Raw genomic sequence first — 55,639 nt, forward strand, 5'->3', positions numbered from 1 at the left:
AAGCGTGCGACAGGAAAGCTGACAGCGGCGACATCACGGTTGCCAGCGGAGCGTCTGCATCAATGATCTCGACACCATCGGCCACCACCACTTGCGCGCCTGCTGCTGCAGAGGCCTGCGGACCGAGGTGCGCAGGCGCGCCCTGGCCGAAGCCTTCCTCCGAAACGAACTGCGTTGCCGCGCTGACCATCTGCTCCAGGTTCTCGACGCGGTCGGCGCCTTCCTTCTCGTTCTGGTAATGCTGCAGCAGGCCGGAAGAATCCAGCGTGATCTTCACCAGTTCCGGCAGCGCCAGTTGCTGCGTCTCGAAACGCACGCCCTCAATCAGCTTGGTGAAGGCGGCCAGCGAGCTGCCAGCTTTGCCGACCATGTATGGCACGGCTGCATACAGCGAACAGTTGTAAGTAGCCGCTGCATTCTGCAGTTGCTCGATCGAGCGCGCACCGATGCCGCGCGCCGGGAAGTTCACCACGCGCAGGAAAGCCGAATCGTTGTGCGGATTGTCCATTAACTGCAAGTAGGCGATGGCATGCTTGACCTCAGCGCGCTGGAAGTAGCGCAGGCCGCCGTACACGTGGTAAGGCATGCCGGCCGAGAACAGCGCATGTTCGATCACGCGCGATTGCGCATTCGAGCGGTACAGGATCGCGATTTCGCGGCGCAGGGCGCCTTCGGCAATCAGCGACTTGGCTTCCTCGATGATCCATTGCGCTTCCTGCAGGTCCGAGCTCGCCTCGTACACGCGAACTTGCTCGCCGTGGCCGGCGTCAGTGCGCAAGTTCTTGCCCAGGCGGCGGCTGTTGTTCGAGATCAGCAGGTTGGCGGAATCCAGGATGTGGCCGTGCGAGCGGTAGTTCTGTTCCAGCTTGATCAGGTTCTTGACCTGGAACTCGCTTTCGAAGGCCTGCATATTGCCCACGTTGGCGCCACGGAAGGCGTAGATGCTCTGGTCATCGTCGCCCACCGCGAACAGCGCGCCGCCGAACGGCGAGGCATGGCCGGCCATCAGCTTCAGCCAGGCGTACTGCAGGTTGTTCGTATCCTGGAACTCGTCGACCAGGATGTGGCGGAAGCGCTGCTGGTAATGCTGGCGCAGCGGCTCGTTGCGCGACAACAGTTCGTAGGTGCGCAGCAGCAGTTCGGCGAAATCCACCACGCCTTCGCGCTGGCACTGGTCGTCGTAGAGCTGGTAAAGCTCGACCAGCTTGCGCTCCAGCGCGTCGTAGGCCTCCACCTGCGAGGCGCGCAATCCCTGGTCTTTGTTGTTGTTGATGAAGTACATCACCTGCTTCGGCGGGAACTTCTCGTCGTCGATATTGTTCGCTTTCAGCAGGCGCTTGATCATCGACAGCTGGTCTTGCGAATCGAGGATCTGGAAGGTCTGCGGCAGCGCGGCATCCTTGTAGTGGGTGCGCAGCAAGCGGTTGCACAGGCCGTGGAAGGTGCCGATCCACATGCCGCGTGTATTGATCGGCAACATGGCGCTCAAACGGGTGAGCATTTCCTTGGCCGCTTTATTGGTAAAGGTCACCGCCAGCACGCCGGCCGGAGAGACCTGGCCAGTCTGGATCAGCCACGCGATACGGGTGGTCAGCACGCGCGTTTTGCCCGATCCGGCGCCGGCCAGGATCAGGGCGTTTTGCGGTGGCAGGGTGACTGCTGCGAGTTGTTCGGGATTGAGGTTGTGGAGGAGATTTTGCATGCCGCCATTATACCGGCGGTGCGCTTGGAAGGCCGTCTGGCCGCCGCCATAGCTAGTTGGTTATGGCTAGGAGATTGATTGCCAGAGTGTTAGGCGTCATAATGATGTTTGTTAAAACGTCAATATGACATCGAATCACGTTGGGAGGAGCGTTGAAAGCGAAATCGGCATATCTCGGCGCACTTTCGGCGCTGTTGGCGACTTGCGTGTTTGGCCGTATGTCGTTCCTCGCAAGCACCGGCGCCTTTGAAAATCCGGATCCGACGCAATTTCAGCAATTCGCTACGCTCTGGCGGTCTCTTTATTGGATCGTTCCGGCCATGGTACTTGGCATACTCATTCGGTATCGCTTGGTTCTTGTTGCTGCCGCAGTCCACTTAGCTGGCGGGCTTGTGCTCTTAGCTTTCGAGTATTCGCACTTTGTGCCAAAAGGACAGCTTTTTCCGCTACCGCGTGACCTCTTAGGCATGGGAGCGGAGCTCATTCTAGGTATTCCTGTTGCCATCCTTCTTGCGTGGCTAGTGCGAAAAACATCGGTCAAATTTTCTGGTCTGCGTTCGGCATGAGCTATTATCCCAACCATTTGTTCCAGCGGACGCCTAGCGGCGCCGCTGAACAGCGACGTTATGCCCAATGAGACTTGTAATCGACACTAGGTTCACCTTTATAGCTGGCGTACTTACCCTCCTGCTTTTCATGTTGGCGGGATCGCTGTCGGCTACTCCGGTTGGCTTAGTAGGTACTTGTCTTATCGGCGCAGCGCTGGGTGCGTTTCGGAGTCCTTCATTTGCGGCATATGCGGGCGGAATTATTTCTGCACTTGCTATCTGCAGCGCAGTTGGTTTGCTTTTCGGCGAGTCACTCTCGGCCGCGATCGTCATGGTTCCGTTCATACTCATGCTGGTGTTGCTTTATGCAGGCGCTGCCTTTTTTGTCGGTAGATTTGGCGTGATACTTTGGCATCGCATAACCAGTCATTCAACTCGGACGCGCTAAAGCGCGCCTGGACTTACGAGTTCGACACAATTTGGGGGGGAGTGATGCCTATTTTCTTGGTCCTGCCAATCCCACTTCGTGCACCGACTGGCAAGGAAAAAATCGAGTTCTTGCTGCAAGACGATCGTGTTATTCGTGCCACCGTGACGCAAGCTACTTACCAGTATGGCGGTGTTTTCCTCTTTTCCCCAGAGGGCCCATTTGTCAGGTCATTCCGTTGAATGGTAAGGGGTTCTAATGCCGATCTTTACAGAAGGACGGTTCACGTAGGTAATGAAAGGCCTCGGTCGTTTCTTGTTCAGCCCAGGCCCGATCGAACTCGCAGGAAGGAGGAAGAGAGATCTTGAGCGGGAACGGTCCACGCTCACTGCAAGTGCTAGTCCTGACGAACACGCTCAGCTCAGCGCGCTGATTGACTTTGAAGAGGAGTTCATCCGTTCTATGTCGGAGCGAGCGGCTGAAAAAAGGAAGCGGGACTATTCGGTCAGCGCAAAAGGCATTCTTCAACTCTTGGGGTTGTCCGTGCTCGTGCTTTTCGTCGTCGTTTGGCTAAGGTGATTGTCATCCACGTCAGGAGGCAGGCATCAAAACTTTCGTGATAATTCTATGCCTCGTCGCGTTGGCGCTCGCTGTTGTGCGACTCGACTCCTGGCGGCGGAAAAGAATGATTGAGCGTGCCTTCCAGGGGCGCGCATCGCTCACGCCTGAGAAGTTCTATGAAACGTATTTTCTGAAGAAGGGCTTTTCACTTTCTGTGGTGGCTGGCGTGCGAGACGTGCTCGAAACGCAGCTTTCTGCAGACTTGTCTCGGCTTGTAGATACCGATGATTTTTCTAAGAACCTGAGTTTCTTTTGGTCCTTTGACTCGATGGCGGACGTGGAAGTGGTGTGTGCGTTGGAAGAACGGTTTCACATTGAGATCTCGGACGACGAAGCCTTGAACACCCACACGGTTGAAGACATCGTAAGTCTTGTACATAAAAAAACTGGAGTACAGGGGCAACCGTGAGCCATGGTACATTCCGATCTCAAACTTTCTAACCAGCGCACGCTAGAGCCTCAGTTATGTCTTCCGAAAGATTATCGTTTTCCTGTGTCAACGACACATTGATGGTTGCACGCGTCAGCGGTCAACGTTGGGGAGAGATTAATTTTCAGGCTGCCGACCGTCAGTTGGATATCTACTTGATTTACGCTCCTTACGGGCGCGAACCTGTTCCTTTATCGGAGCGGGAAATGGAAATCGTGGAGTGGGTGCTTGAGAACTCCGAAGAAATTGGCCACTCGATTGTTGATGCGGTTCATAGCAACTGCGCAGAGTTGCTGGCCACCAGTTCATCTACGCGAAAACACGACAACCCATTGCCCAACATTCAGTCAAGGGAAGAGGTGCTACGTCATATTAGTCTCAATGCGATATATATCCATCACTTGCCAGATGTGCCAGGTACGATCATTGGTGCGGAACTGGGCTGCACGTGGGACCGCTGGGGCGTTGGTGTGTTGTTGTCGGGAAGTACTGTGCTCCGCGTTGGTTCTCTCGAAACGGCGTTCTCTGAGTCGCTGGCGCGGCAATATGCCAGCGAGCCATCTGGGACGAAGGCTTCGGATTGACCTGCGGCTGACTAGGGAAGCGTATGCGGATTAAGGAAATGGTTCATCCGGGCAGCGTAGTGCGCCAGTTCTCCGAGGCGGAGGCGAGCCAGCTTGCGGACGACTGGCTCGCGGTATTCGGCAATAACCGGCAGGGCGCCAACACGAAGGCATACCTCTGGCATGTTTTCAGCGGTGCGCGCTATCCGAGTATTGCCGGCGCCGAAGCAATTCAGCAATACGAGCAACAGGCGGGCATGGAGTTCGTCGTCCTGGCGAATGATCGCAAACTGGCCTTTGTCACCGATTTGCTCCCCACGTCATCTTCGCTCGCCGACTACTATGTGTTCCCGCCAAACTTCGCGTGGACCATGGCATTTACGCACGAAGACGGCTGGCTGGGCCCGTACTTTGCGCGCCATCCTGACTTTGTGAAACTGGATGCTGAAAATCAGTTCAAGCTGGAGAAGCGGCGCCAGGCCGAGGCCGCGCGTCGGAAAGGATGGGCCTAAGGGATTTATGATCGGGTGGAATGAGCGCATTCAAGGCTTGCCAGCAGCGGCGGCACGGGCGGGTCGGACCCTTGGGTCTGACCCTGGGTTACCGGGTTTGCACTTTTGGGATGAGACAATTGCGGTCGCGGCGATCATGCGGCCTGTGCGCCAGCCTGACTTTTGCACTCTTTCGATTTTCAAACCAGAACCGGTAAATCAGGGTCAGACCCAAGGGTCAGACCCGATACGCGACGGTCGCTGACTTCGGTATTCCCGATGAAATTGCAGATCTCCACCTTGCTGTTCTTAGCTCTCATGACGAATACTTTTGCCGCTGAAGTTGGGCGGCCTGGCGAGCTTCTCGGATGTTGGGGCGGTAGTGAGGGTGAGACTCGTTTCAGCGATGGCGTGGTGCAGCGAACTACTACGGAGTGCACGCGCTTCTACTCGGATTCGGAAATTTTCGTGACCTGCGCTGGGCCAAATCCAGGCCAAACCTCATGGCTCACACTCGAGTACCAGGTGGAATCTCCCTCAACGTACACGCAGCAGGCTCGAAGAGGCAGTCATTTGGCGCAGTCGGTTGGGTATTTGCGCCCGAACGAGTTCTCGATTGATGGAGACCTTCTCAGCGTTACCAGCTATCCGGACGCCACTGGCCGGAGCGGGCGATCAATCACGCAGATGACTGCCCGGTTCAAACGTATATCTGGCGTGAACGCTCCACGTGAATGTGTGCTGGAGAGGTTTATTGACCTGGCGCCGCTCCCGGCAGCTCCGGCTCGCCAAAAATAGCCTTGTAGGCGGCGTATACCGAGCATTGGATGACCATGACAAGTACCATCAGCGACGATTGCAGCACTGCCATGCCCAGCAGGGTCTTGCCGAGCAGGAGCAGCACCACATTAGTCAGCAGCATCACAATCGCCACCCAGCATACGAAATACAGCAGGAAGGCACGCAGCGCTCGCCAGACGGCAAAGAAGCTGTAGAACAGCGCTTTGCCGACCCGCATTTGCTGCCAGAAGATTAGCGGCGCGGCGAACAGCATCGCCATGCTGAGCGGCAGCGACAGCAGGAAGATCACAAACATGGCCCAGCCGAAGTTGCCGTTGGCAGCCGCGGCCGCTGCTGCTGCATCCGGCTTTGCCTGCTGCTCCGCCAGCTGGCGCATCGTGTCCATGCCGACCACGGACGCAAACAGCATGGCCAGCAGGGCCAGCACCAGGACGAACAGCGCCCCCAGTCCGGCCAGGCGCGGGAAAATCGGTTTCTGGAAGACCGGGCGCAGCATTTCCGGCGTCAGGCTTTGCTTGCGATCGGCGGCGGCGCAGGCCTGCACGAAGACTGCGGTGAATACCGGCGCCAGGATCATTGGCAGCCATTGCCCCAGCAGGGGAATAATTCCCAGCACCACACCCGCCACCAGGTAGGCCAGCATCAATAGCATCAGCCCGCCGGGCTGTTTGCGGAAGATGGCGAAGCCTTCGCGAATCCAGGCGACGCCTGCGCTGGCGGGGATGTTACTCATTTAATACAACTCCGGGGCCGGAACGGCAATGCGTGTGCGCAGGATGCGCTCAAAGTGGGTCGGGTCGTGCGGCGTCAGCATTTCGGCGGCGCGCGGCAAATAAAAATCGTACAGGCGCGACAGCCAGAAGCGCAAGGCGCCGGCGCGCAGCAGGGCCGGCCACAGCGAATGCTCGGTGGCGGTGAAAGGCCGCACCGCGTGGTAGGCGTCCAGCATGGCGCGCACGCGTGCTTCGTCGAGGGCGCCGGTCGCCAGGTCGATGCACCAGTCGTTGACGGTCACTGCGACGTCGAACAGCCAGCTATCGCAGCCGGCAAAGTAGAAGTCGAAGAAACCGGTCAGGCGCTCGCCGTCGAACATCACGTTGTCGCGGAACAGGTCGGCGTGCACCGGGCCGCGCTGCAGGGCGTGGTAGTCGTCGGAGGCGTGCAGCGCTTCCTGGAACTTCATTTCATCGTGCAGCAGGTGGGCTTGTTCCAGCGCCAGGTGCGGCAGCACGGCGGCGGTGGCTTCGCGCCACCATGGCAAGCCGCGCAGGTTGGGCTGCTGCAGGGCGAAGTCCTGGGCGGCCAGGTGCATGCGCGCCAGCATGGCGCCGACCGCAGCGCAGTGCACCGGTTGCGGCGCCATTTGCGGCTTGCCTTCCAGCTTGGAGACGATGGCGGCCGGCTTGCCGTGCAGCGGCACGCAAAGTTCGCCCTGGTCGTTGGGGACGGGCGCCGGCACCAGCACGCCGTGGTCGGCCAGGTGGCGCATCAGCTGCAGGTAGAACGGCAGCTGCTCGAACGTCAGGTTTTCAAAAATCGTGAGCACGAACTCGCCGCGCTCGGTAGTCAGGAAAAAATTGCTGTTCTCGATGCCGGACGCGATGCCTTTCAGCGCGAGGGCTTTGCCAAGGGGGAATTGCTTGATCCAATGGCCGACATCTTCCAGTGAGACCGGGGTAAAAACTGCCATGAGAAACCAGGTTAAGTGTTCGTACGGGGCGCGCGCTTACTTGGTCGGCGCGGCCGGCTGGGCTGGCGGTGGAGGTGGCGGCGGGCCGTCTTCCTTTTCCGCTTCCTCGGCAGAGCGTTTCTTCTTCTTGCTGAGGAGGTCGAACTCCAGCACAGTCCACTGCGGGCCACGGTTGGCCGAGCCGGCTGCATCGCCGGGCAGTGCGCTGCCAGCCGGGGTATTCGGCTTGACGGTATACGTGCTTCCGCCGCTCTTGACCTTGGCTTCGGTCACGCGGCCACCTTCGCGCTTTTCCACAATCTTGGTTTCCCGGCCCGGCTTGGCCGTGACGGTGACCGGATTGTCCACTTCCTCGATGCGTTCCAGTTGCTGCGGCTGGGGCGGGGCAGACTGCGCCAGGGCGCCGGAGGCCAGCAGGACTAGGGGGAGGGCAAGCCAGGAAGTGTGGGCGCGCATGATGGGATTTCGTTCAATTTATTGGTTTGACCATTGTATCAAATGCCCTCCTGTCCCGTTGTAAAACTCTGCGATAATGGAATATTGAGATTTACACCACTCCCCTGCTATGCAAAAGACCCTGTTGCTGGTCGATGGTTCCAGCTACCTGTACCGTGCCTTCCATGCCTTGCCTGACCTGCGCAGTGCCGAAGGCTATCCAACCGGCGCCATGCATGGCATGGTCAATATGCTGCGCCGCCTGCGCGCCGATTTCCCGGCTGCCTACATTGCCTGCGTCTTCGATGCCAAGGGCAAGACTTTCCGGGACGATATGTATCCCGACTATAAGGCGACCCGGGCGCCGATGCCGGACGACCTGCGCCTGCAGATCGAGCCTATCCACGAAGCGGTGCGCGCCATGGGCTGGCCGATCCTGATGGTGGAGGGGGTGGAAGCGGACGACGTGATCGGCACCCTGTCGGTGCAGGCTGAGCAGGCCGGCCTGGACGTGGTGATTTCCACCGGCGACAAGGACCTGGCCCAGCTGGTGACGCCGAAAGTCATGCTGATCAACACCATGACCAATGAAAAGCTGGACGAGGCGGGTGTGCTGGCCAAGTTCGGCGTGCCGCCGAACCGCATCATCGATTACCTGACCCTGATCGGCGATACCGTCGACAACGTGCCGGGCGTGGCCAAGTGCGGCCCGAAAACCGCGCTGAAGTGGCTGCAGGAGTACGACAGCCTGGCCGGCATCATGGAAAACGCCGACAAGATCGGCGGCGTGGTGGGCGGCAACCTGCGCGCGGCGCTGGAATGGCTGCCGAAGGGGCGCGAGCTGATTACCGTGAAGACCGATTGCGACCTGTCGGCGCACATGATGTCGATTTCCGAGTCGCTGGGCGCCAAGGATGAAGACCGCGAACAGCTGGTCGCCTTCTTCACCAAGTACGGCTTCAAGACCCTGCTGCGCGAGCTGTCCGGCCTGACCCCGGCCGCGCCGGCACCGGGCAGTGCTGCCGCTGCCGTGCCGGCACCGGGCGCCACGGCCGACCTGTTTGCCGCGCCGCCGGCGACCATCAGCTACGAAACCGTGCTGACCGAAGAGCAGTTGGAAGCATGGCTGGCGCGCATCGATGCCGCCGCGCTGACCGCGCTCGATACCGAAACCACTTCGCTGGAACCGATGTTGGCCGAAATGGTCGGCATTTCGCTGTCCACCGAGCCTGGCATTGCCTGCTACATTCCGCTGGCGCACCGTTACCCTGACGCGCCGCAGCAGCTGCAGCGCGACTGGGTGCTGTCGAAGCTGAAGCCCTGGCTGGAAGACGGCAGCAAGCCGAAACTGGGCCAGAACCTGAAGTACGACGCGCACGTCTTCGCCAACCACGGCGTGACCCTGCGCGGCATCGTGCACGACACGCTGCTGCAATCGTACGTGTTCGAGTCGCACCGCACCCACGACATGGACAGCCTGGCGCTGCGCCACCTGAACCACAAGGCCATCGCTTACGAAGAAGTGTGCGGCAAGGGCGCCAGCCAGATCGGCTTCGACCAGGTTGAAATCGGCCGCGCCACCGAGTACGCGGCGGAAGATGCCGACATCACGCTGCGCCTGCACCTGGCCATGCACGGCCAGGTCTCCGGCGACGAAGGCCTGACCCGCATCTACAACACCATCGAGCTGCCGACCGCCGTGGTGCTGCAGAAGATCGAGCGCAACGGCGTGTTGATTGATGCCGCCCTGCTGGCGACCCAGTCCAACGAACTGGGGGCGCGCATCCTGGAACTGGAGCAGAAAGCCTACGAGCTGGCAGGGCAGCCGTTCAACCTCGGCTCGCCCAAGCAGATCGGCGAGATCTTCTTCACCAAGCTGGAACTGCCGGTGGTGAAAAAGACCCCGAGCGGCGCGCCATCGACCGATGAGGAAGTGCTGCAAAAGCTGGCGGAAGATTATCCGCTGCCGAAAGTGCTGCTGGAATACCGCGGCATGGCCAAGCTCAAGTCGACCTATACCGACAAGCTGCCAAAGATGATCAACAGGCTGACCGGCCGCGTGCATACCAACTATGCCCAAGCGGTGGCGATCACAGGCCGCCTGGCGTCCAACGATCCCAACCTGCAGAACATTCCGGTGCGTACCGCCGAAGGCCGCCGCATCCGCGAAGCATTCATCGCGCCGCCTGGCGCGCACATCGTGTCGGCCGACTACTCGCAGATCGAGCTGCGCATCATGGCCCATATTTCAGGCGATGAAGCGATGCTGCGCGCCTTCCACGAAGGCGAAGACATCCACCGCGCCACCGCCGCCGAGATCTTCGGCGTGGCGCCAGCCGATGTGCAGCCGGAGCAGCGCCGTTATGCCAAGGTGATCAATTTCGGCCTGATCTACGGCATGAGCGCCTTCGGCCTGGCGGCAAACCTTGGCATCGACCGCACCGCCGCGCAGAACTACATTGACCGCTATTTCGCCCGCTTTGCCGGCGTCAAGCGCTACATGGACGAAACCCGCGCCGAAGCCAAGGCGCAAGGTTATGTGCAGACCGTGTTCGGCCGCCGCTTGTGGCTGCCGGAGATCAACTCGCCAAATGGCCCGCGCCGCCAGGGCGCCGAACGCGCGGCGATCAATGCGCCGATGCAGGGCACGGCGGCGGACCTGATCAAGCTGGCCATGATCGCGGTGCAGGACTGGATCGAGCGCGAAGGACTGGCGACCAAGATGATCATGCAGGTGCATGACGAGCTGGTGCTGGAAGTGCCGGACGCCGAACTGGCCTTGGTCAAGGACATGCTGCCGAAGCTGATGGCCGGCGTGGCCGAACTCAAGGTGCCGCTGGTGGCCGAAGTGGGCGTTGGCTGCAACTGGGAAGAAGCCCACTAAGCCGACTGGTAGCCCTCGAGCCGTTGTTTTGCCTGTGCCATTTCCTGTGGGGCTGACAGAATTTGGCAATCGGGTTGACAATTTTTGTCATATCAGGCTGCTGCAATTGTCATTCAATTAATATTCCCAACAATTAAACCGCATGCAGGATTTGCAAAACGACGCCAAAGCGCTGATTGGCCCAGCAGAAGGCATGGATCGCCGCGATTTCATCAAGGCTGCCTTGGGCACCGGTTTCGCCACCGCTGTGATGCCGGTGCAGGCGCAAACCGTGATCAGCACGGATACCACGGGCCTGACTGCCGGCACCATCCAGATCCAGGTCGGCGGGCAAACCGTCCCGGTCTACCGCGCCCAGCCGGAAGGCAAGACCAGGCTGCCCGTGATTCTTGTTGTTTCTGAAATTTTCGGCGTCCACCAGCACATTGCCGACGTGACGCGCCGCTTGGCCAAGGCGGGATACCTGGCGCTGGCGCCGGACCTGTTCGTGCGCCAGGGTGACGCAAGCCGCGAGCAATCCATCGCTGACCTGATGGCTAACATCGTCCGCAAGACCCCCGATGCTGACGTGATGGGCGATCTGGATGCCGTTGTGGAGTGGGCGCACACTAACGGCGGCGATGCCAGCCGGCTGGGTATCACCGGCTTTTGCTACGGCGGCCGCATCACCTGGCTGTACAGCCACCACAACCCGCAAGTCAAAGCCGGCGTCGCCTGGTATGGCCGCCTGGTGGGGGAACGCACTGCCGCCTGGCCCGCGCTGCCGGTCGACATTGCGCCAACCCTGAAAGTGCCGGTACTGGGGCTGTACGGCGGCAAGGACCAGGGCATCACGCTTGCTTCGGTGGAGCAGATGCGCGCCGCCCTGGCGCAAGGAAGCGGCAAATCCACCATCCACGTCTATCCCGATGCCCCGCACGGCTTCAACGCAGACTACCGTCCGGAATATCGCCCGGACGCGGCGCAGGATGGCTGGCAGCGCACGCTAGCGTGGTTCCAGGCCCACGGCGTGGCCTAAGTTAGCGAAAAATGCTGCAGGGCGGTAAAATGCCCGGTTTGCACGCGAAGGAAGCACCATCGACCCCGTCCTGACCTCCATCCTGCTGGCCACCACGATTGCCGGCGTTGCCAGTATCACGGCAGCGGCGGTGTTTTCGTTCGCCCTGCTGTCGAAGGTGGTCGAAAAGATGGTCAGCCTGTCGGTCGGCATCATGCTGTCGACCTCGCTGCTGCACGCGCTGCCGGAAGCGTTTGAATCGGGCACCGACCCGCGCCACCTGTTCGGTGCGCTGCTGGCCGGCCTGCTGGCCTTCTTCCTGCTTGAAAAGCTGGCAATCTTGCGCCATTCGCACCATCACGAGCATGACGGCCACCACCACCATCACGGCCACGACAAGGCGGAAGCCGGCCGTGCAGGCTGGATGATCCTGCTGGGCGACGGCATGCACAATTTCACCGATGGCATCCTGATCGCGGCGGCCTTCCTGGCCAACCCGCAGCTTGGCATCGTCACTGGGGTAGCCATCATCGCCCATGAAATCCCGCAGGAAATCGGCGATTTCATCGTGCTGCTCAATGCCGGCTTTTCACGCACCCGGGCCTATGTCTACAACCTGCTGTGCAGCCTGTTGTCCGTCGCCGGCGGGGTGCTTGGCTACTACACGCTGGACAAAGCTACCAACCTGATCCCCTTCGTGCTGGTGTTTGCCTCATCGGGTTTCATCTATATCGCGGTCAGCGACTTGATGCCGCAAATGCAACGCCGCGCCACCATGCGCGAAACCATCCCCCAAGTTGTCTTAATTGCACTTGGTGTTGTAATTGTGCTTTTCCTGACCGCCGGTGCGCACAATACGCACTGATTAGTTACGTGCGGGCATCATTTTTGCTACGCTACGGGGGATAGGAGATCCACATGCAAGAAACTTCGACCGAACACCACACTGCCGATGCCCTGATGGCTGCGTTCCAACGCGGCGCCGGGGTGCAACCGAACTGGCAACTCACGCCAGAATTCATGGAAATGCTGGGAAAACTGGTCGGTACCTCGATCAGCGGTGCGCATAGCCTGCTGCTGAATCGCGCTGAGCTCAAGCGCAATATCCACGCCGACGCAACGGTCGTCGTCGTACGCAACAACAATCCCCTGAAGTTCCTGCCTGACAGCCAGGCTGCCAAGACCCAGATGCTGCGCAAGAAAATGCCTGGCTTCATGGGCCCGGTGGAAGCGCTGGAAGATGCCTTTGCCGACCTCTCCGCCCACCAGGCCTGCGTCAAAGCCGGCATGGAGGGCGCCGTGGCGGAAGCGTTGACGCGCCTTTCGCCGAAAGCGGTCGAGGAGCAGCAGAAGCGCAGCGTGCTGGGCACGGTGCTGCCGCTGGCGCGCAAGGCCGCCCTGTGGGATAGCTACCGCGCCAGGCATGCAGACCTGGCCAAGGCCTGCGAGTCCAACTTCAACGGCACGCTGGGCGATGCTTTCCTGAGCGCCTATGAGCGCCGCCAGGACGAGATGGAATAAGGGAGTCAGCCATGGCCGATATGCCCCAGCGCATTGCGCTCAGCGTCGCGGAGGTTTCCTCCGTCGGCGGACGTGCATCCAACCAGGATGCCATTGGCCGTGCCGAGCGCGGTGAACTGGTGTGCTTCGTGGTCTCCGACGGCGCGGGCGGCCATGAGGGAGGCGAAATCGCCTCCCAGATCGTGGTGCAGGCGGTTTTGTCCAACTTTGGCGCGCGGCCCGACTTCAGCGCCGACGCCACGCCGGCCATGGTGGCCGAAGCGGCTATTGCGGTGGCCCGCAGCAAGAGGGAGCGCCCGGCGCTGCAGGGCATGAGCGCCACGGTGGCGCTGGCGCTGGTCGATCGTGCCGGCGCCCAGGCGACGTGGGCGCATATGGGCGACACCCGCATCTACCTGTTCCGCCGCGGGCGCCTGCTGCATGCCACGCGCGACCACAGCATGGTGCAGCAGATGATCGACGCCGGCCTGGCCGCCGGCGCCGACCCGCGCAGCCATCCCAAGCGCAATGTGCTGTATGCTGCCATTGGCACTGAGAACGAAGTGCAGCCGTCCGTGATGCCGCCGATGGCGCTGCGCGCGGGCGACGCGATCCTGATCTGCACCGACGGCCTGTGGGAATGGGTCGCCGAGCCGCAGATGGAGTTGTTGCTGGCGAAAGCGGGCAGCGCGCAGGAATGGCTGTCCGCCATCTGCACCCTGGCCGACGAGCGCGCGGGCCTGGTGCACAAGGCCCGCGATAATTTCAGCGCGCAGGCAATTTTTATCGGTGAAGCTCCATGAACAAAGCAGTCGAACTGCCTAACAGCCTGCCAATCGGCACCCGCGTCGCGGAATTCGAGATCCGCGAAGTGATCGGTGAAGGCGGTTTCGGCATCGTCTACCTCGCCTTCGACCACTCGCTGCAACGCACGGTGGCCATCAAGGAATACATGCCGTCGGCGTTGGCCGCGCGCGCCAACGATCACACGGTGACGGTGCGCTCCAAGCGCCATGCGGAAGCATTCGAGGCCGGCTTGCGCAGCTTCATCAACGAAGCGCGCTTGCTGGCGCAATTCGACCACCCGGCGCTGGTCAAGGTGTACCGCTTCTGGGAATCGAATGGCACGGCCTACATGGCCATGCGCTATTACGAAGGGAGCACTTTCAAGGCGGTGATTCGCGACAATCCGGAGCTGGTGAACGAAGCCTGGCTCAAGCGACTGCTGCAGCCGGTGCTGGGCGCGCTGGAAGCGCTGTATGCGGCCAAGATCCTGCACCGCGACGTTTCGCCGGAAAACATCATGATCCAGCCGGATGGCCAGCCGGTGCTGCTCGACTTCGGCGCGGCGCGCCAGATCGTGCAGGACATGGCACAGTCGCTGACCGTGATCCTGAAGCCGGGCTTTGCGCCGGTCGAACAGTATGCCGATGACGAATCGATGCGCCAGGGCCCGTGGACCGATATCTATTCTCTGTCGGCCGTAATGTACGCCGCCATCACCGGCAAGGCGCCGCCGGCAGCGGTGGCGCGCATGCTGAATGACCCGATCGAGCCGCTGGCGATCAGCGGGCGCGAAGGCTACAGCAACCAGTTCCTGGAAGCGATCGACCGCGGCATGGCCGTGCGTCCGGAGATCCGGCCGCAATCGATCGCCGAATTTTCCTCGCTGCTTGGTTTTGACGCTGCTGCGCCGGGCGCGGCGCCCGCCGCCGAGGGCAGCAATGCAGCAGCCGACGCCGCTGCCGACGGCGCAAATGCCAGCGCCGCCGGCGACGCCAGCGCAGCGCCAGAGAGTGCGCCGCGCCGCCATCGTTCGCGCTCGGCCCGCAATGCCGAGAAAGGCGGGCCGGCAGCAAGCGAAGCCAGCGCCAGTTCAAGCCCGAGCGCCAGTTCGCCGTTCGACTCCGGCTCGCGCTCGAGCCGCAACAAGACCAGCAGCAAATCGGGCAGCAAGTCGGGCCGGCAGGCAATGCCGGTCGCACGCAGCTCGCGCCCGTCAAACAATATGATCGCTGGCGGCCTTGTCGTGCTGGCTTTGCTCGTTGGCGGCATTTCGTGGCTGGCCGACGGCAGCCCGGTCAAGCCGGCCGCGCCGGAAGTAGCCAGCGCGCAGGTGCCGGCCGCTGGCAGTGCCGGCAGCGAAGCGCCGGCCAGCGCAGCATCGGCCGGCACAGAATCGGCCAGCGCGATTGCCGCAGCCAGCACGCCGCCTGCCGAGCCACAGCTTGCAGTTGCCGGCAGCAGCACTAATGCAGCGTCGACCTCCGGCGCCGCGCCGGTCGCGGCACAGGCGGCATCGGCCGGCGCAGCGCCAGGCGCCGCAGCCGCGAGCGCAGAAGCTGCCGCGCCGACTACCGGCACGCTCAGCATCGCTGTGCAGCCCTGGGCTACAATCTACGTCGACGGCGTCCAGAAAGGCATCACACCGCCTTTGAAGAAACTGACGCTGCCGCTGGGCGAGCACGAAGTGCGCCTCGAGAACCCCAACTTCCAAGCCTATGTCCAGAAAGTTAATGTGGACGCCAGGAAGCCGGTCACCATCAAGCATGACTTTGCACAATGAAGAATAAGATTTTCCTGATCGCGGCCGCGCTGGTGCTGGCCGGCTGCGAATCCTTCGGGCCACTGCACGACAAGCCGGCGCACCCACCTGCAACGGCCAAGGAAGCGGCGCCGGCGCCGGTCAAGAAGGCCAGCCCGCCCCCTCCGCCAGCGGAGCCTGAAGTGCCCGATGCGCGCAAGGCGCTCAACGCGGGCATCGAGATGTACAAGGCCGGCAATTTCAACGGCGCGATCAAGCAGCTCACCGGACCGGAACTGGCCAATGCGGAAAAGCCGCTGCAGGTGGAAGCGCTCAAGTACACCGCCTTCAGCTACTGCGTCACCAACCGCGCCACGCTGTGCCGCCAGCAGTTCGCCAAAGCCTTCAAGCTGGACAGGTCCTTCGACCTGAGCCCGGGCGAAAAAGGCCATCCTCTGTGGACGCCTTCTTTCGAACGCGCCCGTAAGGAAGCCGCAAAAAAAAAGTAGTTGCTAATGAACGACGCGCAATGACGGGGTGTGACGCAGCAAGTTCATGATCTCTTCATCCCGGAAGCCATTCTGCTTCAGGAAGATCCAGGCATGAATGCTGCCCGCCTCCACGTTGATGCGCATGGCAATCTGGACGATGTCCTGGGTCTCGAATTGCGCGGCCGCCAATTCTGTTCTGATTTTCATATTTTTGCTCTCGCAACAAGTTCGTTATCCCCGACGAACTCCCAAGAACATAGTCACACGTTCCCATGCAAATTTCCAACGAAAAGCGAGCTGTTGCGGCAAGCACGCCACGTTGTAATACAGTTGTCACAATCTTTCCATAGGCTGGCATCATGATTTGGACAATGTTGAATACCTGGTACGCCCAGCGTCTCATGCAGCGCTCGCGGCACGGCAAGGCCCTCAAGGAACTACCGCCCGGCCTGTACAATTACTGGAAAAGCAGCGCACGTCTCGAATACCACGGCATCCCGACGGATGCCGTTTTTTTTGCCCGATCCGCGATTGGCCTGCTCGACTTTTTCGAATGCGCCGCACAGGGCAGGACGCCATGCGCCTTGCCCTCGAAGGCCGCCGACTCGGTCTGGCATGCCTGGCTGCGCCTATCGCCGCTCAAGCTGGAAGCGTTCTGCCGCAAGCACTTTGGTCGCGTGGTGCCGCATGTGGAAGGTTCTGCCATGGGCGGCAACCTGGATGAAGCGCTGGCGGTCTGCCTGGTCAGGGCGCGCCATGCGGAAGGACTGAACCGCGAAGGACCGCGGCTGCCGTCGCTCTTCCTGTTGGACAAGAAGCTGAATATGCCGCTTGGCTATGGCTACTCGGTCAAGCACGGACAGCCGGGTTACAGCCAGCTCGACGCACGAGGCCGGTTCGACCCAAACATCAACTGCCCACCGCAGATGGCTGCCGCCGGCTTGCTGACAGCGGGCCTGATCACGACCGCACAGTTCAACGACTTCGAGCAACGCGCCCGGCAGCAGGCTGCGAGCAGTGACAGCAGCGGCAGCAGTTGCGGCTCCGGCTGCGGCAGTTCGGTCGACTGCAGCGATGCCTCAAGTTCCAGTTGCGACAGCGGAGGCAGCAGCTGCGGCGGAGGCGGCGACTAACGCTACGCTCGAGCCCGTGTCACACCCTGGGGTCACACCCCAAGTGTGACACGGGCTCGGCTGTTCACGCAGATGAGGCCGTGTCACTGTCGGGGTGTGACCCCATGGTGTGACACGGGCTGGGCCGTGGGATTTCAGGCGGGGCCGGTGGCGACGGGACGGGTGCTGTCGGCGCACCATTCGGACCAGGAGCCGGGGTACAGCGCGGCACCTGGCAGGCCGGCGATTTCCAGTGCGAGCAGGTTGTGGCAGGCGGTGACGCCGGAGCCGCATTGCATCACGGCGCTGGCCGGCGCGCCGACTATCTGCTGCAGTTCCTGTTTCAGCACTGCGGGCTCTTTGAAGCGGCCGTCGGCTTGCAGGTTGTCCTTGAAGAAGCGGTTGCGCGCGCCGGGGATATGGCCGCCTACCGGGTCGATCGTTTCGTTCTCGCCGCGGAAGCGGTCGTTGGCGCGGGCGTCGACGACTTGCAGGCGTTTCGTGTCGAGATTTTCAAGCAGCTCGCCGACCGTTGCCGTGCGCACCAGCGTTGCCTGGTCGGCGAGCTTGCCGCGCGGGCGCTCGGTGATCGTCGTCACCAGGGGCTGGCCGGCGGCGCTCCACGCTGCCAGGCCGCCGTCGAGCACCGCTACCGCGCCATGCCCGACCCAGCGCAGCAGCCACCACAGGCGCGCTGCGTACATGCCGCCGTGTGCATCGTAGGCGACGACTTGCGTGTCGTCGTTGATGCCCCAGCGGCGCAGGGTTTCCAGCAGCGCTGCGCGTTCCGGCAGCGGATGGCGGCCGCGGAACACGCCTTCGGCGTCCTTCTTGGGGCCCGACAGGTCGGTGTCGATATTGGCGAATTGGGCGTTCTGGATGTGGCCTTTGGCAAAGGCATCGCGGCCGAAAGCGGGATTCATCAGGTCGTGGCGGCAGTCGAGGATGATCCATTGCGGGTCGTCCAGGTGCTGCGCAAGGGTGTTGGCGTCAATCAGGGTGGTATGCATGCAGTTTCCTTCAGTGTCGCTGGCAATGCTGGCGACTATAGCAGCTTAGCTCCGCGCATGACAGCGCGTGGGGCCGCCTGCTCAGACTTCACTGGCAATCGGGTCGGTTTCGGAAATGGCCTTGCCGCGATCCGTGCTGCGTGTGTTGTAGAACGTCGCGGCCACGCCGGACAGCAGGATGATCGCCATGCCTACCCAGCTTAACCAGCCGAAGCTGTCGCTGAACAGCAGGACGCCCCAGATGCTGGAGAACACAATCCCGGTGTACTGCAGGTTGGCTACCACCAGCGTCTTGCCGAGGCGGTAGGCGCGCGTCATTGCCACTTGCGCGGCGGTGGCGCACAGCCCCACGCCCAGTATCAGCAGGATGCTGCGCGAGTTGTCCAGCGGGTGCCAGTGCCAGCCGCTTTCCAGCAGGTGTCCGCTGAAACCGGCGAAGAGGTTGGTCACGCTGAAGAAGAACACCACGCGCGATTCGGGTTCGCCCGCCAGGCCCAGCTTGCGCACCTGCATATAGGCCATGGCCGACAGCACGGAGGAGCCGAGCGCCATCAGGGCCGGGCCCAGCTGGTTGGCGTCAAAGGCCGGCTGCAGCAGGCAGGTGACGCCGACAAAGCTCATGCCGACCGCCATGATCAGCGGCCATTCGACGCGGTTTTTCTGGTGCCACCAGCCATGCGCGAACAGCCACACGGCGATCCAGATCGGCGCCATGTAATTAAGCGTCATGGCCGTGGCCAGGGGGAGCTTGGCGATGGTGTAGTACCAGATCCAGAGGGAGAGCACGCCGACTGCGCCGCGCCAGAGGTGGGCCAGCGGCATGGTGGTCTTGAGGGTGCCGCCTTGCAGGCGCAGCATGGTGAACAGGATGATCATGCCGATCACTCCGCGGTACATCACCATTTCGGATACGCTGAATTCGTCGGACGCCAGTTTCACGCACACCCCCATGGCGGCGAACAGGAAACTGGCAACTAACATCCAGAGTGATTGCATCAGATGTCCAGTTTGCTCCGGTACCATTCATGGAAGTGCTGCATGCCGTCTTCCATCGGCGATTGGTAAGGGCCGGCGTCGTTTTCGCCGCGCTCCATCAGGATCTTGCGGCCGGCGTCCATGCGGGCGCCGATTTCATCGTCCTCGACGCAGGTTTCCATGTAGGCTGCGCGTTCGGCTTCGATGAATTCGCGTTCGAACAGCACGATTTCTTCCGGATAGTAGAACTCCACCACGTTGCGGGTGCGGTTCGGGCCTTCCGGCCACAGGGTCGACACCACCAGCACGTGCGGGTACCACTCGACCATGATGTTCGGGTACAGGGTGAGCCAGATCGCGCCGTGCTTCGGCGGTTCGCCGTTGCGGAACTTGAGCAGCTGCTCGTGCCATTTCTGGTAGGTGTCCGAGCCGGACTTCTTCAGGCCGCGGTTCACGCCCACGGTCTGCACGCTGTAGTCCTGGCCGAATTCCCAGCGCAGGTCGTCGCAGGTGACGAAGCTGCCCAGGCCCGGGTGGAACGGCTCGACGTGGTAGTCCTCCAGGTAGACCTCGATGAAGGTCTTCCAGTTGTAGTCGCAGTGGTGCACTTCCACGTGGTCCAGCATGTAGCCGCTGAAATCCAGGTCCTTCGTGACCGACAGGGCGCCCAGCTTGTCCATCACGTCGTAGCCGTTCTGCTCGAACAGCAGGCCGTTCCAGTTCTGCAGCCTGGCTTTCGGCAGGTTCAGGCACGGGGTGTCCGGGAAGTGCGGCGCGCCAATCAGCTCGCCCTTCAGGTCGTAGGTCCAGCGGTGCAGCGGGCAGACGATGGTGTCGGCATTGCCGCGGCCATTGAACATCAGCGCCTGGCGGTGGCGGCAGACGTTGGACAGCAGTTCGATGCCGTTGGCATTGCGGACCAGCATGCGGCCTTCATTTTCAGCCGCCAGCGTGGCAAAGTCGCCGATATTCGGCACCATCAGCTCGTGGCCGACGTAGCGCGGGCCTTTCTTGAACAGTTCCTGCATTTCACGCTGCAGCAGCGTTTCGTCAAAATAGACGTTGACCGGAAGTTGCGCGTTCGAACGCGCCAGCTTGGCGTGGCTACCCAGATCGGACATCCAAACCCCCCTTAATTAAATATCAAACCAAGAAGAGAAAGATCCGTAAAGACCTGAATTCAGATTATAAAAACGGTATTTCGGACAGAACCGGAGATTATAGCGCGGAATAGGCTATCTTCGCTGAACTTTCTGGGGCGGGGCGCCCCGCAGGCGGCGTGAATGTAATTGCAACGTTTCCACCCTGTTTAGAGGCCGCTTTTTAGACCGAATGCAGGAGTTTGTTCTAAAATAGCGGGCTACACTAGTGTTATATAGCTTTATGACCAAGAAAATGAATGCGCCCGCCACCTTTGAGGAAGCGATGGCCGAACTGGCCCAGCTGGTCAGCCAGATGGAAGCCGGCCAACTGCCGCTGGAAGCTTCGGTGGCCGCCTATGCGCGCGGCTCCGAACTGGTGAAGTTCTGCGCCGGCCAGCTCGACAAGGTCGAAGCCCAGGTCAAGGTGCTCGAAGGCGATATGCTCAAGCCTTTCGCCGAAGACGAGGAGGCAGCCCAATGAGCGCATCGTTCCAGGACTGGATGAAGACCATCCAGGCCGGCATGGAGCAGGACTTGTCGTCCTACCTGCCTGCCGAAGATGTTGTTCCAACCAAGCTGCATGCCGCCATGCGCTATGCCGTGCTCGATGGCGGCAAGCGCGTGCGGCCGCTGCTGGTGCATGCCGCCGGGGCCCTGTCCGGCGCCGACGCGCAGGCCCTGAGCCGCGCCGCCGCCGCCTTGGAAATGATCCATGCGTATTCGCTGGTGCATGACGACATGCCCTGCATGGACGACGACGCGCTGCGCCGCGGCAAGCCGACCGTGCACGTGGCTTATGACGAAGCCACCGCGCTGCTGGTGGGCGATGCGCTGCAGGCGCAGGCCTTCGGCGTGCTGGCAGGCGTCGAATCGGTGCCGCCGCAACGCCTGGTCGGCATGCTGCGCCTGCTGGCCGATGCCGCCGGTTCGGCCGGCATGTGCGGCGGCCAGGCCATCGACCTCGATAGCGTGGGCATCAGCCTGACGCTGGAACAGCTCGAGCGCATGCACCAGCTGAAGACCGGCGCGCTGTTGCGTGCCTCGGTCGTGCTGGGCGCGATGGCTGGGAAGCACTTGACGGATGCCGAGCTGGCGGCCCTGCACGATTATTCGCGCGCCATCGGCTTGGCCTTCCAGGTGGTGGACGATGTGCTCGACGCGACGGCCGATTCGGTCACGCTGGGCAAGACGGCAGGCAAGGATGCGGCGGACAACAAGCCGACTTACGTATCCATCCTCGGCCTGGAACCATCGATCGCCCTGGCGGAAAAACTGCGGCAGGATGCGCACGCTGCGCTGGCGCCGTTCGGAGAACAAGCTCTGCGCCTGCGTGAACTCGCAGACCTGATCGTGCAGAGGAAAGCTTAAAATGAAACTGCTTGAAACCATCAATAACCCGGCCGACCTGCGCAAGCTGGCTCGCCACCAGCTCACGCCGCTGGCCGAAGAACTGCGCAGCTTCCTGCTCGATTCCGTGTCCAAGACCGGCGGCCACCTGTCCTCCAACCTGGGCACGGTGGAACTGACCGTCGCCTTGCACTATGTGTTCAACACGCCGCAGGACCGCATCGTGTGGGACGTGGGCCACCAGACCTATTCGCACAAGATCCTGACCGGCCGCCGCGACCAGTTCCATACACTGCGCCAGTTGAACGGCATTTCCGGCTTCCCGCGCCGTGTGGAATCGGAATACGACACCTTCGGCACCGCGCACTCGTCGACCTCGATTTCCGCTGCGCTGGGCATGGCCCTGGGCGCCAAGATCAAGGGCGAGCACCGCCACGCGATCGCCGTGATCGGCGACGGCTCGATGACCGCGGGCATGGCGTTCGAGGCGCTGAACAACGCAGGCGTGGAAAAGGACTGCAACCTGCTGGTGATCCTGAACGACAACGACATGTCGATCTCGCCCCCGGTCGGTGCACTGAACCGCTACCTGGCGCGCCTGATGTCGGGCCAGTTCTATGCAGCAGCCAAGAACGTCGGCAAGTCCGTGCTGCCAGGCCCGCTGCTGGAAGTGGCCAAGCGCCTGGAAGAACACGCAAAAGGCATGGTGGTTCCTGCCACCATGTTCGAAGAGCTGGGCTTCAACTACATCGGCCCGATCGACGGCCATGACCTCGATTCGCTGATCCCGACGCTGCAGAACATCAAGCAGCTCAAGGGCCCGCAGTTCCTGCACGTGGTGACCCGCAAGGGCCAGGGCTACAAGCTGGCCGAGGCCGAGCCCATCCTTTACCACGGTACCGGCAAGTTCAATCCGGCCGAAGGCATCAAGCCTGCGCTGGCGCCTTCTAAGAAAACCTATACCGAAGTGTTCGGCGACTGGCTGTGCGACATGGCCAAGGCCGACAAGCGCCTGGTGGCGATTACGCCGGCCATGCGCGAGGGCTCGGGCATGGTGCGCTACGAGAAAGAGCACCCGGACCGCTACTTCGACGTCGGCATCGCCGAGCAGCATTCGGTGACCTTCGGCGCCGGCCTGGCCTGCGAAGGCTTGAAGCCGGTGGTGGCGATCTACTCGACCTTCCTGCAGCGCGCCTACGACCAACTGATCCACGACGTGGCGCTGCAAGACCTCGACGTGACCTTTGCGCTGGACCGCGCGGGCCTGGTGGGCGCCGACGGCGCCACCCACGCCGGCAATTACGACCTGGCCTACCTGCGCTGCATCCCGAACATGGTGGTGATGGCGCCGTCCGACGAGAACGAATGCCGCCAGATGCTGACGACCGCTTACCAGCATCCTGGTCCTGCGGCCGTGCGTTATCCGCGCGGCGTCGGCATCGGCGCGACCATTGTCCAGGAACTGACAACGCTGCCGATCGGTAAAGGCGAAATCCGCCGCAAGGGCCAGAAGATCGCGATCCTGGCTTTTGGTTCGATGGTGGCCCCGGCCATGGGCGCGGCCGAACTGCTGAACGCCACCGTGGCCAATATGCGCTTCGTGAAGCCGCTGGACGTGGAACTTGTCAAGCAACTGGCGGCCGACCACGATGTCCTGGTGACGGTGGAAGAGGGCTGCATCATGGGCGGCGCAGGCGCCGCCGTGGCCGAAGCCCTGGCGGCCGAAGGCATCATCAAGCCGCTCCAGATGCTCGGCCTGCCGGACAAGTTCATCGACCACGGCGACCCGGCCAAGCTGCTGGCGCTGGTGGGCCTGGATGCGGCCGGCATCGCGGCCTCGATCAAGGGACGTTTCGGCGACGAACCGCGCCTGGTGGTCAACAACGGCTGATCACGCACAGCCTGCAAGGGACGGCAAGAGGCGAGGGATGCTGGCCGGGCTCCGGAGTTCAGCCAGCTTGGCGGGCGCTGAGTGCCTATTGGTGATTGACCCCGAGGTGCTGCACGGGTTCAACCCGGCAGCGCTGGATGCCTCGATCCGGCGCGCCGCGCCTTAGGGCAGGCGTGCCACGCGCAGCGTTGGGGCTTCCTTGTCGCGTGCATCAAGCGTGAAGGAGTAGCGGCCGGCGCTTTCCACTTTGAGGCGCAGGCGCTTGCCCTGTTTGGCCAGCGGCACGGCTACGCCGTCCGCTAGCTGCTGTTCCGGCGCCGGCGCGCCAAGGCTGATTGCCGCCAGGCCGCGCGTGCCGACCTTGAATGAATGTGAGCCCTTGTCCAGGTCCAGTTCTGCGGCGTAGATGCCTTCCTCAACCCTGCGCAGCGGATTGCGCGAAGCCCAGTCGCTCATGGAACCGGTCACGAACAGCGTTTGCAGCCAGGGATTGGCTTTTTCTTCCGGCGTCAACTCCGGGGCGTAACGCAGCTCGATGCGGGCTTCGTTCGACCAATCGCTTTCGCCGATCGGCGAGCGGAAACTGAAGTCGCCGGTATCGAGCTTTTCGTGGCGTTCGCCGTCGATGATTTCGGCGCTTTCGAGCGGGCGCAGGCTGCGGAAGGCGAACCTGATCTTCTTCTTGTCAAAGCTCATGTCGCACCAGTTGGTCGTCATGGCGACAGTGTTGACGAACAGCTTCATCATCAGGCCCATTTCCTTCTTGGCGATGGCGATCATCACCTGGCATTCCAGGCGCAGGTCGCCCAGGCGACGGACGTTTTCCGGCAAGCCTGGCGTGCGGATATCGGGGTAGCCTTTCAGCACTCCCTTCTTGCGGTTCAGTATCAGATCGGCATCGTCATCGATTGCCGATTGCACGCGTGGCACGGCGAAGGTGCCGTCTTGCGCGATGGGGACCGGGATCGGTTCGCCGTTGCCGACAATGCGCAGGTAGAGGGCATCGCCGGCAGGCTGCTCCTGGCCCTCGCGCCCCGTCAGCCGGAAGCGCAGCTCCGGCACCGATGGCGCCAGCGCATGGTGCTCCTCGAATGCATCAAGGCCGGCCACGACGGCGCGGTAGGACTTCATGTCCGGATTCTTTACGCCCTGTACCTCGACGCTTGGAGTCGTCTCCTGGGCTGCCGCGCCACCTGTCGCGAACGCGACTGCGATGGCAAAAACGCATTGTTGAAATTTTCGCATCTGCGCAGTCTAACAAAATTCCATCAAATCTTGTGCCTGCGGCGAGTGTCGCCTAGATTGGTATAAATAGTTTATTCCAATCGAGGGAGTGAAATGCGCTATCTCCTGCTCGCACTGCTGGTCTCGGCCTCGCAAGCCATGGCGCAGGTTCCCGAATCCGGCCGCTGGCAGGAGCTGCGTTTTCCCGCCGAAGAAGTCGAGCAACAGGCGGAGAGCCAGTATATCGAGCAGACGGTGTCGCTGGCTGCTGTTGGCCGGCTTGACCGCGACAAGGTCCTGCTGCTGCGCGTGAAGGGCATCGCCGATGGACTGGTGCGCGCAGCCAGCTCGCTAAGGCCCGCTGCTGCGGGATGGCCGTGGGAATTCCACGTTACCGACGATCCGGCTGTGGAAGCCGAAAGCCAGGCCGGCGGAAAATTGTTGGTCGGCAGCCTGTTTGTCGAACGCCTTCGGCTGAATGATGGCGAACTGGCGGTCCTGCTTGCGCATGAAATTGCCCACGTCGTCGCAGAACACGAGCGCGAAACCCTGTCGGAGGCCTTGCTCGACAGCCGGCGCGACTTGCCGCTCGATGTGGTTCTGGAGCGGTTGGCCTCCGACGTGCCCCTGCAATTCCGCCTGTCCAAACTCGCCGCGATCCAGGAGCGGGAGGCTGACCAGCTTGGCATGCTGATCGCCTATCGCGCGGGCTGGCCATGCGCGGCCATGCTGACCTTTTACAGCAAGCTTGCCGCCGATTCCCCCGCCTTAACCGTGCTCGCCAGCCACCCCAGTGGCGCCACTCGCCTGAGCCTTGCCAAAGGCATGTCGCGCTTGCTTGGCGATTAATGCTGCGGCGCGTGCCATTTCGGCATAGCCAGCGTCGCTGGGGTGCAGGTGGTCACCAGAGTCGAATTCGGGGCGCAGGCGGGATGGGTGCGCAGGGTCTTGCAGCAGGTGGTCGAAATCGATAATGGCGTCGAACTCGCCGCTGCGGCGGATCCACTCATTGACTTCGCGGCGTACGCGCTCCTTGGCGGGCGAGTAGTGGCCGGCGTAGGGCGTGCCTTGCAGGGCGTCTTCGAAGGGCAGCAGCGTGCCGCCGACGATGCGCACTTGCCGGGCGCGTGCGGCGGCGATCAGCTTGCGGTAGCCGGCGATCATGGCGCCGGCCGTGACTGGCGGCTCGTGCGGGGCAAATGCGCTGCCAGGCCAGCCGATGTCGTTGATGCCCAGCAGGACGATCACCGTGTCCACGCCTGGTTGCGACAGCACATCCCGCTCGACGCGCGCAGCCGCCTTTTCGCCCATGCCATCCGCCAGGAGGCGCGCGCCGGAAATGCCGGCATTGACCACGGCGACGCCCTCGGCACGCTCGGCCAGCTGGTCGGGCCAGCGCAGGTTGCGGTCGGGTGTGGAGCCGTTGCCGTCGGTGATTGAATCTCCGAGAGCGACAACGGTGCGTCGCGCTGGGCCGGAGACTTGCACGGCACTCAGGAAGGTGCGGCCAGCCAGCGCTTGGGCGCCCGGCAGCTCGGCGGCAGCGGCCCAGTTGCCGGGAGCCGCAAAGGCCGTTTGCTGCGCACCCCAGTGGAAAGTCGTGAGCGGAGAGCGTTGCGGCAGCCAGGTGGAAATTGACAGGCGCTGGCGGGCGCCAACCGCCAGCGGGGCCGCGTCGCTGGTGACCGACTGTCCCGGCGCAATTGTCACGCTGCGCTGGCCACCAAAGGTCAGTTGCACGCCTGCGCCATCTTGCTGCGACGTAGCTGCGCGCGACGGTTCGCCGCGGGCCGGCGCCAGCCGCACTTCGCCGATCACGAGCGGCGCGCTGCCATAGCGGTTGGAATAGCTGACGCGCACCTGGTCGCCGCCGACGCTGGTGCGCACGAACTCCCGCACTGTCTGCGCCTCCAGCGACGGCGGCATCATGGTGGGCAAGGCGAATTCGGCGCCCCAGGCCGGCATCGGCGCAGCGTACCAGCTGGTGCGCCATTCGGCTGCATGGACGGCTGTTGCGGCGAGCAAGGCAGCCAGGGAAAAAGCAAGGCGTTTCATGTGGATTCTCCAGTCAAGTTCGGATGGAGCCATGCTCCATTATTCCGATGTCGACTGGTAGTCGCGAAAATGGACTATAGTTAAGTCCAAAAAGGAATGATGGATGGACACTTTACGCTCCCTCGAATGCTTCGTGCGTGCCGTTGAACTGGGTAGTCTTTCGGCCGTCGCCCGCGAGCAGCACACCACGCAATCGAATATCAGCAAGGTCGTCGCGGCGCTGGAGGCCGACCTTGGCGTGCGACTGCTCGAACGCAGCACGGCCAGCCTGTCGCCGACCGTGCCCGGACGCCGCTTTTACGAACGCGCCCGCGGCGTGCTGGAAGAATATGCCGACGCGGTAGCCGACGTGCGCGGCGAGACGGCTGCCGCCAGCGGCCTGCTGCGCATCAATGCACCGGTGGCCCTGGGGCAGTTCTGCCTCAACGCCTATGTGCAGGACTTCCTGCGGCAATACCCCGCCATTGAAGTTGAACTGATCCTGAACGACCGCATGGCGGACCTGGTGGAAGAGGGCGTGGACATCGCGGTGCGTCTCGGCAGCGACTTGCCGCCGAACGTGATCGCGCGCCGCATCGGGGCTTCGCCGCGCCTGCTGGTGGCCGCGCCGTCCTACCTGAAGACGCACGGCACGCCGCAAACGCCCGCTCAACTGGGCGAGCACGAATACATCCGCTTCGCCTGGTTGAGCAGCGGGGACACGCTCGAATTATCGGATGGGGAGCAAAATGTGACAGTCGCCACGCACGGCCGTTACCGCGTCAACAATGCGCTGGCAATCCGCGATACGCTCGCTGCTGGCGGAGGGATCGGCTTGTGCCCGGAATGGCTGGTGCATGACTTGCTGGCCCAGCGCAAGCTGCGCCGGGTGCTGCGCGGCTGGCGGGGGCCGGCGCAGGAACTGCACCTGCTCTACCCCAGCCGCCGCTACCTGCCGCACCGGGTGCGGCTCATGCTCGACTACCTGCAGCAGCGCTTTGCCGCGCAGGCCGGCTTTTAACCGCGCTTGCGGTCGTGGTGCCACAGCACGTCGCTGCCGCCTGCAAAGCGGTTCAGCACACGCGCCAGCACGAACATCAGGTCCGACAGGCGGTTCACGTACTGGCGCGGGAAGTCGTGGATGGTTTCGTTCTTGCCCAGCGTGACGATGGCGCGCTCGGCGCGGCGGCATACGGTGCGGCACACGTGCGACAGCGCCGCGGCGCGCGAACCGGCCGGCAGGATGAATTCCGTCAGCGCCGGCAGCGTCGCGTTGTACTTGGCCAGCAGCGCATCCAGGCGCTCGACGTGTTCTTCCTTGATCATCTGGTAGCCCGGAATGCACAGCTCTCCACCCAGGTCGAACAGGTCGTGCTGGATCGAGACCAGTTCCTCGCGCATCTCGTCCGGCAGCGCTTCGGCCAGCAGCACGCCTAGGTTGGAGTTCAGCTCATCCACTTCGCCGATGGCCTGGATGCGCACATTGTCCTTGTCCACGCGGGAGCCGTCGCCCAGGCCGGTGGTGCCTTTGTCGCCGGTGCGGGTGGCGATTTTCGAGAGTCGATTACCCATTGCAGCCTCAAATTGTCGTTAACGGTGGCAGGATACGACAAATTACCATTGGTTGGGAGGGGAATTCCGCGTGCTTGCAGGATTTGAACTTACAATGGATCAATGAAAAACAGCACAGCCTTTGTTGCCGCCCTGCGCGCGGCCCTGCCGCCATCGAGCGTGCTGTCGGAAGCGGAAGACACGCGTCCCTATGAGTGCGATGGCCTGTCGGCGTATCGCCAGCTTCCCATGGCGGTTGCCTTGCCGGCTGACGAAGCTCAGGTGCTGGCCGTCCTGCAGGTCTGCCGCGAATTCAATGTGCCGATCGTGCCGCGCGGCGCGGGTACCGGCCTGTCCGGCGGCGCCATGCCGATTGCCGACGGCCTGGTGCTGTCCACCGCACGCATGAACCAGATCGTGCGCATGGACGCCTTTTCACGCACGGCAGTCGTGCAGCCGGGTGTGCGCAACCTCGCCATCTCCGAAGCTGCCGAACCATACGGCCTGTACTATGCGCCCGATCCTTCCTCGCAGATCGCCTGCACCATCGGCGGCAACGTGGCGGAGAATTCTGGCGGCGTGCACTGCCTGAAGTACGGCCTCACCGTGCACAACGTGCTGCGCGTGCGCATGGCAACCATCGAGGGCGATGTGGTGGAGCTGGGCGGCGAGTCCCTCGATGCCCCGGGCCTGGACCTGCTGGCCGCCTTTGTCGGCTCCGAGGGCATGCTGGGCATCGTCACAGAGGTCACCGTCAGGCTGGTGCCCAAGCCCGCCAGTGCGCGCGTCATCATGGCTTCCTTCGACGAGGTTGGCGCAAGCTGCAGCGCAGTGGCTGACGTGATCGCGGCCGGCATCATCCCGGCCGGCCTGGAAATGATGGACCGCACTTCGTCGCGCATGGTCGAACCCTTCGTGTGCGCCGGCTACGATACCGATGCCGCCGCCATCCTGCTGTGCGAAGCCGACGGCACGGTCGATGAGGTCGAAGAGGAAATCGCCCGCATGACGGCCGTTCTGCAGGCGGCCGGCGCCAGCGCGGTACTGGTCTCGAACAGCGAGCAGGAGCGCCTGAAATTCTGGTCCGGCCGCAAGAACGCCTTCCCGGCAGCAGGGCGCATTTCGCCCGACTATTACTGCATGGATGGCACCATCCCGCGCAAGCAGCTTGCGCGCGTGCTGCTTGGCATTGAGCAGATGGAAGCCAAGTACGGCCTACGCTGCGCCAACGTGTTTCACGCGGGCGACGGCAACCTGCACCCGCTGATCCTGTTCGATGCCAACCAGCCCGACGAGCTGCATCGCGCCGAAGCTTTCGGCGCCGAGATCCTGGCGCTGTGCGTGGAAGTGGGCGGCACCATCACCGGCGAGCATGGCGTGGGCATCGAGAAGATCGACTCCATGTGCGCCCAGTTCAGCGATGCCGAACTGGCGGCCTTCCTTGCGGTGAAGCGGGCGTTCGATCCTGTGTCGCTGCTGAATCCGAACAAGGCGATTCCAACGCTGAACCGCTGCGCGGAGTTCGGCAAGATGCATGTGCGTGCGGGACGTTTGCCGCATGCCGGATTGCCGAGGTTCTGAGATGGATGCGATGCTCGAACAGTTCCGCGCCCGCATCCAGGCTGCCAGCGCCGATGGCACGCGGCTGATGCTGCGCGGCGGCGGCACCAAGGACTGGTATGGGCAGAACGTGGTCGGCGATGTTTTCGATACCCGCGCCTATGCCGGCGTCGTCGAATATGAGCCGACCGAGCTGGTGGTCACGGCACGCTGCGGCACGCCGCTGACCGACATCGAAGCCTTGCTGGCGCAGCATGGACAGATGCTGGCCTTCGAACCGCCGCGCTTCGGCGCCGGCTCGACCATTGGCGGCGTGGTGGCCAGCGGCCTGTCCGGCCCGCGCCGCGCCACAGCAGGCGCCTTGCGCGACTTCGTGCTGGGCGCGCAGCTGATGGATGGCCGCGGCGAACTGTTGTCCTTCGGCGGCCAGGTAATGAAGAATGTGGCCGGCTATGACGTATCGCGGCTGCTGGCCGGTTCGCTGGGGACGCTGGGCCTGGTCACCCAGGTGTCCTTGAAGGTGCTGCCCGTGCCTTTCTGCGAGGCGACCATCCGCTTCGAGGTGGACGAAACCGGGGCGCTGCGCATGATGAACGAGTGGGCCGGGCGGCCGCTGCCGGTGTCGGCGACTTGCTGGCATGGCGGGATGCTGACCGTGCGCCTGTCGGGAGCCCAGGCGGCAGTAAGGGCGGCGCAGGCTGGCATGGGCGGCGAGGCGCTGGCCGACGGCAGCGCGTTCTGGAGCGCCTTGCGCGACCAGCGCGGCGATTTTTTCGCGAGCGCAGAGGCGGGAGCGGCGGAGCTGTGGCGGCTGTCCGTGCCAAGCGCCGCCAGCGCGCTGGTGATGCGCGGCGAACAGCTGATCGAGTGGGGCGGGGCGCAGCGCTGGCTGCGCGTCGACCACGGCGTCGCCGAAGACATTCGGCGCGTCGCGGCTGCGGCCGGAGGACACGCTACGCGTTACCGGGTCGCGAGCGAAGATCTTGGCGCAGGCGTTGGGGCCTTCCATCCGCTGGCGCCGGCGATCGCGCGCATCCACGAACGACTGAAGGCCGCCTTCGACCCGGCGGGCATTTTCAATTGCGGCCGCATGTACTGATATGCAAACGAACCTGGCAGATTTCATCAAGGGCACGCCGGACGGCGACGAAGCGGAAGCGATCCTGCGCGCCTGCGTGCATTGCGGCTTTTGTACTGCGACCTGCCCGACATACCAGCTGTTGGGCGACGAACTGGATGGGCCGCGCGGCCGCATCTACCTGATCAAGCAGGTGCTGGAGGGTGCGCCGGTGACGGCCAGCACCCAGCTTCACCTGGACCGCTGCCTGACTTGCCGCAATTGCGAAAGCACCTGTCCTTCCGGCGTCAAGTATGGGCGCCTGGCCGACATCGGCCGCAAGGTGGTTGAGCAGCGCGTGCCGCGCAAGCTGCCGGACCGCATCCGGCGCTACGTGCTGAAGGAAGCCTTGCCGCGCCGCTGGCTGTTCGAACCGGCCCTGCGCGCGGGGCAGTTGCTCAAGCCTTTGCTGGGCAAGCCGTTGCAGGACAAGCTTCCCGCGCGCCGGCCCGCGAGCGCATGGCCGGTGCGAGCGCACGCCCGCAAGATGCTGGTGCTCGATGGCTGCGTGCAGCCCGGCCTGGCGCCGAACATCAACGCGGCCGCTGCGCGCGTGCTGGACACCCTGGGCGTGCAGTTGCTTGCTGCACCCGGCGCCGGCTGTTGCGGGGCGCTGCGCTTTCACCTGAACGACCAGGATGCGGCGCTCGACGATATGCGGCGCAATATCGACGCATGGTGGCCATACGTGGCGCAGGAGCAGGTGGAGGCGATTGTGATGACCGCTTCCGGCTGCGGCGTCACGGTCAAGGAATACAGCCATCTGCTGGCGCACGACGGCGCCTATGCCGCCAAGGCGGCGCGCATTTCGGAAATGACGCGGGACCTGAGTGAAATCCTGCCGGCGTTCGAGGCCGAACTGGTGCAGCGCGCAGGCGCGCGCGCTGCCGGGGCGCCGGTCGCGTGGCACCCTCCCTGCACGCTGCAGCACGGCCAGCAGATCCGCGGCAAGGTCGAGGGGCTGTTGCGCGCGCTGGGCGTCGAGGTAAGGATGTGCCGCGATGCGCACTTGTGCTGCGGTTCAGCCGGCACCTATTCGCTGCTGCAGCCGGAATTGTCGCTGCAGCTGCGCGACCGCAAGCTTGCCAGCCTGGCCGGCACCGGCGCCGAACGGATCGTCTCGGCCAATATGGGCTGCATCGGGCACCTGCAGTCCGGCACGCAAACGCCGGTCGAGCACTGGATCGAACTGCTCGACCGCGCCTTGCACGGCTAGCTTCAGCGCTCGGCCCACTTGTCCATGATGCGCGTCACCTCGGGCAACTGGTCGAGGAACAGGTCCACCAGCCGCGGCTCGAAATGCCGGCCGCGCTGGTCCTTCATCCAGGCGCAGGCATCCTCCAGCTTCCAGGCTGCCTTGTAAGGGCGCACGGACGTCAGCGCATCGAAGACGTCGGCTACCGCCACGATGCGGCCCGCCAGAGGGATGTCCTCGCCGGCCAGGCGATTGGGATAGCCGCTGCCGTCCCATTTTTCATGATGGCACAGCGCCACGTCGTGCGCCATGGCCAGCATGCCGCCCTCGTGCTGGCCGATGATGTGGGCGCCGATGCCGGGGTGGGTTTGCATGACCAGGTATTCTTCCGGCGTCAGGCGGGCAGGTTTTTGCAGGATGCTGTCGGGGATGCCGATCTTGCCGATATCATGCATGGGGGCGGAAATGAACAGGTCATCCGCGTCCTGCTCGTCGAGGCCGGCGGCGGTGCCGAGCAGGCGGGCATAATGGCTCATGCGAATCACGTGCAGCCCGGTCTCGTTGTCCTTGTACTCGGCTGCCAGGCCAAGCCGCTGAACGATGGCCAGGCGGCTGGCGCGCAGCTCCTCCATGCGCACCATTGAGAGGTGCAGCTTGACGCGGGCCTTGACCACGGCAGGGCTGAGCGGCTTGCTGATGAAGTCCACCGCGCCCGCTTCGAAGCCGTCCACTTCGTCGTTCGAATCGGTCAGCGCGGTGACGAAGATCACGGGGATATTGGCGGTGGCAGGGTTGGCCTTCAGTACCCGGCAAACGTCGTAGCCCGTCATTTCGGGCATCATCACGTCAAGCAGGATCAGGTCGGGTTTTTCGTTGACCGCCAGCTCGATGGCGCGCGCGCCATCCTTGGCAAACAGCAGCCGGTAGCCGTCCTGCAGGATCTGGCGCAGCAGCTGCAGGTTGGTCGATTCGTCGTCGACGGCAAGCACGGTGGCTTGTCGGGTCATGGCGTATTCCTTTGCGTGTCCAGGCACTCGTCAAGCAGCGCTTGCAGGGCGTCGCGGGCGGCCGGGAAGTCGAAGTCGTCCAGCGCGCGCTGCAGGGCCTGCAGGTGCGCTTCGGCAACGCAGCCGCGCAGCACATCGGCCAGCGCGGCCAGTTCCTGCTGCTCGAAGCTGCCGCGCTCCAGCGACTGCAGCATGGCCTTGCCCATCGCCTGCACCTGCTCCAGGTCGAGCGGCGACGCCGGCGTTGCGGACTGCGCAAGCGGGTCGCCGGCATCGTCCCGCGCCCACACGGCGGCCAGGGCGTCCGCCAGACGCTGCGTCGCCTGTTCCAGCAAGGCCGGCAGCCCGGCACGGCCGTCCTGCGCCTGCAGGCCGGTCTCCAGCCGCCACAGCGCATCTGCCAATTGTTCCATGCCAAGGTTGGCGGCGGCGCCACGCAGGCGGTGCGCCAGGGCTGCGCAGGCTGCGTGCTGGCCAGCAGCAATTGCGGACCCGAGTTCCCGCTGCGCGCTCTCATAGTCTTGCGCGAAGCGCTGCAGCGCGCGCTGGTAGGCTTCGCGCTGGCCGGCCCAGCGCGCCAGGCCCTTGTCCGCATTCAGCACCATGCCGCGCACCGGGCTGGCCGCTGGCGCCAGTTGCGGCGCGCCGGACGGCATGCCAAGCACGCGCGCCAGTTCCTGCGTCAGCACGGCCACGTCCACCGGCTTGGTGGTGAAGCCGTCCATCCCGGCCTCCCGCGTGGCGTCGCGGTCGCGTTCCAGCACGCTGGCCGTCATGGCGATGACCGGGGTGCGCTTGCGGCCCGCGGCCGCTTCGTCGGCGCGGATGCGGCGTGTGGCCTCCAGGCCGTCCATGCCGGGCATCTGCACGTCCATCAGGATCGCATCGAACTGCGCTTCGGACGCCAGTTGCGCAGCCATGGCGCCGTCGCTGGCGCCGGTCACGGTATGGCCCAGCTTTGCCAGCAACAGCATCAGCACTTCCAGGTTCTGCGGCACGTCGTCGGCAGCCAGGAGATGCATCGGCGGCAGCAAGGTGGGCGCTGCCGCGCTGCGCACGGCTTCGTCGCGCGCCGCCAGCAGCGGCAGCAGCACGTGGAAGGTGCTGCCCGCGCCCGGCGTGCTGTCGGCCCACAGGCGGCCGCCCATCAGCTCCACCAGTTGCTTGCAGATGGTGGTGCCCAGGCCGGTGCCGCCGAAGCGGCGGTTCATCGAAGCGTCGGCCTGCACGAAGGGCTCGAAGATGGCAGCCATGCGGTCGGGCGCAATGCCGATGCCGGTATCGCCGACGACGAAATGCACCAGGCGCCGCTCGTCTTCGCGCTCGGCGTTGACGGCCAGCGACACGCTGCCCTGGCTGGTGAACTTGACGGCGTTGTCCAGCAGGTTGGTCAGCACTTGCCGCACGCGCAGTTCATCGCCGTGGATCCAGTTCGGCAGTGCCGGGTCGTAGTGCAGCGACATCGCCAGGCCCTTGGCCTTGGCCGCATTGCCCATGCTGGAAGAGAGTTCGTCGGCCAGGGCCAGCAGGCTGAAATCATGCAGTTCGAGTTCCACCGCGCCCTTGTCCAGCTTGGCGGTATCGAGGATGGCGTTCAACAGGCGCAGCAGCGAACGGCCGGCATTGCGCACCGTGTCGAGGTGGCGCCGCTGCACGGCGCTCAATTCGCCATGCAGCAGCACGTCGGTGAAGCCAAGGATGGAGTTCATCGGGGTGCGGATCTCGTGGCTCATATTGGCCAGGAAGGCGGCGCGTGCCGCCGCTGCCTGCTCGGCGCGCTCCTTGGCAATGCGCAGGTCCTGCTCCATCAGGCGCCGGTTGCTGATGTCGAGCACCACGCCGTCCAGCAGTTCGACTTCGCCGTCCGGGCCGAGCACCACGTTGCCGTTGCCCCAGAACCAGTGGATGCTGCCGTCGCGGTGGATGATGCGGTATTCCAGCGTGAACGCGCGGCGCTGTTCGACCGCGCTGCGGCAGCCTTGCTGCACGCCCGGCCAGTCGTCTGGATGCACCAGTTCCCCGAACAGGCGCCGGGGCGGATCGCCGAGGAAGTCGGAGGCGGGGTAGCCGGTCATGCTTTCGATGGCGTCGCTGACGAATACCAGCGGCCAGCCTGGCGCATTGCGGCAGCGGAAGGTGATGCCGGGGATGTTGGCGACCAGCGAACGCAGTTGCTCTTCGCTGGCGCGCAGCGCCTGTTCCAGGTCGCTCACGTGGTGGAACAGTGCGCGGTAGCGCAGCATGCCGTTGGCGAACACCACCAGCGCCGTCAGCAGCGCGGTGGTCAGGGTCACCGCCAGCGCCAGAAAGCCGGCATTCGCGATGCCGCTGGCCGGGTCGAGCGGCACGCGGCCGACGAAGCGCGCCGCAGCCATGCCGGTATAGTGCATGCCGGAGATGGCGCAGCCCATGATGACGCCGGCCGCGGCGACGGTCCCGCGTTCCCCCAGCCGGCGGCGCAAGCCCTGCGAGCCCTGCAAGCCGAAGCGCACCCACAGCGCCAGGGTCGCCAGCGCAATGGCGACCACGATGGACAGCCCGAACATCCACGGGTCATAGCGCAGATGCAGCGCCGAGCGCATGGCCGCCATGCCCGTGTAGTGCATGGCGCCGATACCCGCGCCGACCAGTACCCCGCCCACCAGCAGGCTGCGCACGCCGATACGATGACGGCCAAGCAGCGGCAGGGCGACGCTGGAAGCGGCGATGCTGGGCAGCATCGACAGCAGGGTGGTGGAAGGATCGTAGGAAACCGGCGTGCACAGGTTAAAGGCCAGCATGCCGATGAAGTGCATGGCCCACACGCCGCTGCCGAGCGCAAAGCTGCCGGTCGCCAGGGCGGCCAGGCGCAGCGTGCGCTTGCTGCTGCGTGCCGCCTGGCCGGCCATCTGCAGGCCCATGGCGGAGGAAAAACTCGCCACCAGCAGCGACAGGATGACAAGCGAGGGAGTGTAGATCCCGTAGGTGAGTAGCGCCGGGTCAGCTGGCGGCGAAAACAGCTGGATCAAGTAGTGCTTGATCTCGCCCATGGCGGCGCTTCCTCCTTACTGCGCTATCAGCTTCCTGATCTCGTCTGCCAGGTCGGCAGGCTTGGTGGTCGGCGCATAACGGTCATGGATGCTGCCGTCCTTGCGCACCAGGAATTTGGTGAAGTTCCACTTGATGCCTTCCGTGCCGAGGATGCCCGGCGCATTCTTTTTCAGGTGCTGGTACAGCGGGTGCGCGTTGTCGCCGTTGACGTCGATCTTGGCGAACACCGGGAAAGTGACGCCATAGTTCTTCTCGCAGAAGGCGCCGATTTCGTCGGCGCCGCCAGGCTCCTGCTGGCCGAACTGGTTGCAGGGGAAGCCCAGCACTTCGAAGGGCTGGCCGGCGAACTGCTTGTGCAGTTCCTCCAGCCCCTGGTACTGCGGCGTGAAGCCGCATTTGCTGGCCGTGTTCACGATCAGCAGCACCTTGCCCTGGTACTGTTTCAGGTCCACCTGCTGGCCTGACAGGCTGTCGGCGCTGAAGTCGTAAACAGTGCTCATCAGACGATCCCCAGGTGCTCGGTGCCGGCGGCCAGGTCGCGGTTCCTCGCTTCCTTCGATTCCAGCTTGATGGCCAGGCGCAGGTCGTTGACCGAGTCCGCGTTGCGCAGCGCATCTTCATAGGTGATCTGGCCCGCTTCGTACAGGTCGAACAGCGCCTGGTCGAAGGTTTGCATGCCAAGTTCGCGCGAGCGCTTCATCAGCTCCTTGATCTCGTGCACCTGGCCCTTGAAGATCAGGTCCGCGATCAGCGGGGAGTTCAGCATGATTTCCACCGCCACGGCGCGGCCCTTGGCATCCTTTTTCGGAATCAGGCGCTGCGAAATCATGCCCTTCAGGTTCAGCGACAAGTCCATCAGCAGCTGCTGGCGGCGCTCTTCGGGGAAGAAGTTGATGATACGGTCCAGCGCCTGGTTGGAGCTGTTGGCGTGCAGGGTGGCCAGGCACAGATGGCCGGTTTCGGCGAAAGCGATCGCGTGGTCCATGGTCTGGCGGTCGCGGATCTCGCCGATCTGGATCACGTCCGGCGCCTGGCGCAGGGTGTTCTTCAGCGCCACTTCCCAGTCCTCGGTATCGACCCCCACTTCGCGCTGGGTGATGATGCAGTTGCGGTGCGGGTGCACGAACTCGACCGGGTCTTCAATGGTGATGATGTGGCCGTAGCTGTTTTCGTTGCGGTGGCCCACCATGGCCGCCAGCGTGGTCGACTTACCGGAACCGGTCGCGCCGACCATGATCACCAGGCCGCGCTTGGACATGATCACGTCCTTCAGGATGGGCGGCAGGCCCAGTTCGTCGAATTGCGGGATCGAGCTGTTAATGGTACGCAGCACCATGCCGACCGCGCTCATTTGCACGAAGGCCGAGACACGGAAGCGCCCCAGGTCGCCGGGGCTGATCGCGAAGTTGGCTTCCTTGGTCAGTTCGAAAGAAGCGGTCTGCTTGTCGTTCATGATCGAACGGGCCAGGTCGGAGGTGTGGGCCGGCGTCAGCGCCTGCGCCGACACGGGCGTCATCTTGCCGTCGATCTTGATGGCCGGCGGGAAGCCGGCGGTAATGAATAAGTCGGAGCCCTTCTTGCTGACCATCAGGCGCAGCAAGTCGAACATGAATTTTGAAGCCTGGTCGCGTTCCATGGTTAGCCTGGGAAGTTATCTGGGATCTTGGCCGCCGAGCGTGCTGCGGCCGGGGAGATCATGTTGCGACGGATCAGGTCCGTCAGGTTCTGGTCCAGCGTCTGCATGCCAACGTTGTTGCCGGTCTGGATCGAGGAGTACATCTGCGCGATCTTGGCTTCGCGGATCAGGTTGCGGATTGCCGGGGTGCCGATCATGATTTCGTGCGCGGCGACGCGGCCGGAGCCGTCCTTGGTCTTGAGCAGGGTTTGCGAAATGACCGCCTGCAGCGACTCGGACAACATGGCGCGCACCATTTCCTTTTCTTCAGCCGGGAACACGTCGATGATACGGTCGATGGTTTTCGCGGCCGAGGAGGTGTGCAGGGTGCCGAACACCAGGTGGCCGGTTTCCGCCGCCGACAGTGCCAGGCGGATGGTTTCCAGGTCGCGCAGCTCGCCCACCAGGATCGCGTCCGGGTCTTCCCGCAGCGCCGAGCGCAGCGCGTTGTTGAACGACAGCGTATGCGGGCCCACTTCGCGCTGGTTGATCAGGCACTTCTTCGATTCGTGCACGAATTCGATCGGGTCCTCGATGGTCAGGATGTGGCCGTACTCGTTTTCGTTGAGGTGGTTGATCATCGCTGCCAGCGTGGTCGACTTGCCGGAGCCGGTCGGACCGGTCACCAGCACCAGGCCGCGCGGCTTCATGGCGAAATCGGCGAAAATCTTCGGTGCGTTCAGTTCTTCCAGCGTCAGGACCTTGGAAGGAATGGTACGCAGCACGGCAGCGGCGCCGCGCTCCTGGTTGTAGGCGTTGACGCGGAAACGCGCTAGGCCCGGAATGGCGAACGAAAAGTCGCATTCCAGCATCTCTTCGTATGCCTTGCGCTGGCCGTCGTTCATGATGTCATAGATCATGCCGTGCACGTCCTTGTGCTCGAGCGGAGGCAGGTTGATGCGGCGCACGTCGCCGTGCACGCGGATCATCGGTGGCAAGCCTGCCGACAGGTGCAAGTCGGATGCCTTTTGCTTGAAGGAGAATGCGAGAAGTTCGGAAATGTCCATTTATAATCCCTGTGCTTTTTCAATAGCCAAAAAAGCTTGGCACTGTCTCATTCGATTATGTCCACAATAGCCCACAACTTGCAAGTTGTTACTGAAGCAATTAACGTTGCCGCGCGCGAAGCGCGGCGCGCGCCCAACGAAGTGCAGCTGCTGGCCGTCTCCAAGACCTTCCCGGCGCAGGCAGTTTTCGAGGCGGTGCTGGCGGGACAGCGTGCTTTCGGTGAAAACTACGTGCAGGAAGGTGTGGACAAGATCCACGAACTGGCAAGAATGCGCGGCTGCACGCCGTTGGAATGGCATTTTATTGGACCAATCCAGAGCAATAAGACGCGTCTTATAGCTGAAAACTTCGATTGGGTGCACACGATTGAACGCGAAAAGATCGCGCAACGCCTGAGCGAGCAGCGGCCGCAAGGCCTGCACCCCATGCAGGTGTGCATCCAGGTCAATACCAGCGGGGAAGCCAGCAAAAGCGGCGTGCTGCCCGCCGGCGCCGCAGCGCTGGCCCGTACCGTGACCGCGCTGCCGCGCCTGGTCTTGCGCGGCCTGATGTCCATCCCCGAGCCGCAAGACGATTTCGACCAGCAGTGCGCGGCCTTCCGCGTCCTGCGTGAACTCTCCGATCAACTGCGTGCCGAGGGCCTGGCGCTCGACACGCTGTCGATGGGCATGTCGGCCGATATGCGCGCCGCCATTCATGAAGGCGCGACCATCGTGCGCGTCGGCAGCGCCATTTTCGGCGCCCGCGACTACAACAAAGGATAACGTGATGAAGATTGCATTTATCGGCGGCGGCAACATGGCCGCCGCGCTGATCGCCGGCCTGGCCGGCAAGCTGGCGCCCGGCGCCAATATCCACGTGGTGGACCCGAACCCGGCCTCGCTGGAAAAACTGCGCCAGGAATACGGCGTCACCGTGGCCGCGGCGGCCGGCGAGCCGGTGGCGGCGGCCGAGGTGCTGGTGCTGGCGGTCAAACCCCAGGTCATGCACGAAGTGACGCAGCAATTGCTGCCGCTGCTGCAGGCGGCGCAGGCGGCCGGCCGCTCGCCGCTGGTGCTGTCGATTGCGGCCGGCATCCGCGCCGCCGACCTGTCGCGCTGGCTGGGCGGCTACCAGGCCATCGTGCGCACCATGCCGAATACGCCGGCCCTGATCGGCATGGGCGTGACCGGCATGGTGGCTTCCGCCGGCGTCAGCGTCCAGCAGCGCGAGGCGGCCGACCAGATCCTGCGCGCCGTGGGCGCCACGGTATGGCTGGACGATGAAGCGAAGATCGACGCCGTGACAGCCGTTTCCGGCAGCGGTCCGGCCTATGTCTTCTATTTCATCGAAGCGATGCAGCAGGCGGCCGAGGAGCTGGGGCTGACGGCGGAGCAGGGCAAGGCGCTGGCCATGGCCACCTTTACCGGCGCGGCCCAGCTGGCGCTGCAGTCGCCCGACCCGGTGCCGGTGCTGCGCGAGAAAGTGACCTCCAAAGGCGGCACCACCTATGCAGCCCTGACCAGCATGGAAGCGAGCGGCGTCAAGGCCTCCATCATCGCCGCCGTCAAGGCTGCCGCCGCGCGCGGCAAGGAGCTGGGCGAGCAGCTCGGCGCCGCCGGCTGACGCCGGGCGGCTTCCCTGGCTTGCCAGGCCATGCGCTTGGCTCGCCGGGCCAGTGGACCCGGTGTGGCACAGCACATATCATTCTTGCTTTATTGATATTGGAATGGAGCAGGATATGCGCAGGACGATCGCGGCTGGCCTGGCAGTGCTGGCTGCGACATCCGCATGCTCAGCGAACACCTGAGTATTTCCGTCAAGCGCATCGAAGTGGAATACCGCTTCCGCAACGAGAGCGCGCGCACGATCGAAACCGTGGTCGCCTTCCCGATGCCGGAATTCCACTGGGACCCGGAACAGGATGCGAACTGGCGCAATATCGGCCCGGTCGAGAGCTTCCTGGTGCACGTCGATGGCAAGCCGGCCGTGGTGCGTGCGGAACGCAAGGCTTTGCTGCAGGGGCGCGATATCACGGCGCTGTTGCGCCGGGCCGGCTTGAGTGAAGACCACATCTTCCGCACCTTTGGCGATGCCTTCGATACCGGCGGCATGACGCTGCCGGAGGCGGTGGTGGCACGCCTGCATGCACTGGGCGCGAGCGACCAGAGGATGCCGCAATGGCGGGTGGCGGAAACGGCGTACTGGACCCAGGCCTTCCCTGCCGGGAAGGAAGTCGTCGTCACGCATTCCTATCGGCCCTTTGCCGGCCGCATCTTCGGCACCTATGATGACGCAAGGCCACCTTCTGAAGATAGCGTCCCGCTCTCATCCATCGGGGAACAGGATCGCGCCTGCCTGGCGGAAGGGGGAATGAAAGCCGTGTTGAACAAGGCACGCCAGAAAGTGAAAGATGGCGCCAGATCGGGCTACATCAACCTGAACGACGTTGAATACATCCTCGGTACGGGGCGCAACTGGAAAGGCAGCATCGGCGAGTTCACGCTCGACATCGTCAAGGAGGCACCGCAGGACACCGTCTCGCTATGCTTCCCCGGCAAGCCGGAACGCATCGGCGAGCGCACTTTGCGCTTCAAGATGCGTGACTATGTGCCACAGGAGCGGCTGGTGCTGAATTTTTACAGTCTTGAATAAGGGCCAGTTCGGCCAGCAGCGCCGCCAGCTCGCTTTCCACTTCGCTGACAAGCGGCGGGATGCGCTCGATCATGCCCGCGTTGGCAAGCGTTTCGACCAGGCCGCACAGGGCACTGAGTTCGCGCGCGCCAAACAGGCCGGCGCTGCCTTGCAGGCTATGCGCGTTCAGGCTGATGGCCGGCACGTCGCCGCACTGGATGCCCCGCCGGATTGCGGCAAACTGGCGCGGGCCTTCCTGCATGAAGGCGGCGCAGGCTGCGGGGCTTAAGGCGCGCGTCGGCGCCGGCGGCACCACGCTATCCGCGGTGCCGAACATGGCGTCAAGCTCGGCACGGCGCGGCGACTGCATCAGCAAGCCGGCGTGGCGGCCGATTTCCGCATGCAGGTTTGCCTCGTCGATCGGCTTGGGCAGGAAACCGTTGGCGCCGGCTTCCATGAAGCGCTCACGCTCTTCGGCAGCTGCGTTGGCGGTCAGGGCGATGACCGGAATGGCAGGCTGCCGCACGCGGGCCGCACCGGCACGCAGCAGGCGCAGGGCGGCGATGCCGTCCATGCGCGGCATGCGGCTGTCCATGATCACCAGGTCGAAGTCGCGTTCCGCCAGGCGCGCCAGCGCAGCGGCGCCATCTTCCGCGATCGTGACGGCATGGCCCATTTCGCCGAGCAGCTCGCGCAGGATGATCTGGTTGGTGCTGCCGTCTTCCGCGCACAGGATCTGCAGGCGCGCGGCATGCGGGGCGCGCGCCTCCAGCGCCCTTTCGGTTGCGGGCTGTCCTGCCTGCAGCGGCAGCCACACCTCGAACACGCTGCCGGCGCCGCGTTCGCTGCGCACCTCGATTGTGCCGCCCAGCGCGTCGACAATGTTCTTGCAGATCGCCAGTCCCAGGCCGGCGCCGCCGTACTTGCGCGAGGTGGCTGCATTGGCCTGCTCGAATTTTCGGAACAGGCGGGAAATCGCATCGGGCTCGATGCCGATGCCGGTGTCGCTGACGGCCAGCGCGATGCCGCCGTTGTGCGCCACGCTGGCCATCAAGCGCACTTCGCCGCGCTCGGTGAACTTGACGCCGTTGCCCACCAGGTTCATCGCCACCTGGCGCAGCCGTACCGGATCGCCGCGCCACCAGCGCGGCAAGGCCGGGTCGATCTCGGCCACCAGCGAAATGCCCTTGGTCTCGGCACGATCGGCCAGCAGCGCCACCACGTCGCGCAGCAGGGCCGGCAGGTCGAAGTCGATGCTTTCGAACGGCATCTTGCCCGCCTCCAGGCGCGAGAAATCGAGGATGTCGTTAATGATGTGCAGCAGCACCTCCGCGTTGCCCAGGCTGATGCGCAGCTTGTTGCGTGTTTCGGCCGACAGGCTGGCGTCCTTCTTCGCAAGCTGCAGCATGCCGATCACGCCGCCCAGCGGTGTGCGCACTTCGTGGCTGATCATGGCCAGGAATTCCGACTTCTGCTCGTTCGATTCTTCCGCCGCCTTGCGTGCAGCCATTGATTCGCGCAATTCCAGGTCGCGCGCCTGCAAGGTGGCGACCTGCTTTTCCAGCGCTTCCTGCACCGCACGCTGGCGCGCCAAGGCGCCTTCCAGGCCGTGCAGCAGGTAGGCGCAGGACACCACCAGCACCGCAGCCACCAGCGTGAAGTTCAGCGACACCAGCGACCAGTGCATCAGCAGGGTCACAAACACCTTGCTCAAGCCAGGATCGATGTTCCCGAAATAGCCGACGATGAAAAGGGTGGCGCTGCACCAGAGCAAGGCCACCATGGCCGGGCGTAGCCCGAGCAGCACGGTGCACAGGATCGGAACGGCAAGCAGGTAGGGCTGGACCAGCGGCCCCACGGAAAAGAGCTGGACCAGTGCAAGCAGGTAGCTGATGGCCAGGAATGCCAGCGCGCGGAAGCGGAACGACAAGGCGCGATAGCAATACAGGATGCCGACGCAAACCAGGGCGGTGATATCGCTCACGATCAGCGGCCACTGGTTCATCTTCATGCTGCCCACGACGCTGGGGATTGCCACCACCAGCCCGAGGAACAAGGCAACGGCGCACAAGCCGTTCAACAGGTTGTTGCGCCAGGTTTGCAGGTTGTCGGCCTGTTCGTTCAGGCCATCGAGCCGGCGGGACAGGAAGTCCCCGGCCCCGTCGTACTGCGGGGGCCGGTCCGGTGTGGTGGAAGAACTCTTGGCGCGGACGAACATTGCAACATAAAAGTATTGGCTAAGGGGTTGATTTTACTACAAGTGGCTACATGTTCACGCGCAGTTCGACGCCGACCTGGCGCGGCGAGTTGACCATGGCGTACGGCGTGCCAAGCAGGCCGGTGGTCATGTTGCCGATGCTGGTCACATAGCGCTTGTCGAACAGGTTGTTGGCAAACAGCGCCACTGCCCATTGATGGCTGGCGGCTTCGTAGCCGGCGCGCAGGTCGGTGCGCTGGGTGGCGCCGCCGACGCGGAAGCGAGGCGTGGTCAGGCAGGCGCCCTGCAGTGCATCGGCATTGCAGCGCGTGGCGCTGGTATAGGCATGCTGCAGCGTGAAATTCAGGTCCCCGCCCGCCACGCCGCGCACCCAGTAATCGGCGCCGAGCGCGGTGGTCCACTTCGGCGTGCCGACCGGCTGGCCATCGAGCCGGATGCCGTCGCTGGTGGTGAAGGTCTTGTAGGTCTGGTCGATGTAGGCGCTGCTCATGTTCAGGCGCAGGTCGCGCACCGGCTGCCAGCGCATGTCGAAGTCCAGGCCATGCGCTTCCTGGTCGCTGCTGGTGACCTGGTAGGTCGGGATGGCGGATCCGTTGTTCACCAGGGCCAGCGATTGCAGGTTGCTGAACTTGTACTTGTAGAGCGAGGCGTTCACCAGCAGCTTGTACTGGCGGTAGTAGTTTTTCACGCCGACTTCCGCGTTCCACACTTTTTCCGGTTCGTAGGTGGCGTTCACCTGCAGTGCATTGAACCCGCCGGCCTGGTAGCCCTTGGCGATGGAGCCGTACACCATCATGTCGTCGTTGAGCTTGTAGTCGAGCACTGCGCGCGGGCTGGTGTCGTTCCACCTGTTCTTCCTGGACAGCGGCGCCGTGGTCGCGCCGGCGCTGGTGAACTCGATGTTCTGCGTCATCGCGCCCAGCGCCATCATCAGCTGCTCCGGCGTGAGGGCGCCCATGCCGACCAGGGCATCGAAGAAGCCGAGGTTTTGCAGGCGGGTGATGCTGTCGTCCAGGCCGGCCGCCGTGCGCGGCGGGCTATACCAGCTGAAGCGCTTGTCGTCGCGCGTGTAGCGCACGCCGGTGGTCAGGTTCAGCTTCGGCGCCAGGTGCCAGATCACGTCGCCGTAGATCGCGGTCGCCTTGTAGCGGCCCTCGACGTGCATGTTCTCCTGCCAGGGGTTGCCCAGCAAGCCGGCCGGAATGTCGACAGCGGCCGCGGCGCCTTCCAGCAGGCTGAAAACGGGGAAGCTGGCCACGTTGCCGAAAATGGTGTCCAGGGTGTTGGTGTTGGTGTTGACCTGGCTGGTCTGGTGGGCTTTCTCGTGATAGAAGCTGAGGCCCGTGACCCAGTCCGCCATGCCGGTATTGCCCGACAGGCGGAATTCCTGCTGCCAGCTGCGGTTGCGTTCCGAGTTTTCGGTATCGACGTAGTGGGTGATCAGGTTGGTGCCGTCGTTGTCCTGCCGGTTGCGCGAGTCGAAGCGGCGATAGCCGGTGGTGGAATTGAAGGTGGCCCAGCCCAGCGGCACTTCGATGCGCAGCGTGCTGCCGCGGAAGTCGCGCGTTTCGCCGTTGTTCATGGCGTCGTTGTAAACCGGGGCCGTGCGCGGGTCGAGGTAGGTGGAAGGGTCGGACGGCACTACCGGAACGCCGGCCACCAGGCCGATGGCAGGGCGCGCCATGTGGTCGAGCTTTTCGGCCTCCACCGACAGCAGCACTTTCGCGCGTGCCGGCGCGTCCCAGCGCAGGGTCGCGCGCAAGCCGTTGTCGGTGCCGTGCTGTAGCGAGTCGCCTGTGGCCGCATCCTTCAGCCAGCCGTCGGTGCCGTGATGCACGGCGGTGATGCGCAGCGCCGTGGTGTCGCCGAGCGGCGTATTGGCCAGCAGCTCGACGTTGCGAGTGTGGAAGCGGCCGTAGCGCAGGCGCGCTTCCAGTTCGGTGTCGCGGCCCGGTTCGCGCGTCACGACCGAGATGGCGCCAGCCGCGCTGTTGCGGCCGAACAGGGTGCCTTGCGGCCCTTTCAGCACTTCGATGCGCTGCACGTCGTTGAAATTCATGATCGCCCCGCCGGTCTTGCCGGCATAGACGCCATCGATGTACATGCCGACCGGAGCGTCGGTGCCGATGCCGAAGTCGCCGGTGCCGATGCCGCGCAGCGACAGCGAGGGCTGGGTCGCCTGCTCGGCGTTGACCGACAGGCCGGGGATGTAGCCGTTCATTTCGGCCAGGCTGGGAGCGGCCAGCTTGTCGATCTGGTCGGCGCCAATGATCTGCAGCGCAATCGGCACGTCCTGCGCCTGCTGCGTGCGGTTCTGCGCGGTGACGACCACCACATGGGTTTCTTCCTTCGGCGCCGGATCGGCGGCCATGGCGGCGCCGCTGCAGGCGAGCAGGGCGGTGGAAATGCTGGACGACAGGACTTTCTTGCGCAGCTTCATGTGGTCTCCCCCGTTATTGTTGGTTGCAGCTTTCCTTCATCGATGCGATCCATTCGCGTATCAGTTCAACGCCTTCGCGGTGCGAAGTGGTGCGTCCCAGTTCGGGCATCATCACGCCGGTTTCAGTCGATTTCAGGCGGAAGACGAAAATCGAGTCGTCCGGTTTGCCGGGATTGATGCCGAAGGAGTTGCCGCCGGTGCCGGCGCCTGCGGCCACGGGCGGTTTGCACAGGCCCAGGTGCTGGTTGGCCGGCGCGCCAATCTCCAGGTGCAGGGCGGTAGTATTGGCGGTGCCCTTGTTGTTGTGGCAGTGGGCGCAGTTGATGTCGAGGTAGGCGCGCGCCCGGGCATCGATCGAAGCGCCCTTGTCGCGCCAGTCGACGTTGTGCGGCACGTCGGCGGCGTCCGGGACGCCTTGCAGGTAGCCTGCCTGCACCATCTTTTCCAGCTGGCCGTTCAGGTTGATGTGGCGCGCTTTCAGGCCAAGCGGTTCGAACTTCCTGCTCTTCAAGTCCGTTACATGGCAGGAGGCGCACTGGTTCACGTTCGGCACCACATAGGTGAACTTCTGGCGGCCCTGGGCCGATACCAGCTCCATCGGCACCTGGTCGCCGGTGCGCTTCAGTTCGGCCTCGGTCTGCGCCTCGTTCCAAACGTAAGGCAAGGCGATCCAGCCGCCTTCGCGCCGCACCAGCAGGCGCGTTTCCATAAGCCGCACCTTGCCCAGGTCGAGCGTGGTGTCGGTGCCGCTGTCGTCGCTCGCCAGCACGGCCTGGCTGCCGCCGTCGCGCGGATAATAGAAGGTCTTGCTGATGATGGTCCCGACCGGGAAGTCGAAGGCGGTATCGGCCTTGTAGGCAGCCGAAACGCCTTTCGGCATCCACACCGTGCGCAGCTTGTGGGCGTAGTCGCTGAAAAGAGGCGTGTTCAGCGTGTAGGGCAGCACGTCCTTATTCAGCGCCAGGCGGCCGTCGCCGGCGGCCATCAGGCGCCACTCGCTGAGTTTTTCAGGGCGGCCCTCGGCGATGAATTTCACGGGTTCGGCGGGCGGGGCAGGGCTGCGTGCGCAGGACGCGAGAACGAGCGCGCACGCCGCCATGCCGACCGCCCTCCACGGGCGGAAAGCAGGGACGGCAAGCTTCATCAGGATTGCGAACTGAGTTGAGGGATGGTAACCGGCGGCAGCTTGGCAAGCTGGCAGCGGTGCGGGGCCGAATCGGCTTTCGGGTTCTTGTACTTGTTGGGGCCATCGGCATTCAGCACTTCGACGTTGTCCTGCACGCAGATGCGGGCCTCGGCCGGCATGACGCCGTTCCTGGCCAGCGCATTGTCGGCGTAGCCGTCCCACAGCACGTCGGGCAGGTGGCCGGACAGGCCGTACATCGCCACCTTCAGCGCCTTCAGGTCCAGGCCGTCGGGCGCGTCGCCGCCGCCCTTGAAGTGGTTGCCGTAGACGTAGATCGCCTTTGGATACGGGTCGTAGTCCTTGGAGACGCCTTTCTCGGTGAAGTAGCCGGTCGAGTGGTAGCTGGAGATGATGACGTTGGCGGTCTGGTTGTTGACGATGTCGTTGTCGAAGATCTCCACCTTCGAATTCGAGTTGATCACCACCCCCGAACCGGCCGGCACGCTGGCCACGGCCGTGCCCTTGGCGGCAAAGTTGCCCAGGTTATTCTCGATGACCTTGTTCCTGAACACGCGCGTGCTGTGCCCCGGCTGCTGCAGGTTGGGCATGTTGAACACCAGGATGCCGCCGGTATTGGCGGTGGCGACGTTGTCGTAGACGTCGGCGTTGATGGTGTTTTCGATTTCAATGCCCGCCACATTGGCTTCGGCGCGCGAGTTGCGCACTACCACATTCTGCGACTGGCCGACGTAGATGCCGGCGTCCGATGCGGCAATGGCCACGCAGTGGTCGATCAGCACATTCTTTGTCTTGACCGGGTAGATGCCGTAAGCGCCGTTGCTCACCTTGGAGCCGCCGGTCCATTGCACCTTCACGCTGCGGATGGTGATGTGGTCGCCGTCGTTGATCTTCAGCCCATCGCCCTTGGAGTCCTCGATGGTCAGCCCTTCGATGGTGAAGTCGTTGCCGTAGACAAGCAGCCCTTCCGGTCCTGTTACTTGCGGCTTGAAAGACAAGACAGTCTTGTCCATCCCCGCGCCGCGGATGGTCACGCCGTCCGCGCGCAGTTGCAGCCCGCTGGTGAACCGGTATTTGCCGGCGGGGATCTCGATCACCGAGCCGGGCTTGGCGTCGAGCAGTTGTTCCTGGAGTTGCTTCTGGAACGCGATGTCGGCAGCCGAAGCAGGCGCCGGCAAGGAGGGCGTGGTCTTGTAGCAGGCGGATAGCAGGCCGCACAGCGCGAGTGCGCCGATGGCTTTGTACATACATGTCTCCCATTATTGTTGTAGGGATGCAGCAGCGAAGCCAGTATATCTGTCCATTATTGAAATGATATGTGCAAGATCGGCCAATTCTGCTGTTAGTATCGGCCAGGATGAGAGCGCCAGTTTCAATCGCCATTGTTGTGGGGGACGACTGCTGGGGAGGCCTTGCCCTGCTGGCGCGGGAAGCGTTTGCCATCGCCGGCACGCTGCATGCGCGCAACGCGGACCTGCGCGCAGCGGAGCTGTTCCGGGCGCGCCTGGTGGCCATCGACCGGGCCCCGGTGCGCTCCTTCACCGGCCCGTCATTGCAGCCGGAGGCAACGCTGGCCGACATGCCGGCGCCGCAAGCCGTCATCGTGCCGCCTTATTATTTGCCGCTGTCCGCGCGCCAGCCGATCGCCTCGCCGCTGCGCGATTGGCTGCTGCAAGCCCACGCCGCCGGCGCAGTGCTGGTGGGCATGGCGGGCGGCATGCGCATCCTGGCCGAGACTGGCCTGCTCGACGGCCGCGAAGTGACGGGCAACCTGTCGGACCAGCGCGTCTTTGCCCAGCACTACCCTGAAGTGCGCTTCAGCCCCGACGTGCCGCTGGTGATCGACGGCAGCATCATCAGCGCCGGTTCGGTCAACCCCTGCCTGGATGCCTGCAGCTACCTGGTCGGCCACTTCCACGGCGACGCGGTGGCGCACAAGCTCTCGCGCTATACCAATCCTCCCAGCCAGCCGAGCGCGGGGCACATCGCCCTGCGCAATGCAGGGCTGAAACAGCATGGCGACCAGCGCATCCGCCAGGCGCAGGAATACATCGAGCGCTGCTTCAAGCAGGACTTGACGGTGGAAGGGGCTGCGCAGCGCACGGCCATGAGCGTGCGCAATTTCTCGCGCCGCTTCCAGCATGCGGTGGGCATGCCGCCGCACATCTATATCGCGCGCTGCCGCGGCGAATATGCCAAGGAGCTGCTGGCCCGGCCGGGCCTGTCGATGCTGCAGGTTGCGCTGCAATCGGGGTTTCGCAGCGAGGCGATGATGCGCCGCAGTTTCTGCCAGCTATTCGGCGTCACGCCGGCCGCCTTCCGCGCCGGCGCCGCTCAGTCGCCTGCCAGGTATTTATAGTAGATGGCCTGGAAGCGGCCGGTATCCTTCAGCTGCTTCAGGCCTGCGTTGAAATCGTCGCGGATGGCGGCGTCGCGGAAGACAGGCCGGTAGTCCATCGGGTTGAGCTTGACGAAGGGATGCTCGACCACCGGCTTGGGCTTGAACGACTTGTTAAGCTTGAGCTGCAGGGTAAAGTACTTGAAGATGTTGCGGTCGCTGAGAACGACGTCGTAGCGTCCGCGATCGAGTGTCAGCACTTGCAAGGCCTGGTCGTTCTGCTCATAGTAATGGCCCGCCTTGCGTACAGCGTCCAGCCAGTCCGGATAGCGTTTGGATGCGCCGGCGAAGGAAATCACGGTCAGCCCCCGCAAGTCCTCCGGCTTTGTGATCGACAAGTGGCGTTCTTTCAGCGTGATGAAGACATTGTCGTAGATGACGGCGGGGTTGCCATAGTAGGCGCCCCAGCTCGTCATGTCTTCGCCCAGGTCGGTCATCGCTGCTTCCACTTCGCCAGCCTTGAAGGCGACCGGGATGCGGGCAAACGAGTAGTAGCGCGGCCTCAGGACGTGGCCGCGGTACGCCAGCGCTTCGCGCATCACTTCCAGTTCGATGCCGGAGTCCGTTTCGGGAAAGCAGAAGGGCGGGATCTTTTCGCCGAAAGCCATGGTGACCTCGGCCGCCAGCGCGGGGACGGCAACCAAGGCCAGGGCGGCGGCGCGTACGAGATGGATGGTCCAGGACACGGCATGCCTCAGAATTGATGGCGCATGCCGCAGGCAAGCAGGCGCCGCGCGCCACCGGGCAAGGATGCCTGGTATTGCACGGCATCGTCATTGCGCAGGTCGGAAGCGATGAGATAGGTATTGGTGCGCTTCGACAGCGCGTAGTAATAGCCCACGGCCAGCTGGCGTGCATCGGCATTGGCGTGGAAGCGGTCTGCCTTGTAGACGTAAGTGGCGGCGACCGAGGCAACGCCAAACGGCACGCTCACGCCCAGCAGGTAGTCGCGCGTATCGAGCTCGCTCTCGTTGCGGTTGCGCGCAGCCAGCAGCCAGGCGCGCAAGCGGCCGAAATCCATATTGCCGCCTGCGAGCACGCTGCGCACCTGCTTGCGGCCCTGGGCATCGTTGGTCTGATGGAAGGCCAGCACGGTATTCAGGGGCCCGGCCGTATATCCCGCGTCCATGCTGAGCTGCCGGTTGGCCGCCTGGCTGACACCGGATTCGCCAAAACCATAGGCCAGGTCGGCGTAGAATCCGCCCAGTGTCGGCGGCAGCGAGTACTTGACCGTATTGTCCATGCGCACGCCGGAATCCTGGAACAGGCGTGTCGCTTCGCCGGGACCTTTGGCGTCGAACGGATCGTTGGTGGCGATGGCGCCAAAATAGGGAGTGAACATGCGGCCCAGCCTGACCGTGCCCAGCGGGCTGGACAAGCCGACCCACACCTGGCTGCCAAACACGCGGCCGGCGAAAGATGGCTGGCCCGAATCGGCTTCAATCTGGGATTCGATGACAAAACTGGCCGCCAGGCCGCCGCCCAGTGCTTCAGTGCCCTTGAAACCCAGGCGCGAGGCGGTTTGCAGGCCGCTGTCAACCTTCATGGTGGTAACGCCTGAATCGCTGTCGCGCACCACGCCAAGATCGGCCACGCCATATACGGTGATGCCCTGCTGGGCAAAGGCTGTGACGCAGGTTGCCAATGCAGGCCATGCCAGTGCAAGCCGGTTCACGACTGCCTCGCGGAAAAAGCAGATAGTTACTTTGTACGCCTGGGCGCGCAACAATGCAATGCTGAGGCCGGGCACTGTTTTGCATTCGCTACAGGATTTGTCTATGCTGGCCCCATGTTGACCAAGACCCTACTGTGTGCAGCGCTCTGGCTGGGCGGCCCGCTGGCGGCGGCCCATGCTTGCGAAGCGGCGCGCGGCGGCAAGTTCAGCATCGGGGTCGAGAAACTGCAATACCTGCCGCTGCACACCGTGGACGCGAACAATCGCTACGGCGGCTATGCGCGCGAGGTGCTTGACGCCTTCGCCGCCCAGCATGGCTATACCTTCGAGTACGTTCCCTTGCCGATCAACCGGCTGTACAGCCGCTTCCTGTCCGAACGCACGCTCGACTTCAAGTATCCCGATCATCCGCAGTGGCGCGAGGACTTGCGAGCCGGCATACAGCTGAGTTACAGCAAGGTGGTGGTGTCAACCGAGGAGGGCGCCATGGTACTGCCGCAGCAGCGCGGCAAGCGCCTGGCGGACCTGCGGACACTGGGCACGGTGCTGGGGTTCACCCCATGGCCTTACAAGGCTGCCATCGACAGCCACGCATTGAAAGTGTCGACCGTCGGCAGCACCGACAGCCTGCTGCGGCTGGTCCTTGGCGGCCATCTCGACGCCGCGTACGTGAATGTCGATGTCGCCAACCATATGCTGGCCGGCGACCTGAAGGCGCCGGCCGGCCTGGTGTTCGACCCAGGCCTGCCGCATGCCCGCTCCGACTTTCGCTTGTCGACTTTACGCTGCAAGGAAGTGGTTGAGCAATTCAACCGCTTCCTGCAGCGGGAGCAGGGCATGTTGCAGCAGCTGCGTGCCAGCCACGGTATTGGCGAGGCCGGCAGCAACGGACGCTAGCGGCGCGCGATCAGCAGGCCGACAATCACGCCGATGGCGGCGCCAGTGGCAACCGACTTCCACGGATTGTCATGCACATAATGGTCGGTGGCCTGGGCTGCCATCTTGCCACGGGCAATCATGCTGTCTTCCAGCTTCAGCAGGTCGCGCTTGGCGGTACGCAGCGTGTCTTCGAACTTGGCCTTGACCATGCCAAGGTCTTCGGAATTGGCCGTAGCAGCATTGCGCAGCCAGGTTTCGGCATCCTGCACGGCCTGTTTCAAGTCGCCCATCAATTTTTCGCGGGCTTCCATGCTTTCGTTGTGGCTATGGCTCTTGCCGTTGGCAACGCCGCCGCCGTTGGGTTTTGCGGTAGTGGATTGTGGTGTCTGGTCCATGATCGCCTCGTCTCAGTGAACAGCACTCGAAGTAAATTCCAGTATAGGTCAGCGCAGCGCGTAGTCGAGCGCAATGCCTGCGAAGACTGCGGCGCCGAGGTAGTTATTGTGGCGGAAGGCGGCAAAGCAGGGCGCACGCTCGCGCCCGCGGATCAGGAAGTAGTGGTAAATCGCGCAGCCGGCTGCCACTGCAATACCCAGCAGGAAGGGCAGGCCCAGGCCGAACTGCCGGCCGACCACCAGCAGGATCGCCAGGTGCACGCCGTAACAGAGCATGATGGCGGCCACGTCGAAGCGGCCAAAGGTGATGGCGGAGGTCTTGATGCCGATCTTCAGGTCGTCGTCGCGGTCGACCATGGCGTATTCGGTGTCGTAGGCAACGGCCCAGAACACATTCCCCGCCAGCAGCAACCAGGCCACCGGCGGCACCGTGCTTTGCACGGCGGCGAAGGCCATCGGCATGCCGAAGCCGAAGGCGATGCCGAGGTAGGCTTGCGGAATGGCGAAGAAGCGCTTGAAGTAAGGGTAGGTGCCGGCAATGATCAGCGCCGCCACGCTCAGTTGCTTGACCAGCGCGTTGAGCGGCTGGATCAGGAGGAAGGCCAGCAGGGACAGGCTGGCGGCGATCAGCAGCGCCTCCTTGCCGCTGACGCGGCCGCTGGTGATCGGGCGTTCGGCGGTGCGCTTGACGTGCTTGTCGAAGTCCTGGTCGGCGTAGTCGTTGACGGCGCAACCCGCGGAACGCATCAGGAAAGTGCCCAGCGAGAAGATCAGCAGCAGCTTCCAGTCCGGCACGCCGCCGGAAGCCAGCCACAGCGCAGCCAGGGTTGGCCACAGCAGCAGCACGGTACCGATCGGCTTGTCCAGCCGGACCAGGCGGAAATAGAGTTCGAGTTTGCTCAGGGGAGGAGTAGTCGCATGCATCCCGGCATTTTACTCTTCGTGGCCGTTCAGCATGCTGACGCCGGGCAGCTGGCAGTCGGCCACTGCGGCGACGATGGCATCGATGGCAGCCTTGCGGGTGAAACTCTTGCGCCAGACAATCACCACACGCCGGTTCGGCTCCGGCTTGTCGAAATAGCGGAAAGACAACATGCCGTCACGGCCTTCCATGTCCGGCACCGAGGCGCGCGGCAGCACGGTCAGGCCGATGCCGCTGGCCACCATGTGGCGGATAGTTTCCAGCGACGAGCCTTCGAAGGTGCGCTGCATGCCGTTGCCTGGCGAGGAAAAACGCGCCATTTCGGGGCACACTTCCAGCACCTGGTCGCGGAAGCAGTGGCCGTTGCCCAGCAAAAGCATGGTTTCGGTCTTGAGGTGTTCGGCGGGAATGCTGCTGCGTGCGGCCCAGGGATGGTTTTTTGGCATCGCCACCACAAACGGCTCGTCGTACAGCGGCTGGACCGCCATGCCGTGTTCCGGCAACGGCAGCGCCATGATGGCTGCGTCCAGCTCGCCCTGGCGCAGCATTTCCAGCAGCTTGACGGTGAAGTTCTCCTGCAGGACCAGCGGCATCTGCGGCGTGGTTTCAATCATCCGCTTGACCAAAGGCGGAAGCAGGTAGGGGCCGATGGTGTAAATGACGCCCAGCCGCAACGGCCCGGCCAGCGGGTCCTTGTTCTGTTTTGCCAGTTCCTTGATGGCCGCCGTCTGCTCCAGCACCCGTTCGGCCTGGGCCACGATCTGGGCGCCCAGCGGGGTGACCGAGATTTCCGCCCCGCCGCGCTCGAACAGGACGACGCCGAGTTCGTCTTCCAGTTTCTTAATTGCGACAGAAAGAGTAGGTTGGGCGACGAAACATGCCTCGGCGGCATGGCCGAAGTGTTTCGCTCTGGCAACTGCTACGATATATTTGAGCTCGGTCAGTGTCATGAACCCATTTGAACACAGTTGAATGCCTTGTTGCAATGCCATGAATGGGGGAGGGCTCTGGCTATAATGACCAGCAAAACCATAGAACGAGGCGAATATGTCTTCCACACTTGGCCATGAAGAGGCCCAGTCGTATATCTTTAAACTGCTGACGGCCATGCACCAGGTCGGCGGCTCCGACCTGTTTATTTCGGCGGATTTCCCGCCCAGCATCAAGTCGCAGGGCTCGATGCGCGCCCTGAGCCAGCAGCGCCTGACCCCGGACGTGACCCGGGCCCTGGCTTACGCCATCATGAACGAGAAGCAGCGCCGCGAGTTCGAAACCGAGCTTGAGTGCAATTTCGCGATTTCGCTGCCCAATGTCTGCCGCTTCCGCGTGAATGTCTTTGTGCAGCAGCAGGCGGTGGGCATGGTATGCCGCACCATTGCTTCCGAAATCCCGAATTTCGAGAAGCTCGACCTGCCGGAAGTGCTGAAAGAAGTCGTGATGACCAAGCGCGGCCTGGTGCTGGTGGTGGGCGGTACCGGCTCCGGCAAATCGACTTCGCTGGCGGCCATGATCGATTACCGCAACCAGAATTCGGCCGGCCATATCATCACCGTGGAAGACCCGGTCGAGTATGTACACAAGAACAAGAACTGCCTGATCACCCACCGCGAAGTGGGCGTGGATACCCTGTCCTGGCATCATGCGCTGAAAAACACCCTGCGCCAGGCGCCGGACGTGATCCTGATCGGCGAGATCCGCGACACCGAAACCATGGAACACGCGATTGCCTTCGCCGAGACGGGCCACCTGTGCCTGGGCACGCTGCACGCGAACAATGCGAACCAGACCATGGACCGCATCATCAACTTCTTCCCGGAAGAGCGCCGCAACCAGCTGCTGATGGACCTGTCGTCCAACCTGCGCGCCATCGTCTCGCAGCGCCTGATCCGTACCGAAGACGGCAAGGGCCGCAAGGCTGCCATCGAGATCCTGCTGAACACGCCGACCATCTCCGAGATGATCTTCAAAGGCAA

51 protein-coding genes (2 of these 51 running past the window's edge) are annotated in these 55,639 nt (G+C 63.5%); 26 read left to right on the top strand and 25 right to left on the bottom strand.

What is annotated here, in order from left to right; all coding sequences use genetic code 11:
- Window positions 1-1,702 carry the 5' portion of a UvrD-helicase domain-containing protein gene (locus ACN9M3_RS06880; RefSeq protein ID WP_426321386.1) on the bottom strand. Its footprint begins 605 nt before the window's first position, so the window shows 1,702 of its 2,307 coding nt (coding positions 1-1,702); its start codon is at window positions 1,700-1,702; its stop codon lies beyond the left edge, outside the window.
- 152 nt (window positions 1,703-1,854) lie between these two features.
- On the opposite strand from ACN9M3_RS06880, the gene ACN9M3_RS06885 reads away from it, so the two are divergent.
- The 4 genes from ACN9M3_RS06885 to ACN9M3_RS06900 all read left to right on the top strand — a co-directional run bounded on the left by ACN9M3_RS06885 (window position 1,855) and on the right by ACN9M3_RS06900 (window position 4,803).
- A complete protein-coding gene (locus tag ACN9M3_RS06885; RefSeq protein WP_426321388.1) occupies window positions 1,855-2,268 on the top strand; it encodes a hypothetical protein in 414 nt (137 codons plus the stop codon).
- A 1,094-nt stretch (window positions 2,269-3,362) separates the two neighbouring features.
- Window positions 3,363-3,707, top strand: coding sequence for an acyl carrier protein (locus tag ACN9M3_RS06890; protein WP_426321390.1), 345 nt, complete (start codon window positions 3,363-3,365; stop codon window positions 3,705-3,707).
- 101 nt (window positions 3,708-3,808) lie between these two features.
- Window positions 3,809-4,312 (top strand): DUF6985 domain-containing protein, encoded by a 504-nt coding sequence (locus ACN9M3_RS06895; protein ID WP_426321392.1) that lies wholly within the window; start codon window positions 3,809-3,811, stop codon window positions 4,310-4,312.
- A 23-nt stretch (window positions 4,313-4,335) separates the two neighbouring features.
- Window positions 4,336-4,803 carry a DUF4275 family protein gene (locus tag ACN9M3_RS06900; protein ID WP_426321394.1) on the top strand — a complete coding sequence of 156 codons (468 nt, stop codon included), beginning with the start codon at window positions 4,336-4,338 and terminating at the stop codon, window positions 4,801-4,803.
- Window positions 4,804-5,533: 730 nt separating this feature from the next.
- Here ACN9M3_RS06900 and ACN9M3_RS06905 read toward each other — a convergent pair.
- The 3 genes from ACN9M3_RS06905 to ACN9M3_RS06915 are packed head-to-tail and all read right to left on the bottom strand — an operon-like array spanning window position 5,534 to window position 7,729.
- Complete coding sequence (locus ACN9M3_RS06905) at window positions 5,534-6,316, bottom strand: BPSS1780 family membrane protein (protein WP_426321396.1); 783 nt, start codon at window positions 6,314-6,316, stop codon at window positions 5,534-5,536.
- Window positions 6,317-7,273, bottom strand: a complete 957-nt coding sequence (locus ACN9M3_RS06910; protein WP_426321398.1) for a homoserine kinase — start codon at window positions 7,271-7,273, stop codon at window positions 6,317-6,319. It abuts the gene before it with no gap.
- Between the two features lie 36 nt (window positions 7,274-7,309).
- The gene (locus ACN9M3_RS06915; RefSeq protein WP_426169063.1) at window positions 7,310-7,729 is read right to left on the bottom strand and encodes a hypothetical protein; all 420 of its coding nucleotides are present in this window, start codon (window positions 7,727-7,729) and stop codon (window positions 7,310-7,312) included.
- A gap of 109 nt (window positions 7,730-7,838) precedes the next feature.
- Here ACN9M3_RS06915 and polA point away from each other — a divergent pair, with 109 nt between their 5' ends.
- From polA to ACN9M3_RS06950, 7 genes are all read left to right on the top strand, one after another.
- On the top strand, window positions 7,839-10,592 hold the full coding sequence (polA, locus tag ACN9M3_RS06920; protein ID WP_426169065.1) for a DNA polymerase I: 2,754 nt from the start codon (window positions 7,839-7,841) through the stop codon (window positions 10,590-10,592).
- 142 nt (window positions 10,593-10,734) lie between these two features.
- Window positions 10,735-11,610, top strand: coding sequence for a dienelactone hydrolase family protein (locus tag ACN9M3_RS06925; protein WP_426169068.1), 876 nt, complete (start codon window positions 10,735-10,737; stop codon window positions 11,608-11,610).
- 130 nt (window positions 11,611-11,740) lie between these two features.
- Window positions 11,741-12,454: a ZIP family metal transporter gene (locus ACN9M3_RS06930; protein ID WP_426169071.1), complete on the top strand. Its 714-nt coding sequence runs from the start codon at window positions 11,741-11,743 to the stop codon at window positions 12,452-12,454.
- Between the two features lie 53 nt (window positions 12,455-12,507).
- A complete protein-coding gene (tagH, locus tag ACN9M3_RS06935) occupies window positions 12,508-13,110 on the top strand; it encodes a type VI secretion system-associated FHA domain protein TagH (RefSeq protein WP_426321401.1) in 603 nt (200 codons plus the stop codon).
- Between the two features lie 11 nt (window positions 13,111-13,121).
- Window positions 13,122-13,892 carry a PP2C family protein-serine/threonine phosphatase gene (locus tag ACN9M3_RS06940; RefSeq protein ID WP_426169075.1) on the top strand — a complete coding sequence of 257 codons (771 nt, stop codon included), beginning with the start codon at window positions 13,122-13,124 and terminating at the stop codon, window positions 13,890-13,892.
- Complete coding sequence (locus ACN9M3_RS06945; protein WP_426321403.1) at window positions 13,889-15,655, top strand: serine/threonine-protein kinase; 1,767 nt, start codon at window positions 13,889-13,891, stop codon at window positions 15,653-15,655. The genes ACN9M3_RS06940 and ACN9M3_RS06945 overlap by 4 nt, the downstream gene beginning before the upstream one ends.
- Window positions 15,652-16,122, top strand: a complete 471-nt coding sequence (locus ACN9M3_RS06950) for a TssQ family T6SS-associated lipoprotein (protein WP_426321405.1) — start codon at window positions 15,652-15,654, stop codon at window positions 16,120-16,122. The genes ACN9M3_RS06945 and ACN9M3_RS06950 overlap by 4 nt, the downstream gene beginning before the upstream one ends.
- A 3-nt stretch (window positions 16,123-16,125) precedes the next feature.
- On the opposite strand, the gene ACN9M3_RS06955 is transcribed toward ACN9M3_RS06950, so the two are convergent.
- Window positions 16,126-16,311: a hypothetical protein gene (locus tag ACN9M3_RS06955; protein ID WP_426169083.1), complete on the bottom strand. Its 186-nt coding sequence runs from the start codon at window positions 16,309-16,311 to the stop codon at window positions 16,126-16,128.
- Between the two features lie 152 nt (window positions 16,312-16,463).
- Between ACN9M3_RS06955 and ACN9M3_RS06960 the strand changes: the two genes are divergently transcribed.
- Window positions 16,464-17,237, top strand: coding sequence for a hypothetical protein (locus ACN9M3_RS06960; RefSeq protein ID WP_426321407.1), 774 nt, complete (start codon window positions 16,464-16,466; stop codon window positions 17,235-17,237).
- Between the two features lie 134 nt (window positions 17,238-17,371).
- Here ACN9M3_RS06960 and ACN9M3_RS06965 read toward each other — a convergent pair whose 3' ends face one another.
- From ACN9M3_RS06965 to ACN9M3_RS06975, 3 genes are all read right to left on the bottom strand, one after another.
- A complete protein-coding gene (locus ACN9M3_RS06965; protein WP_426321409.1) occupies window positions 17,372-18,226 on the bottom strand; it encodes a sulfurtransferase in 855 nt (284 codons plus the stop codon).
- 81 nt (window positions 18,227-18,307) lie between these two features.
- Window positions 18,308-19,222, bottom strand: coding sequence for a DMT family transporter (locus tag ACN9M3_RS06970; protein WP_426321411.1), 915 nt, complete (start codon window positions 19,220-19,222; stop codon window positions 18,308-18,310).
- Window positions 19,222-20,322: an aromatic ring-hydroxylating oxygenase subunit alpha gene (locus tag ACN9M3_RS06975; protein ID WP_426321413.1), complete on the bottom strand. Its 1,101-nt coding sequence runs from the start codon at window positions 20,320-20,322 to the stop codon at window positions 19,222-19,224. The genes ACN9M3_RS06970 and ACN9M3_RS06975 overlap by 1 nt, the downstream gene beginning before the upstream one ends.
- Window positions 20,323-20,584: 262 nt before the next feature.
- Between ACN9M3_RS06975 and ACN9M3_RS06980 the strand changes: the two genes are divergently transcribed.
- Genes ACN9M3_RS06980 through dxs form a run of 3 tightly spaced genes read left to right on the top strand, consistent with a single transcriptional unit; the run spans window position 20,585 to window position 23,581 of the window.
- Window positions 20,585-20,824 carry an exodeoxyribonuclease VII small subunit gene (locus ACN9M3_RS06980; RefSeq protein ID WP_426321415.1) on the top strand — a complete coding sequence of 80 codons (240 nt, stop codon included), beginning with the start codon at window positions 20,585-20,587 and terminating at the stop codon, window positions 20,822-20,824.
- Window positions 20,821-21,711, top strand: a complete 891-nt coding sequence (locus ACN9M3_RS06985) for a polyprenyl synthetase family protein (RefSeq protein ID WP_426321417.1) — start codon at window positions 20,821-20,823, stop codon at window positions 21,709-21,711. Before ACN9M3_RS06980 ends, ACN9M3_RS06985 begins: the two co-directional genes overlap by 4 nt.
- A 1-nt stretch (window position 21,712) precedes the next feature.
- On the top strand, window positions 21,713-23,581 hold the full coding sequence (dxs, locus tag ACN9M3_RS06990; RefSeq protein ID WP_426321419.1) for a 1-deoxy-D-xylulose-5-phosphate synthase: 1,869 nt from the start codon (window positions 21,713-21,715) through the stop codon (window positions 23,579-23,581).
- A gap of 162 nt (window positions 23,582-23,743) precedes the next feature.
- Here the strand turns inward: dxs and ACN9M3_RS06995 are convergent, their stop codons facing one another.
- A complete protein-coding gene (locus tag ACN9M3_RS06995; protein WP_426169101.1) occupies window positions 23,744-24,826 on the bottom strand; it encodes a hypothetical protein in 1,083 nt (360 codons plus the stop codon).
- A gap of 93 nt (window positions 24,827-24,919) precedes the next feature.
- On the opposite strand from ACN9M3_RS06995, the gene ACN9M3_RS07000 reads away from it, so the two are divergent.
- A complete protein-coding gene (locus ACN9M3_RS07000) occupies window positions 24,920-25,654 on the top strand; it encodes a M48 family metalloprotease (RefSeq protein WP_426169103.1) in 735 nt (244 codons plus the stop codon).
- On the opposite strand, the gene ACN9M3_RS07005 is transcribed toward ACN9M3_RS07000, so the two are convergent.
- Entirely contained in the window at window positions 25,574-26,860 is a 1,287-nt protein-coding gene (locus ACN9M3_RS07005; protein WP_426321422.1) for an SGNH/GDSL hydrolase family protein, read from the bottom strand. The two genes, ACN9M3_RS07000 and ACN9M3_RS07005, sit on opposite strands and share 81 nt — an antisense overlap.
- A gap of 103 nt (window positions 26,861-26,963) precedes the next feature.
- Between ACN9M3_RS07005 and ACN9M3_RS07010 the strand changes: the two genes are divergently transcribed.
- Window positions 26,964-27,860 carry a LysR family transcriptional regulator gene (locus tag ACN9M3_RS07010; RefSeq protein WP_426321424.1) on the top strand — a complete coding sequence of 299 codons (897 nt, stop codon included), beginning with the start codon at window positions 26,964-26,966 and terminating at the stop codon, window positions 27,858-27,860.
- Here ACN9M3_RS07010 and ACN9M3_RS07015 read toward each other — a convergent pair.
- Window positions 27,857-28,411, bottom strand: a complete 555-nt coding sequence (locus tag ACN9M3_RS07015) for a cob(I)yrinic acid a,c-diamide adenosyltransferase (RefSeq protein WP_426321426.1) — start codon at window positions 28,409-28,411, stop codon at window positions 27,857-27,859. The genes ACN9M3_RS07010 and ACN9M3_RS07015 overlap by 4 nt on opposite strands.
- A gap of 102 nt (window positions 28,412-28,513) precedes the next feature.
- Between ACN9M3_RS07015 and ACN9M3_RS07020 the strand changes: the two genes are divergently transcribed.
- Genes ACN9M3_RS07020 through glcF form a run of 3 tightly spaced genes read left to right on the top strand, consistent with a single transcriptional unit; the run spans window position 28,514 to window position 32,283 of the window.
- Complete coding sequence (locus ACN9M3_RS07020) at window positions 28,514-29,971, top strand: FAD-linked oxidase C-terminal domain-containing protein (protein WP_426321428.1); 1,458 nt, start codon at window positions 28,514-28,516, stop codon at window positions 29,969-29,971.
- 1 nt (window position 29,972) lies between these two features.
- Entirely contained in the window at window positions 29,973-31,049 is a 1,077-nt protein-coding gene (gene glcE / locus ACN9M3_RS07025) for a glycolate oxidase subunit GlcE (RefSeq protein WP_426321430.1), read from the top strand.
- A gap of 1 nt (window position 31,050) precedes the next feature.
- Complete coding sequence (gene glcF, locus ACN9M3_RS07030; protein WP_426321432.1) at window positions 31,051-32,283, top strand: glycolate oxidase subunit GlcF; 1,233 nt, start codon at window positions 31,051-31,053, stop codon at window positions 32,281-32,283.
- Window positions 32,284-32,285: 2 nt separating this feature from the next.
- Here the strand turns inward: glcF and ACN9M3_RS07035 are convergent, their stop codons facing one another.
- The 5 genes from ACN9M3_RS07035 to ACN9M3_RS07055 are packed head-to-tail and all read right to left on the bottom strand — an operon-like array spanning window position 32,286 to window position 38,981.
- Window positions 32,286-33,269: an HD domain-containing phosphohydrolase gene (locus tag ACN9M3_RS07035; RefSeq protein ID WP_426321434.1), complete on the bottom strand. Its 984-nt coding sequence runs from the start codon at window positions 33,267-33,269 to the stop codon at window positions 32,286-32,288.
- On the bottom strand, window positions 33,266-36,298 hold the full coding sequence (locus ACN9M3_RS07040; protein ID WP_426321436.1) for an MHYT domain-containing protein: 3,033 nt from the start codon (window positions 36,296-36,298) through the stop codon (window positions 33,266-33,268). The genes ACN9M3_RS07035 and ACN9M3_RS07040 overlap by 4 nt, the downstream gene beginning before the upstream one ends.
- A gap of 15 nt (window positions 36,299-36,313) precedes the next feature.
- The gene (locus ACN9M3_RS07045) at window positions 36,314-36,799 is read right to left on the bottom strand and encodes a glutathione peroxidase (protein WP_426169126.1); all 486 of its coding nucleotides are present in this window, start codon (window positions 36,797-36,799) and stop codon (window positions 36,314-36,316) included.
- Window positions 36,799-37,935, bottom strand: coding sequence for a PilT/PilU family type 4a pilus ATPase (locus ACN9M3_RS07050; protein WP_426169129.1), 1,137 nt, complete (start codon window positions 37,933-37,935; stop codon window positions 36,799-36,801). The genes ACN9M3_RS07045 and ACN9M3_RS07050 overlap by 1 nt, the downstream gene beginning before the upstream one ends.
- A gap of 2 nt (window positions 37,936-37,937) precedes the next feature.
- Window positions 37,938-38,981, bottom strand: coding sequence for a type IV pilus twitching motility protein PilT (locus ACN9M3_RS07055; RefSeq protein ID WP_426169131.1), 1,044 nt, complete (start codon window positions 38,979-38,981; stop codon window positions 37,938-37,940).
- A gap of 57 nt (window positions 38,982-39,038) precedes the next feature.
- Here ACN9M3_RS07055 and ACN9M3_RS07060 point away from each other — a divergent pair, with 57 nt between their 5' ends.
- The 3 genes from ACN9M3_RS07060 to ACN9M3_RS07070 all read left to right on the top strand — a co-directional run bounded on the left by ACN9M3_RS07060 (window position 39,039) and on the right by ACN9M3_RS07070 (window position 41,616).
- Window positions 39,039-39,746 carry a YggS family pyridoxal phosphate-dependent enzyme gene (locus tag ACN9M3_RS07060; RefSeq protein WP_426321439.1) on the top strand — a complete coding sequence of 236 codons (708 nt, stop codon included), beginning with the start codon at window positions 39,039-39,041 and terminating at the stop codon, window positions 39,744-39,746.
- A 4-nt stretch (window positions 39,747-39,750) separates the two neighbouring features.
- The gene (gene proC / locus ACN9M3_RS07065; protein WP_426321441.1) at window positions 39,751-40,587 is read left to right on the top strand and encodes a pyrroline-5-carboxylate reductase; all 837 of its coding nucleotides are present in this window, start codon (window positions 39,751-39,753) and stop codon (window positions 40,585-40,587) included.
- A gap of 165 nt (window positions 40,588-40,752) precedes the next feature.
- Window positions 40,753-41,616, top strand: coding sequence for a DUF4424 family protein (locus ACN9M3_RS07070; RefSeq protein ID WP_426321443.1), 864 nt, complete (start codon window positions 40,753-40,755; stop codon window positions 41,614-41,616).
- Here ACN9M3_RS07070 and ACN9M3_RS07075 read toward each other — a convergent pair.
- The 4 genes from ACN9M3_RS07075 to ACN9M3_RS07090 are packed head-to-tail and all read right to left on the bottom strand — an operon-like array spanning window position 41,555 to window position 48,644.
- The gene (locus ACN9M3_RS07075) at window positions 41,555-43,813 is read right to left on the bottom strand and encodes an ATP-binding protein (RefSeq protein ID WP_426321445.1); all 2,259 of its coding nucleotides are present in this window, start codon (window positions 43,811-43,813) and stop codon (window positions 41,555-41,557) included. The genes ACN9M3_RS07070 and ACN9M3_RS07075 overlap by 62 nt on opposite strands.
- A 46-nt stretch (window positions 43,814-43,859) precedes the next feature.
- Window positions 43,860-46,253, bottom strand: a complete 2,394-nt coding sequence (locus ACN9M3_RS07080) for a TonB-dependent receptor (RefSeq protein ID WP_426321447.1) — start codon at window positions 46,251-46,253, stop codon at window positions 43,860-43,862.
- A 13-nt stretch (window positions 46,254-46,266) separates the two neighbouring features.
- The gene (locus ACN9M3_RS07085; RefSeq protein WP_426321449.1) at window positions 46,267-47,397 is read right to left on the bottom strand and encodes an SO2930 family diheme c-type cytochrome; all 1,131 of its coding nucleotides are present in this window, start codon (window positions 47,395-47,397) and stop codon (window positions 46,267-46,269) included.
- A complete protein-coding gene (locus ACN9M3_RS07090) occupies window positions 47,397-48,644 on the bottom strand; it encodes a parallel beta-helix domain-containing protein (RefSeq protein WP_426321451.1) in 1,248 nt (415 codons plus the stop codon). The genes ACN9M3_RS07085 and ACN9M3_RS07090 overlap by 1 nt, the downstream gene beginning before the upstream one ends.
- A 110-nt stretch (window positions 48,645-48,754) precedes the next feature.
- On the opposite strand from ACN9M3_RS07090, the gene ACN9M3_RS07095 reads away from it, so the two are divergent.
- Window positions 48,755-49,756: a GlxA family transcriptional regulator gene (locus ACN9M3_RS07095; RefSeq protein ID WP_426321453.1), complete on the top strand. Its 1,002-nt coding sequence runs from the start codon at window positions 48,755-48,757 to the stop codon at window positions 49,754-49,756.
- On the opposite strand, the gene ACN9M3_RS07100 is transcribed toward ACN9M3_RS07095, so the two are convergent.
- Together ACN9M3_RS07100 and ACN9M3_RS07105 are read right to left on the bottom strand one after the other, a co-directional pair.
- Entirely contained in the window at window positions 49,732-50,481 is a 750-nt protein-coding gene (locus ACN9M3_RS07100) for a substrate-binding periplasmic protein (RefSeq protein ID WP_426321455.1), read from the bottom strand. The two genes, ACN9M3_RS07095 and ACN9M3_RS07100, sit on opposite strands and share 25 nt — an antisense overlap.
- A gap of 8 nt (window positions 50,482-50,489) precedes the next feature.
- Complete coding sequence (locus ACN9M3_RS07105; protein WP_426321457.1) at window positions 50,490-51,470, bottom strand: porin; 981 nt, start codon at window positions 51,468-51,470, stop codon at window positions 50,490-50,492.
- A gap of 114 nt (window positions 51,471-51,584) precedes the next feature.
- Here ACN9M3_RS07105 and ACN9M3_RS07110 point away from each other — a divergent pair, with 114 nt between their 5' ends.
- The gene (locus tag ACN9M3_RS07110) at window positions 51,585-52,367 is read left to right on the top strand and encodes a substrate-binding periplasmic protein (RefSeq protein WP_426321459.1); all 783 of its coding nucleotides are present in this window, start codon (window positions 51,585-51,587) and stop codon (window positions 52,365-52,367) included.
- Here the strand turns inward: ACN9M3_RS07110 and ACN9M3_RS07115 are convergent.
- From ACN9M3_RS07115 to ACN9M3_RS07125, 3 genes are read right to left on the bottom strand one after another with little or no spacing between them, the layout of a single operon-like run.
- Entirely contained in the window at window positions 52,364-52,744 is a 381-nt protein-coding gene (locus tag ACN9M3_RS07115; protein WP_426169160.1) for a DUF883 family protein, read from the bottom strand. The genes ACN9M3_RS07110 and ACN9M3_RS07115 overlap by 4 nt on opposite strands.
- Before the next feature lie 48 nt (window positions 52,745-52,792).
- Window positions 52,793-53,647 (bottom strand): 4-hydroxybenzoate octaprenyltransferase, encoded by an 855-nt coding sequence (ubiA, locus tag ACN9M3_RS07120; protein ID WP_426323699.1) that lies wholly within the window; start codon window positions 53,645-53,647, stop codon window positions 52,793-52,795.
- Window positions 53,648-53,677: 30 nt separating this feature from the next.
- Window positions 53,678-54,616 (bottom strand): hydrogen peroxide-inducible genes activator, encoded by a 939-nt coding sequence (locus ACN9M3_RS07125; RefSeq protein WP_426321461.1) that lies wholly within the window; start codon window positions 54,614-54,616, stop codon window positions 53,678-53,680.
- Between the two features lie 97 nt (window positions 54,617-54,713).
- On the opposite strand from ACN9M3_RS07125, the gene ACN9M3_RS07130 reads away from it, so the two are divergent.
- A protein-coding gene (locus ACN9M3_RS07130) for a PilT/PilU family type 4a pilus ATPase (protein WP_426169165.1) crosses the window boundary here: on the top strand, window positions 54,714-55,639 show its 5' portion. Its footprint extends 271 nt past the window's final position; the window shows 926 of its 1,197 coding nt (coding positions 1-926); the start codon lies at window positions 54,714-54,716; the stop codon falls past the right edge of the window.

The sequence above is a fragment of the Pseudoduganella sp. R-43 genome, assembly GCF_049913255.1.
In the GTDB taxonomy this organism is placed as follows: Bacteria; Pseudomonadota; Gammaproteobacteria; order Burkholderiales; family Burkholderiaceae_D; genus Rugamonas.

Coding starts and splice junctions, on each gene's coding strand:
- ACN9M3_RS06890 (WP_426321390.1), top strand. CDS start 3,363: ATGATTGAGCGTGCCTTCCAGGGGCGCGCATCGCTCACGCCTGAGAAG.
- ACN9M3_RS06895 (WP_426321392.1), top strand. CDS start 3,809: ATGGTTGCACGCGTCAGCGGTCAACGTTGGGGAGAGATTAATTTTCAG.
- ACN9M3_RS06900 (WP_426321394.1), top strand. CDS start 4,336: ATGCGGATTAAGGAAATGGTTCATCCGGGCAGCGTAGTGCGCCAGTTC.
- ACN9M3_RS06905 (WP_426321396.1), bottom strand. CDS start 6,316: ATGAGTAACATCCCCGCCAGCGCAGGCGTCGCCTGGATTCGCGAAGGC.
- ACN9M3_RS06910 (WP_426321398.1), bottom strand. CDS start 7,273: ATGGCAGTTTTTACCCCGGTCTCACTGGAAGATGTCGGCCATTGGATC.
- ACN9M3_RS06915 (WP_426169063.1), bottom strand. CDS start 7,729: ATGCGCGCCCACACTTCCTGGCTTGCCCTCCCCCTAGTCCTGCTGGCC.
- polA (WP_426169065.1), top strand. CDS start 7,839: ATGCAAAAGACCCTGTTGCTGGTCGATGGTTCCAGCTACCTGTACCGT.
- ACN9M3_RS06925 (WP_426169068.1), top strand. CDS start 10,735: ATGCAGGATTTGCAAAACGACGCCAAAGCGCTGATTGGCCCAGCAGAA.
- tagH (WP_426321401.1), top strand. CDS start 12,508: ATGCAAGAAACTTCGACCGAACACCACACTGCCGATGCCCTGATGGCT.
- ACN9M3_RS06940 (WP_426169075.1), top strand. CDS start 13,122: ATGGCCGATATGCCCCAGCGCATTGCGCTCAGCGTCGCGGAGGTTTCC.
- ACN9M3_RS06945 (WP_426321403.1), top strand. CDS start 13,889: ATGAACAAAGCAGTCGAACTGCCTAACAGCCTGCCAATCGGCACCCGC.
- ACN9M3_RS06950 (WP_426321405.1), top strand. CDS start 15,652: ATGAAGAATAAGATTTTCCTGATCGCGGCCGCGCTGGTGCTGGCCGGC.
- ACN9M3_RS06955 (WP_426169083.1), bottom strand. CDS start 16,311: ATGAAAATCAGAACAGAATTGGCGGCCGCGCAATTCGAGACCCAGGAC.
- ACN9M3_RS06960 (WP_426321407.1), top strand. CDS start 16,464: ATGATTTGGACAATGTTGAATACCTGGTACGCCCAGCGTCTCATGCAG.
- ACN9M3_RS06965 (WP_426321409.1), bottom strand. CDS start 18,226: ATGCATACCACCCTGATTGACGCCAACACCCTTGCGCAGCACCTGGAC.
- ACN9M3_RS06970 (WP_426321411.1), bottom strand. CDS start 19,222: ATGCAATCACTCTGGATGTTAGTTGCCAGTTTCCTGTTCGCCGCCATG.
- ACN9M3_RS06975 (WP_426321413.1), bottom strand. CDS start 20,322: ATGTCCGATCTGGGTAGCCACGCCAAGCTGGCGCGTTCGAACGCGCAA.
- ACN9M3_RS06980 (WP_426321415.1), top strand. CDS start 20,585: ATGACCAAGAAAATGAATGCGCCCGCCACCTTTGAGGAAGCGATGGCC.
- ACN9M3_RS06985 (WP_426321417.1), top strand. CDS start 20,821: ATGAGCGCATCGTTCCAGGACTGGATGAAGACCATCCAGGCCGGCATG.
- dxs (WP_426321419.1), top strand. CDS start 21,713: ATGAAACTGCTTGAAACCATCAATAACCCGGCCGACCTGCGCAAGCTG.
- ACN9M3_RS06995 (WP_426169101.1), bottom strand. CDS start 24,826: ATGCGAAAATTTCAACAATGCGTTTTTGCCATCGCAGTCGCGTTCGCG.
- ACN9M3_RS07000 (WP_426169103.1), top strand. CDS start 24,920: ATGCGCTATCTCCTGCTCGCACTGCTGGTCTCGGCCTCGCAAGCCATG.
- ACN9M3_RS07005 (WP_426321422.1), bottom strand. CDS start 26,860: ATGAAACGCCTTGCTTTTTCCCTGGCTGCCTTGCTCGCCGCAACAGCC.
- ACN9M3_RS07010 (WP_426321424.1), top strand. CDS start 26,964: ATGGACACTTTACGCTCCCTCGAATGCTTCGTGCGTGCCGTTGAACTG.
- ACN9M3_RS07015 (WP_426321426.1), bottom strand. CDS start 28,411: ATGGGTAATCGACTCTCGAAAATCGCCACCCGCACCGGCGACAAAGGC.
- ACN9M3_RS07020 (WP_426321428.1), top strand. CDS start 28,514: ATGAAAAACAGCACAGCCTTTGTTGCCGCCCTGCGCGCGGCCCTGCCG.
- glcE (WP_426321430.1), top strand. CDS start 29,973: ATGGATGCGATGCTCGAACAGTTCCGCGCCCGCATCCAGGCTGCCAGC.
- glcF (WP_426321432.1), top strand. CDS start 31,051: ATGCAAACGAACCTGGCAGATTTCATCAAGGGCACGCCGGACGGCGAC.
- ACN9M3_RS07035 (WP_426321434.1), bottom strand. CDS start 33,269: ATGACCCGACAAGCCACCGTGCTTGCCGTCGACGACGAATCGACCAAC.
- ACN9M3_RS07040 (WP_426321436.1), bottom strand. CDS start 36,298: ATGGGCGAGATCAAGCACTACTTGATCCAGCTGTTTTCGCCGCCAGCT.
- ACN9M3_RS07045 (WP_426169126.1), bottom strand. CDS start 36,799: ATGAGCACTGTTTACGACTTCAGCGCCGACAGCCTGTCAGGCCAGCAG.
- ACN9M3_RS07050 (WP_426169129.1), bottom strand. CDS start 37,935: ATGGAACGCGACCAGGCTTCAAAATTCATGTTCGACTTGCTGCGCCTG.
- ACN9M3_RS07055 (WP_426169131.1), bottom strand. CDS start 38,981: ATGGACATTTCCGAACTTCTCGCATTCTCCTTCAAGCAAAAGGCATCC.
- ACN9M3_RS07060 (WP_426321439.1), top strand. CDS start 39,039: ATGTCCACAATAGCCCACAACTTGCAAGTTGTTACTGAAGCAATTAAC.
- proC (WP_426321441.1), top strand. CDS start 39,751: ATGAAGATTGCATTTATCGGCGGCGGCAACATGGCCGCCGCGCTGATC.
- ACN9M3_RS07070 (WP_426321443.1), top strand. CDS start 40,753: ATGCTCAGCGAACACCTGAGTATTTCCGTCAAGCGCATCGAAGTGGAA.
- ACN9M3_RS07075 (WP_426321445.1), bottom strand. CDS start 43,813: ATGTTCGTCCGCGCCAAGAGTTCTTCCACCACACCGGACCGGCCCCCG.
- ACN9M3_RS07080 (WP_426321447.1), bottom strand. CDS start 46,253: ATGAAGCTGCGCAAGAAAGTCCTGTCGTCCAGCATTTCCACCGCCCTG.
- ACN9M3_RS07085 (WP_426321449.1), bottom strand. CDS start 47,397: ATGAAGCTTGCCGTCCCTGCTTTCCGCCCGTGGAGGGCGGTCGGCATG.
- ACN9M3_RS07090 (WP_426321451.1), bottom strand. CDS start 48,644: ATGTACAAAGCCATCGGCGCACTCGCGCTGTGCGGCCTGCTATCCGCC.
- ACN9M3_RS07095 (WP_426321453.1), top strand. CDS start 48,755: ATGAGAGCGCCAGTTTCAATCGCCATTGTTGTGGGGGACGACTGCTGG.
- ACN9M3_RS07110 (WP_426321459.1), top strand. CDS start 51,585: ATGTTGACCAAGACCCTACTGTGTGCAGCGCTCTGGCTGGGCGGCCCG.
- ACN9M3_RS07115 (WP_426169160.1), bottom strand. CDS start 52,744: ATGGACCAGACACCACAATCCACTACCGCAAAACCCAACGGCGGCGGC.
- ACN9M3_RS07125 (WP_426321461.1), bottom strand. CDS start 54,616: ATGACACTGACCGAGCTCAAATATATCGTAGCAGTTGCCAGAGCGAAA.